Below are 57,671 nucleotides of genomic sequence, written 5' to 3' on the forward strand. Positions count from 1 at the left end.
CCGCCGGTGCCCGAGGTCACGCTGGCGATGCTCAGGGTGTCGCCGTCAACATCGCTGTCATTGCCAAGCAGATCCGCCGCCGCATAGGTGATCGCCGTATCCTCTGCCGTCGCGGTCAGCACGTCACCTGTCACCACCGGCGCATCGTTGAGGCCGTTGAGTGTGATGGTGACTGTGGCGGTGTCCGTGCCGTTGAGCGTATAGGTAAAGCTGTCCGTGCCCTGCGGAGTGGCACCGCCAGGCCCGCTCAACGCCTCGAATGCACCGTTCGGATCATAGGAGAACGTGCCGTCGTCATTGACAAGCAAAAGAGCACCAGACGCGAGGGTCACCTGCGTTCCGACATCTCCTGTCTCGCCGTTGACCGCGGTGATTGCAAGATTGCCGTCTGCACTACTGTCAGCCGTCGTCGTGTTCGCATCGAAAAGGTTGAGACCCACGCCAATTTCCGTTGCCTCGTCGGTCGAGAACGCGTCGTCAATGGCATCGGGCAGTGTGAATTCAACAGCACCGGCTTCCAGCCCGCTCCCGAGCAGCCGCACTCCCCCGTCTGCGGTGATTGGCAGCGTCTCGGCTCGATCCCCGTCGCCATCGGCGTCCGCCGTATCAAGCGGCAGATACGCGACATCGCCAGCGTTGATCAGCACCGAGCCGATCTGTGGCGCAAGGGTTTGAACCGGACCGCCATTGTCGGCCAGTGCCCCAAGACCGAGATCGGCAACATTGGTCAGGTTGCCCGCACCATTGGTAATACTCGGAGCGTCCTTGAAAACGTTGTTATAGGCAGAGGCCAGAGAGCCGAGAACAGTCCCATCAACCGCCGAATTGTAGATATTGACTGTACTGCTGGCGAACACCGCCGCATCACCCTGCAGGGTGCTGTTCGTGATCGTCAACTGACCAGCGATGGCCCCGACACCGTTCATGCCAATTCCGCCGGTTTCGGTGTTGCCGGTCACTGTGACATTAAACAGGGTTCCGACACCAGCGGAGCCCGAAACCTCAAGGGCGGTGACGTATTGCGATGCGTTGCCGGTGAAGGTCGAATTGACGACGTTGGCAGTGCCGTAAATCGTCATGCCACCCGCCGCGAGTAATGATGCCGAGTCGCGGACCGTGGAGTTCACCAAGGTCATGTTTGTGTCTGCGCCGGAAAATATGGCGCCGCCGCGGTCTTCAGCCGTGAAGCCATTGGTGATGTCGAGGCTTCGCAATTCCGCGCTGTTACCCGCCCCGGAGATCGTAAAGACCCGGCTGGCATCGTTACCGCTGATCGTGATATCGGCGGCCAGATCCCCGTCAATGTCCCCGGTGATCGTAACGCCGTCGGCGTCAGTCAACTCGAGGACGCCTTGCGTCAAGACAAGCGTTCCGCCCGCAAGCGACGCGTCGAATGTGACGGTGTTTTCTCCCGCCAGACTGTCGGCAAAGGCGATTGCTTCGCGCAGCGAGATCACACCGTCGAACCCGTCAACGACATCGTCGAGTGTGGTAACAACCAACTCAGACAGATCCGGTGCAAGTTCAAACGCACCAAGATCGCGCGCGCTGCCATTGGTGTTCACAAAATTCGCATCGTCGAAAGCTTCAATACCGCGTGCGTCCGTTGTCGGCGCACCCGCAGTCGCCTGGTCAATTGCGGGGTTGGTCGGATCATCCAGAAGAGCGACAGTTTCAAGACCGCCGCCATTGTCCGCGAGCAGACCGCCGCCCGTGACAGGGTCAACCGCAGCAAAGATCTCAGCAGGTGAAAAGCCGCTGACGATAGAGTTGACGGTGTTGGTGGTGGCTCCGACCTCGGTGTTAATGTCACCGCCGGTGTTGCCGATCACGATCGAGTCCGTGAGCGTTAGAGTCCCGTCATAATTGTGGATCCCGCCTCCGGTCGTGGCCGAATTTCCAGTAATCGTGACATTCGTCAGCGTTGAGGGGCCATAGCTGTACATCCCTCCGCCCGCAGCATTGCTTGTATTGCCACTGATCGTGACATTGGTAAGCGTTGCCTCGCCGATGCTCGTTAGTCCACCTGCGGAAAAGCTGGTGCTGTTGGAAACGTTATTGGAAATTGTGGCATTTGATAGAATGACGGTTCCAAAGCTGAAAATACCGCCGCCATATTCCGCGAAATTGTCACTGACCGTCCCGTTCCGAAAGTCGAACGTGCCGTTCGACACATAAACGGCTCCCCCGGCGTTGTCTGGACCACTGGTGCCCGGCGGGTTCCCGTTCACCAGGTCAAGGCCGTTGATGATGGCCGTGCTATCATCCTGCCAGAAAATGCGGCTCTGGTCATTCCCATCGAGCGTCACATCCGCTGTGCCATCTCCATCAACATCCCCGTCGATTGTCACATCCGATGTCAGAACCAGATGCGTTCCAGCGAGCGTGATCGTTCCGCCGGTCTCAAACGCGTCCCCCGTTTCGGATGCAAAAACAATAGTATCTGCCCCCGGATTTGCCCCTTCGTCATTGGCAAGAGCCAACGCTTCCCGCAGGGATAGCCCGGTGCCACCGGGTGTACCGACGCTCGCACCGACGTCATTCTCGTCATCAAGAGTCGTGACTGTAAAGGTGGCCATAGGTAATTCTCTTTCTTAATTCCGGGCAACGCACGCGCGAGCGCGTGCCGGGTATTGCGATTGGGATGTGAAGCAAAAAGCAGAACTCGAGAGACTGTCACTAAATTAAAGAGACAAAGTCTCCACTGGATCTGATTTCAGAAAGCTGCCACGCGGTTGCGCAGTCACATTTGCTTGACCGGTATGAAGGGTGGCAAAGCCGAGTGCAAAAGGATGCCCATATCTCGATCCAAACCAGAGTCCCGCTAAATCTACATAATTGAAATGGATGCGCAATACTATCTAAAGTGAGTATCCTGAGTATTCGTATTGGATATAAACCGATCAGAAACTGATGCGCATATATCCATATGCGTGTGCCTTTCTGAGCGGGATCAAGGCGCTCGCCAAAGCCCTACACTCAGGTTGAGCGGAATACCCACCCGCAGGAAATCCTTGAATTTATAGCCGCCGGGGCCGTAGACAAGCGTATTGGTCTGATAGCCGATGGGCGTGGCAAAACTGGCGCTCGCCGCGACCATCACCGCCACCACGAGGGGGCGCGCGTCGATCCCCATGGCATCCGCCAGCCCGATGGCAATTGGCGTGACCACCACCGCCACGGCATTGTTGCTGATGAGTTCCGTCAGAAACGAAGTCATGAGATAGATCGCCCAGACCACAAAGAACCCCGGCAGCACCGACAACGTGGGCGCAATCCCCCCAACTAGCAATTCCACCGCACCCGAGGCTTGCAAGGCTGCGCCAATCGCCAACATGGCAAAGATCAGCACCAATAATTGACCATCGATAAAGGAGAACGCCTTGTCGGCATCAATGCAGTGCGCCAAGAGCACGAGCGCCAGCAGCACCGCCACACCGGCAATCGCCACCACGACTGCAAGTGTCAGAAGCGCCTGACCACTCTGGGACATACCGAGAAACTCAACGACGTGAACGCGCCCTCGCATGGCCCTGCGCCAGTCTCCCCGATCCGGCGGCAGGCAGCAAGTATCCTGCGCCCAGTTTCGCCCGATCAGGGGCCCGCCTGTTCCAACCGCCCGCCTTGACGCACCATTTCGATCCGCGTGGCGTGCCCGGTGGCATCATCGGTTTCGATATAGACGCCCGACACCGTGACGGCCCCCAATGCGGGGGTAAAGCGCTCTTTGGTCATGCCGGTGACAAAGCGGCGCATCGGTTCGGCCTTGTCCATGCCGATCACGCTCAGGTAATCGCCGCACATGCCCGCATCACCCTGAAACGCGGTGCCGCCGGGCAGGATCTGCGCATCCGCCGTGGGAATATGGGTGTGTGTGCCCACCACAAGGCTCGCGCGCCCATCGCAGAAATGGCCCATCGCCATTTTCTCGGATGTCGCCTCGCAATGCATGTCGACAATCGCGGCCTGCACGGCACCGCCCAAAGGGTGCATGCGCAGGATCGGATCAATCGCCGAAAACGGATCGTCATAGGCCCGGCGCATAAAGACATTACCCAACACCTGCGCCACCAGCACCTTGCGCCCGCGCCCGTCGGTGAAAACGCGGTGTCCCCGCCCCGGTGCTGCCTTGGCATAGTTGAGCGGGCGGATGATCCCGCCTTCACGCTCTGCCGCCTGCATCATGTCCTTTTGGTCAAACGCATGATCGCCCAGCGTCACGCAATCCGCGCCCGCCGTGAAAATATCCTTGGCATGCGCCGCCGTCAGCCCCATGCCGCCTGAGGCATTCTCGCCATTGACGACCACGAAATCGAGTTTCCACGCTGCGCGCAGCTTGGGCAGTCGATCCGCCACCGCTGCACGCCCTGCGCGCCCCATTACATCACCGAGAAACAGTATTTTCATGGAAATCGGTGTTAGGCCGCTGCCACGCCAAGGGCAAGAGCCAATGCGCGGCCTCAACTGCCGCGATAGGTCGCATACCCAAAGGGCGAGAGCAACAGCGGCACATGGTAATGCGACGCCTCGGTCATCGTAAATCGGATCGGAACGAGATCGAGAAAGAACGGCCCTTCACCGCCCAACGCCCGCAGGTAATCGCCGACATGAAACAAGAGCTCATAGGTGCCAGGCGCAAATTCCGCTTCGGGCAGAATAGGCGCATCGGTGCGCCCATCCGCATTGGTGCGCATGTCACACAGCGGGTCTGGCGCGTCACCCCTGATCCGGCTGAGGCGGATCAGCAGATCCGGTGCCGGACAGCCCCGCGCGGTATCAAGAACATGAGTGGTCAGATATCCGGGCATGATCGGGCCCTCCCCGCGTGACATGAATGACGTTTTCTGTATCTCCTAGCGGAACAGGCCCAAGATCAACCCCTGAAATACCACAAGGTTTCGACCAAGGAGGCACTGATGCCCGACCGCTACCCCCGCGACATGCGCGGCCACGGCTCCAATCCCCCCAATCCGCATTGGCCGGGTGGCGCGCACCTCGCACTGCAATTCGTGATCAATTACGAAGAGGGCGGCGAGAATTGCCTTCTGCACGGCGATGCCGCCTCGGAGGCGTTTCTGAGCGAGATCGTGGGTGCCGCCCCCTGGCCCGGACAGCGCCACTGGAACATGGAATCGATCTATGACTATGGCGCGCGCGCCGGATTCTGGCGGCTGCATCGTCTGTTTTCCGACTACAGCCTGCCCGCCACCGTTTTTGGCGTGGCCTCTGCCCTTGCCCGCAGTCCCGAACAGGTGGCCGCCATGCAGGATGCGGGATGGGAGATCGCCAGCCACGGGCTGAAATGGATCGACTATCGCGACTATAGCCCCGAGGACGAGCGCGCCCATATGCAGGAGGCCATCCGCCTGCATACCGAGGTCACGGGCCATGCGCCCGAGGGCTGGTATACCGGGCGCTGCTCGATCAACACCGTCGATCTGGCAACCGCCCAAGGCTGCTTTGCCTATATCGCCGATTCCTACGCTGACGATCTGCCCTATTGGCACCATGCCCACGGGCGGGATCAGGTGATCGTGCCCTATACGCTCGATTGCAATGACATGCGCTTTGCCACGCCGCAGGGGTTCAACGCAGGCGATCAGTTCTTTGCCTATCTCCGTGATAGCTTTGACGCACTCTTGGCCGAAGGGCGCGCCGGTGCCCCCAAGATGCTCTCCATCGGACTGCATTGCCGCCTTGTCGGACGTCCGGGGCGGATCATGGCGTTGCGGCGGTTCTTTGACCACATTGTCAAACAACCTGACGTCTGGATCACCCGGCGTGTCGATATCGCCCGGCACTGGGCCGCCGTGCATCCGCCCGCGTCTCAGGAACGCCCCTCGCAAATGGATCGTGCGGATTTTGTCGCCCGCTTTGGCGGCGTGTTTGAACATTCCCCATGGGTGGCCGAGCGCGCGCATGCGCTGGAGCTTGGCTCCGCCCATGACAGCGCCGTGGGCCTCCACAACGCCCTCTGCCGCGCGTTTCGCCGTGCGACCGAGGCGGAGAGGCTCAGCGTGCTGCGCGCCCATCCCGACCTTGCGGGCAAGTTGGCACAGGCGCGACGGCTGACCGCCGCCTCGACCAATGAGCAGGCAAGCGCGGGGCTCGATGCGCTGACCGATACCGAGCGCGCCACCTTTGAGCGCCTCAATACCACCTATACCGCGCGGCACGGATTTCCCTTCATCATCGCAGTGCGCGACCATGACAAAGCCGGGATCATGGCGGCATTTACCCGCCGCCTCGAGCAGGACAGCGCCATAGAACAGGCCGAGGCCTGCCGACAGGTCGAACGCATCGCGCTCTGGCGGCTGCGGGACATGCTGCCATGACGCGGATCACGGCGGAGCCACTGACAGAGGCGGGTTTCGCACCCTTTGGCGACGTTCTGGAGGTGCGCGGCCCCCCGGACCGGCTTATCAACCAAGGGCTCTGCGGGCGCTTTCACGACCGCGCACGGCTCGATTTCGGCGATGGGCGCGCAGGCCTCAGCCTCTTTGACGCGGCCCCCCGCCACCTGCCCTACACGCTCGAGATGATGGAGCGTCACCCGCAGGGCAGTCAGGCATTCATCCCGATGACCCTGACAGCCTTTCTGGTGATCGTCGCACCGGATGCGGGCGGTGTGCCCGGCACGCCACGCGCCTTTCTCACCACACCCGGACAGGCGATTAACCTTCATCGCGGCACTTGGCACGGGGTTCTGACGCCGCTCTCTGCCCCCGGTCTCTTTGCCGTTCTGGACCAGATCGGACCGGGCGCAAATCTCGAAGAACACTGGTTCGACACGCCCTATACCGTGACTGCGTGATCAGCCGCCGCAGATCTCCTGCAGACGCAACCAATCGGAATCGCTGAGCAGAGGCGGCGGTGGAGCGGTGCCGGCAAAAGGATCCGCCTCGATCAATTCGACTGTGGACTCCCCTGTGATATCAACCGCATAGGCATAGGGCCGTGCGCGCACCTGCCAGTGGGCGAACCCCGCCAGCATCGCCTCTGCGGCGACCGGCTCGGGCGGCTCGGTCATCAACCTCTCGGCATGCGCGCGCAACAGATCATCGGGCAACACACCCGTCGCCAAAAGCCGCAGCGACGCCGACAGCCCGCCCTCCTCTAGGATCTCTGAAAGTGGATCATGCGCCTCGGCGCGCAAATGAGCGGCGATGATGTGGCCCGCGACCACATCCGGCTCGGTATGGTCCTCTACCAGATTGGCATTGATCAAGACCACGCCTCCCGGCACCCGCAACGCCCCCTCGATGCCGCCGCGCACCATCAAGAACCGCGCCTCACCGCGTCGGGGCGGCAACCGCCGCGCCAGTTGCGCCAAGGCGGCCTCCCCGCCCGGACCATCGCAGACCGGGCCCGTCACCCGTTGCAGATGCCCCAGCAGCGCCTGACCGATTTCAACCCGCTTGACCATCGGCACCACGCCCAACGCATGGTCCCGCGCCGCACCGGGCAACCAGAACAGCACGAGCGCCGCCACCGCCGCAAGGCTCGTCAGCACGCCGACAAACCGCAACCGTCCCGGCCGTGGCCGCTGACGCTCCACGACGCCGCGCAGCTTTTCGATGGCCGCGATCATCTCGTCTTCATTCTCGGCCAGTTCCAGCGTCTCACCGGGATCGCCATCGGGATGATAAATCGCAGGCCGATGCCCCGGATTGGCGCGCGCCACCGCCGCAATCGACCAATGCGCCTGCACCCGGTCGCGCATATCGGTGATGGTCAGCGTCGCCTCTCCGACCGACACGACCACATCGACCCGCTGCGCTGCCGGCTCTGCCCGCCACAGGCCCGCCGCCTCAAGCCGCTGATATTTGGTCAGTGCCGTCTTTTTCATGGTCCGGGGGCTGCCTGCCTCTATTTTCGGCACGCTAGCACGTCGGGGCCAAGGCGGGCAATCGCAAGAGTGCGGCGTCAATACTCCTGATTGAGCGCGTCAGCCGCCGGAATTTCCCGTTCTCTCCGGGCGATATACTCCAACAGCGCCTCATTCACACCGGGATCAAGCCGGGGCTCCACATAGCCATCCAACATCCGCCGCGCATGGATCAGGGCCCGCTCTGTCGTGTCCTTGGACCCATCCGCCACCCATTGCTCGATCGAGTTGTTGTCAAAGAGATCCGGCATGAAGAACGCCGTCTGGAAATTCTCCTGCGTATGCGGATGGCCCAGATAGTGCCCCCCCGGCCCGACATCGGGGATTGCTGCCAGCGCCTCGTCGAAGTCGCCCCATTGCGGCCCCTCGGCCATGCGATACGCCATGGCGCATTGTTCGGCATCAACCACAAACTTCGCCACCGAACAATGCATCCCCGCCTCGTTCCAGCCGGCCGAATGCCAGATGTAATTGGCTCCGGCATGGATCACCGCCGAGAGGGTCGTGGCCGATTCATAGCCCGCCTGCGCGTCCAGCGTCTTGGCCCCGCCCAAGGTGTTCGACGTGCGCCACGGCACGCCGTAGAACCGCGCCATCTGACCGATCATGAAATTCATCAGGCTGATCTCTGGCGTCCCCGCCATCGGCGCGCCGGATTTCATCGACACCGTGGACAGGTAATGCCCATAGATCGCCGGACAGCCCCGGCGGATGATCTGCGTATAGGCCAGCGCACTCAGAGCCTCGGCATTGAGCTGTGCCACGGTGGCGGGCACACTCGCAGGGGTATTGGCCCCGCCAAGGACAAAGGGCGAGCAGAGCACCGGCTGATTGCGGCGGCAAAACGCCCGCATGGCCCCCAGCATGGTCTCATCCCACACGAGCGGCGAATTGCCATTGCAATTGCCGGTCGTCACCGGGTTCCGCTCCATGAACTCCGCCCCAAAGAGGATGGCGCACATCTCCATCACATCTTCGGCGTTCTTGGGGCTGGTGGTCATGCCCATAAAGGTCTTGTCCGAGTATTTCATCGACGAATAGGTGATGCGCAAATGCCGCTGGCTGATCGGGTGATCATAGGGCTCCACGATATGATGCGCGCTCGAATGCAGCGCGGGCATCATGTGGCTCAGCTTGTGAAACATCGCCAGATCCGCCAGCATCGGGTTGCGCCGCACATCGTCAAGATCACGCAAGTAGGGCGCCCCCGTCATCGGCACAAAGATCGAATGCGGCCCCCCAAGGCGCACGTTCTTGCCCGGATCCCGCGCATGATAGGTGAAATCCGACGGGATCGTGGCGATCAGGTCACGGATCAGACCACGGTCGGGATAGACCATCTCGCCCACCACCTTGGCCCCAACCCTGCGCCAATCCTCCAGCGCGATAGGGTCGCGGAACTGCACGCCGACGTTCTCGAGAATATTCATCGAGGCGGCGTCGATCCGCTCGACCTGCGACCCGCTCATCACCTCGCAGAGCGGGATCTGCCGGGTCAGGCCGGGCAGCATCTCGACCTTGGGGGCGCTGCGAATGGCGCGCCGGGCACTGCGTCCACCAATGCGCATGCGGGGGGCTGTCTCTAGGGTCATCTGCGATCTCCTTTGAGAGAGATCGTCGGTCATTCACAGCCGCGCGGCCTGTAGGTTTGCGAAACCCTTTTGCAGAAAGCGACATAAACCTTATATCGCAGTAGAGAGCTTGACCCCCGGCGCGTGATAGAGATGCAAAAAGCCTATCGGCTGCGCCTGAGTCCAACTTTGGCGAGTCACCAACAGGGTCGCCGCCCCAACCGGCATCTGCAACGCGTCCGCAACGGCTACGGGTGCGCCAACGGCCTCGATCTCGATCGTGGCCCGCGTCAGGGGCGCATTTTGCAACAGCCATTCATCGACCGGGGTCCGTTCCAGAATCTCCGCCTCCAGCCCCGGCACCGCCGCAGGCACAAGCCAGCGATGCTCCAACTGATGCGGCACGCCATCGGCACGGTAGAGCGCTGCTATGAAAACGAGCGCAGCCTGTGCGCCCACTCCCAAACGCGCACGGATCAGGCGCGGCGGTCGTTCGCTCCGACACGCCAACAACTGATAGCCAGACACCTTGCCAGATTTGTTTATCGCATCGGCGATGATCGGCACGTCCAGCGGGGCCTTGCGCACCGGATTGGCCGATACCGTCGTTCCCCCCTTGCGGCGCCGCTCCAGAAATCCCGCCGTCGCCAGATCGCGCAGCGCCCGCCCCACGGTGGAACGGGTGCAGCCATACTGCGTCGCAAGTTCCACTTCGCGCGGAATGCTGTCGCCGGGTTTCCAGACGCCCGTCTGAATCCGCGCCAAGAGATCGCGCCGAATATCCGTCCATTCCAGCCTGTGGATAGGCCCAGTCACAACAGCGCCTGCAATTGCTGTTGGACAGCGCGGAACCGTGCGACAATCGCGTCGCGTTTGACATGCGCCCCCTCTCGCACAACGTGCCGCCCCGCCGCCCAAACCTCGCGGATGGCGCGGTGATCCCCGGCAAAAATCAGCGTATCAAGGGACATATCGCCCATGCGTCCCGCCAGGTCGGGATGCTGTCCATCGAGCGCCACCAGATCCGCCCAAAGCCCCGGCGCAATCGCACCGCTTGCGCGCCCTGCCGCCTGCGCGCCCCCGGCCACGGCCCCCTCCCAGAGGACACGACCCGTCGAACGTGCGGGCGTGGCCAGAACCGCGCGCCCACGGTCGCGCAGACGCTGCGAATACTCAAACCCGCGCAATTCCTCGACCAGCGAAATGCGGATATTGGAATCGCTTCCCACACCAAATCGTCCGCCCTGCGCCAGATACCGCGCCCCATCGAAAATCCCATCGCCCAGACTCGCCTCGGTGATCGGGCAGAGGCCCGCGATGGCCCCGGTTTGCGCCAAACGCGTCGTTTCCTCGGGTGTCATCTGCGTGCAATGGATCAGGCACCACCGCTCGGAGACCGGCGCGTTGTCCAAAAGCCACGTCACCGGGCGTGCGCCCAGCGCCGCCTCGACCTCGACCACCTCTTCATCCTGCTCGGCCAGATGCATGTGGATCACCCGGTCGCCCGCCAATTCCGCGCAAAACGCCAGATCCTCGGGCTGCACCGCGCGCAAGGAATGGGGTGCAACGCCAATACCGCAGTCGGCGCTCAGGCCCGCCACCGCCTTGGCCGAGGCGTCAAAGAGCGCGGCGAACCGGTCCGGATCATTGCCGAACCGCCGCTGCCCGGGTGCCAATGCGCGCCGGTCAAGCCCGCCATAGCGATAGAGCACCGGCAAGAGCGTAAGACCGATTCCGGTCTCTTCCGCCGCCGCACAATGCCCCTGCGCCATTTCCGCCAGATCGTCATAGGGCGTGCCATCCGGCTGGTGATGCAGGTAATGAAACTCTGCAATGGCGGCATACCCGGCCTCGAGCATTTCCATCTGCACCATGGCGGCAATCGCGCGCGCATGCTCGGGTGTCAGATGCTCCAGAAACCGGAACATCAGCCGCCGCCACGTCCAGAACGTGTCACGCGGATCAGGCCCGCGCGCCTCTGTCATCCCCGCCATGGCGCGTTGAAACGCATGCGAATGCAAGTTGACCGGCGCAGGCAAGAGCGTATCCACCTGCTGCCCCTGCGGCGCGGCATCGGGTGTCACAGAGGCAATCCGTCCCTCCGCATCCAGCCTGAGACATGCGTCCTTTGCCCATCCGTCGGGCAAGAGCGCCTGCCGCGCCCAAATGATCCGCTCCATCGCTATCTTCGCCTTGACTCTGTTAATATGCTTAATCATATTTTTGGCACGGGCCGCTCAAAAAGGAAAGAACCAAGTGCAGGAAATCGCCACAGGCACAGCAGAGACCACCGTTGTCTCGGTCCATTCGGGCGACAGCCCGCTCGTGCTGGCGATTCCGCATGCGGGCACCTACCTGCCCCCAGAGATTTCAGCGCGGCTCAACGACATCGGGCGCGGCCTCAGCGATACGGATTGGCATATCGACCGGCTCTACGCCGACCTCGTGCCGGGGGCGAGCGTGGTCTCGGCGCGCTTTCATCGCTATGTCATCGACGCCAATCGCGACCCCTCGGGTGCCAGCCTCTATCCCGGTCAGAACACTACAACGCTGGTGCCGCTCACAGATTTCGACGGCACGCCCCTCTGGGCCACGCCCCCGACCGAGGCCGACACCGCCCAACGCCTCGCGCAGTTTCACGCGCCCTATCACGCCGCCCTCAGCGCCGAGATTGCACGCATCCATGCAAAATATGAATTTGTCTTTATCTATGATTGCCACTCGATAAGATCGGAAATTCCCTTTCTTTTCGACGGGAGATTGCCGGATTTCAACATTGGCACCAATAAAGGGACAACCTGCGCCCCGGCCCTCGCCGCTCTGGCACAGCGCCACTGCACCGCCGCCACCGACTACACGACCATCACCAACGGACGGTTCCGCGGCGGCTGGACCACGCGGCACTATGGCCGCCCCGAGGCTGGATTTCACGCCATCCAGATGGAACTGGCCCAATCCACTTATATGCACGAAGCGCCCCCGTGGGATTACGACCCGGACCGCGCCACGCGGCTGCGCGCCGTGCTGGGACCGATGCTGCGCGACATCGCAGCCCTCGATCCCACCGATACGACCCTTACGATCGATTAACCAACAAGGAGTGATCCGAATGAAACTCACCAAATCCCTCTGCGCCCTCGCGCTGTCGGCTGTGGCCCTCGCGGCCCCGGCCACGGCACAGGACCGCGTCTTTGTCGGCATCGCCACCGGCGGCACTGGCGGCACCTATTATCCGCTGGGCGGCATGCTGGCACAGCTGATCTCGAACACCGCCGAACTCGAAGGTCGTCGCATCTCGGCCACCGCCGAAACCGGCAATGCCTCGGTCGCCAACGCAGGCCTCTTGGCCAAATCCGAGATCGAGACCGCTTTTGTCGCCGCCGACATCCTCGACGCCGCCTACAAGGGCACCAACCAATTCGAGGGCAATGGCGCCGACAATCTGCGCGCCCTCGGCTCGCTCTATCCCGAAACCGTGCAGCTTGTGGCCCGCAAAGAGGCCAACATCGCCAGCTTTGCCGATCTGGCGGGCAAATCCGTGTCCTCCGGCTCGCCCGGCTCTGGCCAGTGGCAGCTTTTGGGCGATCTGCTCGCCGCGCATGACATGACGCGCGAGTCGGTGTCCGAGGATTTCTCGTCCTTTGCCCAGTCGGCGGACAAGATCAAGGACGGCAATCTCGACGCCTCGCTGATCACCGCAGGCACGCCCACCTCGTCGATCACCGAACTGGCCAACGGCCATGACATCACCATCGTGCCGCTGACCGGACCGTCGATTGCCAAACTGCAAGAGGTTCAGCCCTATTACGCCAGCGCGATCCTGCCCGCCGGCTCGTATCGCGGCATTGACGCGGATGTCGAAACCCTCGCGGTGCGCGCAATCTGGGCCACCCATGCCGATCTCGACGAGGATATCGCCTATGCGATGGTCAAGGCGCTCTATGAGAACACCGAGACACTGGCGCAGGTGCATGTGATGGGTGGGCAAATCTCGCTGGAAACGGCGCTTGAATCGGTCTCGATCCCGCTGCATCCGGGTGCAGAGCGTTACTACCGCGAACAAGGCCTGATCAAGTGACACCGACCGGCTGGCGCGGACTGACCGCGCTGGCCGCGGTACTCTTATGTGCGGGGGGCTCGCAAGCCCCCCGCACCTGTTCCAACGGTATGCTCGCGGTGGTCGGGTTGCGCGATGGCCAAACCCGGATCGACCTTCCCGCGCAGGCCTTTACCCTCAAATGGCGGCATTCCGTCAGCCTGACCCCGGTCGAGGCGGATTACATCATAACTCCGGATGGCCAGATCCTGCAGACCGAGGAACGCTTTGTCGCGCATGGCCCCGGCATGGCCTATGACGGCGAAGGCTGGGTTCAGCGGGACGGGGCCATGGTCCTCCCACTGCACCGCCCCGTGCCCCGGCTGATCCTGCGCACCGCGCCCGAACACGAAAACCGCCTGATCGTGGGCGACCAAACGATTGACCTGACCCGGTGGCCCGCCACCCCGCTCGAAATCCTTTCGCCCGACTGCAAGGAAGACTGACCATGACACACCCCGCACCCGACACCGGCCTCTCCAAAGCAGAGATGGAGGCGCTGGTTCGCAAATACGACAACGAGACCAATTTTCGCAATCTCGGCGGGATCACCGGACAGGTGGCGGCGCTCGCCTGCATCGTGCTCAGCCTGTTCCATATCTACACCTCGGGCTTTGGCCTTCTGAACGAGGTGATGCACCGCTCGGTGCACATGAGCTTTATCATGCCGCTGGTGTTCCTGCTCTTCCCGCGCATGCGCCCCGAGCGACCGCTGCGCGCCTGGGGCTTCGGGCTGGCCTTCGCGGCGTTCTACGTCTTTCTCGGGCTGCAACTCGCCAATGCGCTGTCAGACCAGATTCCGGGCGCCGCCCGCTGGGGCCTGATCGGTCTCAGCCTCTTGCTTGGCCTCACAGCCCTGCCCATCGACGGGCTGGGCGGACATGGCGACCGGCCTTCCATCGTGGACTGGCCGCTCGCCATCATCGGCTGCGCCTCCTCGCTTTATCTCATCGTCTTCTTCGACACGATCTTCATTCAGAATGTCGGATTTCCACAGCCGCTCGATTACATCCTCGGGCTGTTCGCCATTATCATCGTGCTCGAGGCGGCGCGCCGCACCATGGGTGAGGTGCTGCCAGTCATCGGCACGCTGGCGCTCCTCTACGCGGTGTTTGGCCCCTATCTGCCGGGCGATCTCGCGCATCGTGGCTACAACATCATCCGACTGGTCAACCACCTCTATCTCGGCACCGAAGGCATCTACGGCATCGCCATCGGCGTGGTCGCGACCTTTGTCTTTCACTTCGTGCTCTTCGGCGTTCTGGCGCAGAAATCGGGGCTGGGGCAGCTCTTCATCGACCTCGCTTCGATCGTCGCCGGGCGCTATTCCGGCGGACCGGCCAAGGTGGCGGTGGTGTCCTCCGGCTTTTTCGGCATGATCTCCGGCTCGCCCATCGCCAACACCGTGACCACCGGGGCCTTCACCATCCCGATGATGAAATCCAAGGGCTTTTCACCACAATTCGCCGCCGCGACCGAGGCCTCGGCCAGTTGCGGCGGACAGGTGACTCCGCCGATCATGGGGGCTGCGGCCTTCGTGATGACGGAAATGCTGGGCGTGCCCTATAACGAACTGATCTTGATCGCGATTATTCCGGCCTGTTTCCACTACCTCTCGACCCTCTTCATGGTGCATCTCGAGGCCAAGCGCCTCAATCTCGAAGGGATTGAGCCGGACAAACTGCCGCAATTTCTCGATGTGCTGGTGCGATCCTGGCACCTTTTCATCCCGCTGGTGACGATGGTCACGCTCCTGTTGATGAAATTCACCCCCTTCCTCGCGGCCTTCTGGGGCATCATCCTGACCATCGGCTGCTCCTTCATCCCACTGATCCTGCAAACCGTGGGCTTGGGCAAACGCATGGATGCCAGCAGCGCACTGACCCCGCGCAAGCTCAAGGACTCGCTCGAAAGCGGTGCCCAGCAGTCCATCGCCATCACGGCAGCCTGCGCCTGCGTCGGCTTCATTCTGGGCGTGACGACCCTCACCGGCATGGGTTTCAAATTCTCGGGCGCTGTGCTCGATGCGGCGGCATGGATGGGCACGGCCGTGGCGCTGCTCGATCCGATAGGCTTCCTGTCCGAGAGCGGTACAACCCTGTTTTTCGCCCTGATCTTTGTGGCGATTGCCTGTATCATCATGGGCGCGGGGATCCCCACCACACCCACCTATATCATCCTCGCGGCGATCGCAGCGCCAGCGCTTCAGGAATTGGGCGTTCCGCTTCTGGCCACGCATTTCTTTGTCTTTTACTACGGCGTTCTGGCCGACATCACGCCACCTGTGGCGCTCGCGGCCTATGCGGGGGCGGGTATCGCCGGGTCGGACCCGATGCGAACCGGCATGACCGCCTTTCGCCTCTCGATGGGCAAGGCGCTGGTGCCAATGATGTTCATCTATGCGCCCTCGCTGCTGTTCATCGACTTCACATGGTGGGATTTCTCCCTGGCGCTGTCGTCTGGCGTGCTCTCCATCATCGCACTCTCCGTGGCCTATATCGGGTTCTTCAAAACCAGCATCGCCCGCTGGCAGAAATGGGTGCTGAGCATTGCCGGGCTGATGCTGGTGGCGCATGACGTGACCGTGATCGCCATTGGCTCGACGATCGTTCTGGGCATCCTCTGGAGCAATGCACAAAAGGCGCGACTGCTGGCCACCGCCTGACGCGCCCCCCTAAGACCGATCCGCAGCCCGGCCTTGCCTTGGCGGATCGGTTTGCATAGCCTCATCGCAGGCATCCCACGCGAATGCCGGATCAAAAGCAGGGCACTCGCAGAATTGCGCCCTGCCAACACAGGGAGATAGTCATGCAACACCTTGCCAGAGGGGCGCGCAGCCTCTTCGTCGGGGCTGCTCTCGTGGTCGGATTGGCCACGGGCAGCGTCGCGCAGGATCTCAAGTTCTTTACCATCGGCACCGGCGGCACCGCCTATACCTACTACCCGGTGGGCGGTGTCATCGCCAATGCCATCTCCAAACCACCCGGATCTCGCCCCTGCGAAGAAGGCGGAAGCTGCGGCGTCGAGGGCCTCATTGCCTCCGCCGTATCATCGCGCGGATCGGTGGACAACGTTAACGCGATCATGTCGGGCCTGCGCAATTCCGGCTTTGCCCAGTCGGACGTGGCCTATTGGGCCTATACCGGCACCGGCACGATGCAGGGCCAGCCCCCCGCCGAGAAACTGCGCACCATCGCGGCTCTCTTTGACGAGCATATCCACCTCGTCGCCCTCGCCGACAGCGGCATCGAAAGTGTCAAGGATCTTGCGGGCAAACGTGTCTCGCTCGATGAACCGGGATCAGGCACCTATGTCGATGCCGGTCTTATTCTCGAGGCCAATGGCCTCTCGGTCGATGACGTGACCGCCGAGGCGCTCAAGGGCGATGCCGCCTCCGAGGCCCTGCGCAACGGCAAGGTCGACGCCTTCTTTGTCGTCGCGGGCTATCCGGCAGGCTCTCTGGTGGAACTGGCCTCGGCCGCCGACATCAAGCTCGTGCCCATCGCAGGCGACGGCGCGGCGGAGTTGACCGAAAAATACAACTTCTTCTCGCAAAGTTCGATCCCCGAAGGCACCTATGAAGGGGTTGCCGCCACCGAGACAGTTTCGGTGGGTGCGCAATGGTTCACCTCTGCCGATGAGGACGCCGATCTGGTCTATGAAATCACCAAGGCGCTCTGGAACGACAACTCGCGAAATCTGCTCGACGTGGGCCATGCCAAGGGCGCCGCGATCACCCTCGACTCTGCCTTGAGCGGTGTGGCCGTGCCGTTGCACGAAGGGGCCGAGCGGTTTTACAAGGAAGCCGGGCAGATCAAGTGATGCCCCGATGACGGACACGCGACCCGGCCACCCATCGCGGTGGCCGGATCACTTCTGACGTTCGAGAACCCGGAGCCACACGCATGGTCCCCCCTGCCCAGACCCCGCCCGATCCCGAACTCTCTGCCGAAGAGCTGCACGAGATCGAGCGCAAATACGATCCCGAACTGGCCTTTCGCCCGACCGGGCGGGGCATCGCCATTGTGGTCTCGGTCTGCCTTGTCGCGATGTCGGCCTATCATTTCTACGCCTCGGGTTTTGGCCTCGTGCGCGAATTGCTGCACCGGGGGATACACATCTCCTTCGTGCTGGGCCTTGTGTTCCTGCTCTTTTCCTGGCGCCGCAGCACCAGCACCGCCCTGCCCCCGCCAGCGTGGCATAGGATTTCCGGCGTGCCAATCCTCGACCTTGTCCTTGCCATTCTGGCAGTGGTGGCGGCGATGTATCTGCCGCTCCTGCCGCCCGCAGCGGTCTCGGTGCGGGTCGGCAACCCCTCTGACCTCGACGTGCTGATGGGCTCTGCGCTCTTTCTGCTGACGCTCGAGGCGACGCGCCGCTCTGTGGGGACGACCCTGCCGATCATCGCCTTGGTATTCGTGGGTTTTGCCCTTTTCGGCCCCTACGCTCCCGGCGCGCTGAAACATGGCGGAGCCAGTTGGGACGGGCTGATCAACCACCTCTACATGACCAATCAGGGCATCTATGGCATCGCCATCGGCGTCATGGCGCAATATGTGTTCCTCTTCATCCTCTTTGGCGTGCTGGCCACCCGCATCGGTTTGGGCCAGCTTTTCATCGACCTCGCCATGGTCATCGCGGGCCGCTACGCGGGCGGCCCGGCCAAGGTGGCAATCTTTTCCTCGGCCTTCATGGGCACCATCTCAGGCTCCTCCATCGCCAATACCGTCACCACCGGCGCGCTCACGATTCCCGCGATGAAGCGCGTGGGCTACCCTGCGCATTTCGCCGGCGCGGTCGAGGCCACCTCTTCGACGGGTGGCCAGATCACCCCGCCGATCCTTGGCGCTGCGGCCTTCATCATGGTGGAATATCTGGAAATCCCGCTGCGCGACATTCTCGCGGCGGCGCTCTTTCCTGCCCTCCTGCATTACTTCGGCATCTTCATCATGGTGCATCTTGAGGCGCGCAAGCTGGGCCTGCGCGGATTGCGCGCCGATGAACTGCCCAAGGCGGGGCTGGTGCTGCGTCAGAACTGGCTGTCCCTCATTCCGCTCTTCATCCTCGTCTACCTCATCCTCAGCGGCAAGACGCCCGATTTCGCAGCCGTGTACGGCATCATCGCCTGCGTCGTCGTGGGCTTTCTCAACCCGGTCAACCGCCTGACGCTGCGCGACCTCTGGAACGCTTTGGCAGATGGCGCGCGCAATACGCTGGCGGTGGGGGCCGCCGCCGCCACCGTGGGCGTCGTGGTCGGCGTCGTCACCCTGACCGGCGTCGGCTTTCGCCTTGGCTATGTCGTTGTGCAGACCGCCACAGACATGGGCGGCATGCTCAGTGAAATCTGGCTGCTCAACACGTTCACCGTGCAGCAATGGGCGCTTTTTGTCTCGCTGATCCTGATTGCCATTTCCTGCATCATCATGGGCGCGGGCATCCCCACAACCGCGACCTATATCATCCTCGTCGCCGTCGCAGCGCCCGCCCTTGCCCAATTGCAGGTCGAACCGATCGTCGCGCATTTCTTTGTCTTCTACTACGGCGTTCTGGCCGACATCACGCCACCTGTGGCACTCGCAGCCTATGCGGCGGCGGGCATCGCCGGGGCCAACCCGTTCCGCACCGGCAACACCGCCTTTCGCCTCGGCATCGCCAAGGCGCTGGTGCCCTTCGTCTTTGTCTATTCCCCGGCCCTCCTGCTGGTGACGGACGGTTTCACATGGTCCGCCTTTAGCATCACCCTTCTGGGCGCGATGCTGGGGATTGGCGGGCTGGGCGCGGCCTTTTCCGGCTATCTGCTGGCCCCGATGCGCGGATGGGAGCGGTGGGCGGTGGGGCTGACCTCGCTCCTCTTCATCGCGCCGGGCCTGATCACCATGGCGATCGGCCTCTTGCTCTGGTCGCCCATCCTCGTCTTGCAATGGCGCAAGGCACGCCTTGGCGCGGCCCTGCCTCGATGAAGACCCCACAGAACCCCTATGATGTCGTCGGCTTTCACGCCGAGGCGATTGCCACCGGGCGGCACCGCGACGTGGTGGGCGGACGATGGGATGAAACCGGGCGGGTACAGATGACCCTGCTGCGCGACGCGGGGCTCTTGCCGCATCATCACTTGCTGGACATCGGCGCGGGATCATTGCGCCTTGGGTGCAAGGCCGTGCCCTATCTCGATCCGGGGCATTACTGGGCCACCGATGCGTCGCGCGCCCTGATGATCGCGGGCCATGCCGCAGAACTGACCGACCCCGCGCGCCTCAACCCCGACCACCTGATCGAGGACGCCCGCTTTGACTATCCCGGCGTGCCGGGGTGCATCACCCACGCCATCGCCTTCGCGGTCTTTCCGCATCTGCCCATGGCGCATCTGCGCCGCGCGCTCACCAACCTGCGCCGCTTTGAGCGGCTCGAGGGGTTGTTCTTCACCGTCTTCCTCGCCCCCGACGCCGCACAGGCCGCCACCGCCTATCGCCAGCCCGACGGTGTGGTTACCCACGACATCCGCCCGCCCTATCATCTCTTGGCCGAGGATGTGGACCATATGGCCCATATGACCGGCTGGCAGGCCACGCGCAGCCCGCTGCGCCTGCCGCGCGGTCAGGTGCTCTACACCGCCCAGCCGATCCGCTGACCCGCCACACGCGCATTTTCTTGCGGCATAATAATTCTGCATCTGCTAAGGTGCCACAAACCCGCAAGAGGCCAGAATGAGTAGCAAGCCCGAGATGAACGACACGTTGCGCGAACACATCATCGCGCAACCCGATCTTATCCTTGAGGATCAAGATCTTATGCGCGCTTTGATCGCCGCCAACGAGCGGGCGATGGGCGGCAATATTGTCGACCTGCGCGGCATCGCGATGGACCGGCTCGAGGCGCGTCTGGACCGGCTCGAGGACACGCATCGCTCGGTGATCGCGGCCGCCTATGAGAACCTCGCCGGCACCAATCAGGTGCATCGCGCCATCTTGCGGATGCTCGATCCCATCGAGTTTGAAACCTTCCTGCGGGATCTCGGCGGCGAAGTGGCACATATCCTGCGCGTTGACGCGGTGCGCCTCGTGCTCGAATCGGTGCAAAACGACAATGATCCTGCCGTGCGCCGCCTAGGCGATGTGCTCTCGGTCGCGGAACCCGGTTTCATCAAAACCTACCTCACCGGCACCCGCGCCGTGCCCGCGCGCCAAGTCACCCTGCGCCAGATCGACGAGGGCGACATGCGCGTTTATGGTCGCGAAGCGCCCTATCTGCGCTCCGAGGCGTGCCTTTTGCTCGATTTCGGCGCAGACCGCCTGCCCGGCATGCTCGCCATGGGGGCCGAGGACCCGCATCAGTTCAGCCCGCAACAGGGCACTGATCTCTTGGCCTTTTTCGCAGGAGTTTTCGAGCGCACCATGCGCCGCTGGCTGTCATGATCTCGCCCGCCGGCCGCGACGCCCTCTCGGCGTGGCTGGCCGCGCAAAAGGCGCTCAAGGGTGCCGCCGCCAATACAATTGACGCCTACGCCCGCGATGTCGGCGACTTCCTGCGTTTCATGACGCAGCATCACGGCGAGACACAAGGCTTGGGCGCTCTGTCCCGCATCACCACCTCCGACATGCGCGCATGGATGGCCCATACCCGTGGCGGCGATATCGGACCCCGCTCGCTCGCGCGCAAACTCTCGGCGGTCAAGAGTTTCTACCGCTGGCTGTCCGAGCGCGAAGGGTTTGAGCCCACGGCGGTCCTCTCGACCCGCTCGCCGAAGTTTCAGCGCAAACTGCCCCGCCCCCTCTCGCCCGAGGCCGCCTCCGAGATGATCGACACGCTCGATGCGCAGAGCCTCACGCCATGGATCGCCGCGCGGGATCAGGCGGTTGTGACCCTGCTCTATGGCTGCGGTCTGCGCATCTCCGAGGCGCTCAGCCTGACCGGGGCCGACCTGCCGCTTGGCCCGGTGCTGCGCATCCTCGGCAAAGGCGGCAAGGAACGGCTGGTGCCGGTGATCGAGCCTGCCCGCGCGGCGGTGGCGCAGTATGCCCGCCTCTGCCCCTATGACATCCCGCGCAATGGCCCGCTTTTCTTGGGCGCGCGCGGCGGCGCACTCAGCCCGCGCCTGATCCAAAAGGTGATGGAACAGGCCCGCGCACAGCTTGGCTTGCCCGCCACCGCCACCCCCCATGCCATGCGCCACAGCTTTGCCACGCATCTCTTGAACGCAGGCGGCGACCTGCGCGCCATTCAGGAACTTCTGGGCCATGCCTCGCTCTCGACCACCCAGGCCTACACGGGCGTCGACACCGCCCGCCTGATGGAGGTCTACGCCCGCACCCATCCACAGGGACGCGGCTAGGGGCAAGCCGTTCCAATCCCTTCAACGGCTCACGCAATAGTTAAGTTCAATTACAGCGGAATCATGCGAGGCTCCGCGCGGATGACCAGCGTGTCTCGTGAATGAAATGGAGAATTCTAACTATGAAACGCCAGCTTTTCGCCGCAGCGACCATTATGGCCAGCCTGACATTTGGTCAAACCGCCCATGCCGCCGACTGCCCGGTCGATGTCGAGGATCCTTTTGCCCTCGAGGCCGCCGCCATCGAAGAGATTTACGCCTGCATCAAGGATGATTTGGCCGCAGGCTATGCCAAAGAAGGCGACGCGGTGGCGGGTGCCTATCGCGATTGGACCGTATCCTCGACCCGTCCTGCCGTTGCGGGGGCGCATGGCAACCGCCTGCTCTATACCTTCGCCAATGACATCGCGGCCGAGCAATATCTGAAATACGCAGACGAGGGTGTCACCATGCCCGTAGGCTCCGTCCTGGCCAAGGAAAGCATCACCATCAGCGCCAAGAAAAAGGCCGCCGTTCCCGGCCCGCTCTTCATCATGACCAAGGGCGAAGCCGGCAGCGTGCCCGAGACCAATGATTGGGTCTATGGCGGCCTTCAGCCGGACGGCAAGCCGATGAAATTCAAGCAGAGCTTTTGCCACGATTGCCACGTCGCATGGGAGGCGCAGGACATGTTGGCCTATCCGCTCGAAGAGGTACGGCTCGCAAACTGAGCAGGGCTTGGAAAAATGCGCCCGGTCCCCGCGTGGGGCCGGGCTTTTTCTTTGCAAATCCGCAATCTCTGCGTCATTAAAACCGCATGACACCCCAGATGCGCGCACTTCTTGTCCACCTTTTCACAGCCACCGGCGCGGTGTTCGCCATGCTCGCTATGTTGGCGGCCATCGAGTTGAAATGGGAACTGATGTTCCTCTGGCTGGTGGTGGCCTTCGCCGTCGACGGCATCGACGGGCCGCTCGCGCGCAAATATGACGTACAGAAAAATGCACCTGAATTTGACGGCGTGCTGCTTGACCTCATCATCGACTATCTGACCTATGTCTTCATCCCGGCCTTCGCGCTTTTCAAATCCGATCTCTTGCCGGGCTGGACCGGATGGGTGGCGATCATCGTGATCACCTTTGCCAGCGCCATGTATTTTGCGGATACGCGGATGAAAACAAAGGATAATTCCTTTTCCGGCTTCCCCGGATGCTGGAACATGCTCGTGCTCGTGCTCTTTGCGCTAGAGCCGAATTTCTGGATCATTCTTGCCCTCGTCGTGGTGCTGGCGGTCGCAATGTTCCTGCCGCTCAAATTCGTGCATCCGGTGCGCACCGAACGCTGGCGCTGGCTGACCCTGCCGATGGCGCTGGCCTGGACCTTCTTTGCCGGTTGGGCCGCTTGGGTGCATTTCGATCCGCAAAGCTGGGCGCATTGGGGTCTTGTCGTCACCAGCATCTACCTGCTCTTTGCCGGCATCGCGCAGCAAGTCTTTCCCCGCAAAGGTGACCTTGACCGGGTATGAGCGGTTGATGTTGGGCCTGAAGGGGACGTTGGTCCCAATCTCCAAAGCGCGGACTCAAGGCGCGGCACGCGCCGCCGCGCAGCGGTCATGCCGAAGGCATGCCTCCGGCATGACCCGCCCCGTCGCACCGTAGGTGCGCCACTTTAACTCGGCACGCCTCTGGCGTGACGGGCGGGCACCGCGCGTCTCACCAGTTGGGACCAACGTCCCCGTCAGGCCAAAACCATCCCCTACATCGTATCCAGACAATGCCGCCGAAACGCCCGCTTGAGCAGGTCCAACTCCTCACGCAACAGCGCCATTTCGGCGCGGATATCATAGCTCAGCACATCCCCCGCCAAGAGCGCAAAACTCTCGAGGACTTCACCGCTCCTGCGGTCGCGGATCACGAATGTCTGAACCCCGTCGGCGATCTTTTCCAGTGGAACCGGCACCCGCACCACCCAGAGCCGCTCGTCCGGCTTGGACGTCACCTCGACGCCCGCCACCGGCTCTTGCTGATGCGTGACCTCGATGTCAGGCGTAAAATCACCCTCGCCCGCCCGCGTCAGCACCCCTTCCCAGACCCCTTCAAAGAGCCGTGTCTTGGTCAGTGTCAACTCGTTCATCGCTGCTTCCCTGTTACAGATCCGCGCGCGGGCGGCGGCTGAAAGTGACATCGCGCAGCACAAGCTGGCTCATCTGCGGATTTTCGAAAATAAGGTCGACCCAGGCCCGCTCCACCCGCTTTTCATTGAGATTAGAATAGGCCAGATCGAACTCGACCATGATTTCCTCGGAATTCAGCGGCAGTTCCCGCACGATCTGTTCGGTATTCGGCCCGTGTTTGATATTCAACCGGGCAAAGATTTCCAGCGGCTTTTCCAGCTCCACAATCGTATCCATCCGCAAGAGATGTCGCTTGGTCAGCCCGTTCACCGCCTGCTGCGGAAAATCCAACACCACCGACAGAAACGATCCGTCAAAGGCAAACACATCCATCCGCAGACCGTAGGGGGCCAGATCCGCCTCGCGGCTGTTGCGCAACTGGCGCAAACACAGCTCCGAGCGCGCGCAATCGTGAAACAACGTCACCTCGCGCCCCAGCATCGACTTGGACCGGACCGAGGCCATGCCCGGCACCGGCAACGGTTCGCGCCATAACTCGGGACGCCACGCCCAGTCTGTGCCATGTGGGCGGGAAAAGGAATTCGAGCCAATCATCGGCAGCGCCAGCCGGTTGTCGGCAATCGAAATCACCTCATTGAGCGAATAGATCAGCTTGCGCGCACGGGCCCGCGCCCGTCGCAATTCGGCCAACCCCATCATCGGGGCATTCCGCGCCGCCTGCCGCCATTTGCGCAGGCTGTGCCGATGCGTCAACACATCCAGTAATTTCATGCAGAGCGCACCCTTGCCAATCTTCGCACGCGCGGCCGTGCCGGAATGCTACGTCCCAAATCCTTGCATAGCATTAATTCAAAACAGGAAACAATCCATCCCAAAGATCAGGATGCCGGGCTTGCCGCCCGGATCGCCCGCGCCAAGGCTTGCAAGAGCGCCTGCCCCTCGGGCCCCGACACGCCCTTCCCTGCAGGTCCATAAACCGCCAGTCCGACCAGATGCCCATTGATGACCAGTCCGGCGCGCCAATGCACCGGATCGCCCCCCGGCAACGCGGCATCGCCACCCTGCATCACCTGCACCACGGCCAGACCGTCTTTTTCCTGCGCCACCCGCACCTTTGCGGGCGCCAGCGCCCGCGCCATGGCCTGCGCATCCGGCACTTGCGCCGAGGCCGCGCGCGGCAGAACCAAGACGGTCATCACCGCCGGATCGGCATAGACGCCTCCCGTCTGACCAAGACTCGCACAACTGGCAAGCAGGGCAAAACTGCCCGACGCCCCGCGCCGCACACTGGCCGCGTCCACGCAATAGCCACGCGGTCCCGTGACCACCACCGCACCTTCGTGAAACGCCACCGCCGCCATCGCCTGCGGCTTGCCCGCAGGCACGGCGAGACAGCCCGCAAGGGCCATCATCCCCAGCCCAAGCAGGGTCCGGCGCGCCATCGCCCGGACCCTACCCCGCTCAGAGGTCCATATAGACATGCCGCTCGAACGCCGCGCCGGGATGGGTCACAGCCCCCTTGTAGGTCTCGCCCACCAATTGCGCATATTTCCACAATGCACCGCTGGCATAGATCGTCTCGCGCGGTCCGGCCCACGAGGCCTTGCGCTTGGCCAGTTCCTCGTCACTCAGATCGACCGACAATTCGCCCTTGATCGCGTCAATCGTGATCATGTCGCCGGTGGCGATCAGGGCAATCGGCCCACCATGCGCCGCCTCGGGGCCAACATGGCCCACACAGAACCCGCGTGTCGCCCCCGAGAAACGGCCATCGGTGATCAGCGCCACCTTCTTGCCCATGCCCTGACCGCTGAGCGCCGCCGTGGTCGACAGCATCTCGCGCATGCCGGGGCCGCCTGCCGGACCCTCGTTGCGGATGACGATCACCTCGCCCTCTTTATAATTGCGCGCCTTGACCGCCTCGAACGCATCCTCTTCGCACTCAAACACCCGCGCCGGGCCGGTAAAGACCTGATGCTCGGGCGCGATACCCGCGACCTTCACAATAGCGCCAGTCGGGGCCAGATTGCCCTTGAGGCCGACAACGCCGCCCGTCTTGGTGATCGGCGTTTCAATCGGATAGATTACCTTGCCATCGGCCACGCGCTCGATCAGGTCCAGCTCTTCGCCGATGGCTCTGCCGCTCGCGGTCATGCAATCCTCATGGATCAGCCCCGCCTTGCGCAGTTCCTTCATCACCACCGGAATGCCGCCCGCGTCATAAAGGTCTTTGGCCACATAGGCTCCGCCCGGCTTCAGATCGACAAAATAGGGCGTGTCGCGGAAAATGTCGCAGACATCCTCAAGAAAGAAATCAATCCCCGCCTCATGCGCAATCGCGGGCAGGTGCAGACCCGCATTGGTGCTGCCCCCGGTGCAGGCCACAACCCGCGCCGCATTCTGCAAGCTCTTGAGCGTCACCACATCGCGCGCCCGGATGTTGCGCTCCAAGAGCTGCATCACCGCACGCCCCGACGCCTCGGCATATTGATCGCGGCTCTCATAGGGCGCGGGCATCCCCGAGGAATTCATCAGCGCCAGACCGATCGCTTCGGACACACAGGCCATGGTGTTGGCGGTAAACTGCCCACCGCAGGCCCCGGCACTCGGGCAGGCCACTCGCTCGAGCATATCCAGCGCCTTGTCGGACATCTCGTGGTTCTGATGCCGCCCCACCGCCTCGAACATATCCTGCACGGTCAGATCACGGCTGCGGAAATCCGCCGGAATTTCCTCGACCTGCGGCGCCTTGCCCGGCAGGATCGACCCGCCATAGATAAAGACCGACGGCACATTGAGCCGCACCATCGCCATCATCATCCCCGGCAGGGATTTGTCACAGCCCGCCAGACCCACAAGCGCGTCATAGCAATGCCCGCGCATGGTCAATTCCACCGTATCGGCAATCGCCTCGCGGCTCGCCAGAGAACTGCGCATGCCCTCATGCCCCATCGCAATCCCGTCCGTCACCGTGATCGTGGTGAACTCGCGCGGGCTGCCATGCGCCTCTTTCACGCCGCCCTTGACGGCCTGCGCCTGACGGTTGAGCGAAATGTTGCAGGGGGCCGCCTCGTTCCAGCAGGTCGCCACACCGACGAGCGGCTGATGGATCTCCGCCTCGGTCATGCCCATGGCATAGTAATAGGACCGATGCGGCGCGCGCTCCGGTCCTTCGGTCACATGGCGGCTGGGCAGTTTGGCTTTGTCGAACTTGGTCATGAGGGGCCTCCCGAAATTTGCTGAAATCGGTCTAGGCCAGCGGCGCGGCGGGGGCAAGCCGATTGCAACGCCTGAGCCCTGCCTATAGCTTGCGCGCATGAGATATGACGCCCATGAAATCCTCGTCGGCCCCGCCCGCGCCACCGCCCATCCCGCCCGCCTTCTGGCGGGCATCGCCCTTGGCGTGCCGGTGTTTGTGGCGCTCAGCTTTGGCTATGCGGCGCTGCTGCCCCTGCTCTTCGGACCCGAGGCTTGGGCGGAGATTGCACCGGGAATTGAAACCGCCTCCAACCCCCAAGGCGTGCTGATCAACCTCTTTGTCTTTGGTCTCCTGATCGTGGCGCTTGGCCTGACCCTGCGCCTCGTCCACCGGCGCGGCATCTGGAGCATCATCGGCCCCCGCACCCTCGCACTGCATCAATTCATCCGCGCCATGGGGGTCATGCTGCTCCTTTACGGCGCGCTGCTCTTTCTGCCCATGCCCGAGGGGATGGACCCGGTTGCCAACCTCACGCCGGGTCACTGGCTGACGCTCTTGCCGCTCGCGCTCTTGGGCCTCTTTCTTCAGGTCTTTGCCGAGGAATTGGTGTTTCGCGGCTATCTCCAGAGCCAGCTTGCAGCACGCTTCTCCTCGCCCCTGATCTGGATGGTATTGCCTTCGGTCAGCTTCGCCATGCTGCATTTCGATCCCGTCAGCTTTGGTGCCAACGCCTGGATCGTGGTGGCCTGGGCCGCCACCTTTGGCCTCGCCGCCGCGGACCTGACCGCCCGCGCGGGCACGCTCGGTCCCGCCACCGCGCTGCATTTCATCAACAATTTCAGCGCCATCATGATCGCGGCCCCGCGCGGCCAATTCGATGGTCTGGCGCTTTATGCCTATCCCTTTGGCGTCGACAATATCGACGCCCTCTGGGCGATGATGCCGCTCGATCTCTTGATCCTCGTCTGCGGCTGGCTCGCCATCCGCGTCACCCTGCGCCGCTGATTGCATTTCACCCGCGCCCCGCATATGTCAGGGCGCAACCGCCACCAGAGGGACCGGACCGAATGAACTGGATCACAAACTACGTGCGCCCCCGGATCAACTCGATCTTCTCGCGCCGCGAAATTCCCGAGAACCTCTGGACCAAATGCGACGAGTGCGGCACCATGCTGTTCCACCGCGAACTGTCGGAAAATCTCAACGTCTGCACCAATTGCAGCCACCATATGGGCATCACGCCGCGCGCCCGCTTTTCGGCCCTCTTTGACGGCGGCATCTTCTCCGAGGTGGACGTCCCCGCCCCCACCCCCGATCCGCTGCACTTCCGCGACCAAAAGAAATACCCCGACCGCCTGCGCGCCGCCCAGAAACTGACGGGCGAGAAAGAGGCGATGCTGGTCGCCACCGGCGAAATGGGCCGCACGCCCATCGTGGCCGCAGCACAGGATTTCAGCTTCATGGCCGGGTCCATGGGCATGTATGTCGGCAATGCCATCATCGCGGCGGCAGAGGCGGCGGTAAAGCTCAAACGCCCGCTCATCCTCTTCTCCGCAGCCGGTGGCGCGCGCATGCAGGAGGGCATCCTGAGCCTCATGCAAATGCCCCGCACAACCGTCGCGGTGCAGATGCTCAAAGAGGCGGGACTGCCCTATATCGTCGTGCTCACCCATCCCACCACCGGCGGCGTCACCGCGTCCTATGCGATGCTGGGCGATGTCCAGATTGCCGAACCGGGCGCGCTCATCTGCTTTGCTGGTCCGCGCGTCATCGAACAGACCATCCGTGAAAAACTGCCCGAAGGGTTCCAGCGCGCCGAATACCTTCTGGATCACGGCATGCTCGACCGCGTGACGCCCCGCACCCGGATGCGCGACGAGTTGATCACCATCACCCGCATGCTGATGGGCCTGCCCCCGGCGATCAAGGGCGACCTGCCCGCCCCCTCTGCGGCAGAGCCGGTCAAGGTCGAGGCACAGCCCAAGGACGCTCCCAAGAAATGACCACCCCCACATCGGACGCCATCCTTGCCCGGATGATGGCGCTGCACCCCAAGATCATCGACCTCACGCTCGATCGCGTCTGGCGTTTGCTGGACGCTTTGGGCAATCCCCAGAACGACTTGCCACCCGTTATCCATATCGCGGGCACCAATGGCAAAGGCAGCACACAGGCGATGATCCGCGCCGGGCTCGAGGCGGCGGGCAAGACCGTGCACGCCTATACCTCGCCCCACCTTGCGCGCTTTCACGAACGCATCCGCCTTGACGGGGCGCTCATCACCGAAGAGCACCTGACCGCCATCCTCGATGAGTGTTACGCCGCCAACGGCAGCGATCCGATCACCTATTTCGAGATCACCACCTGCGCCGCCCTCTTGGCCATGGCCCGCACGCCCGCCGACTACACCCTGCTCGAGGTGGGTCTTGGCGGGCGGCTTGACGCCACCAATGTGATCGACCAACCCGCGCTTACCATCATCACCCCCATTTCCATCGACCACGAACAATATCTTGGCGACACGCTGGCCAAGATCGCGGGCGAAAAGGCAGGGATCATCAAGCGCCGCGTGCCCTGCGTCGTCGGCCCGCAACCGGACGAGGCTTTGGCCGTGATCGAGGCCATCGCCGCCCGCCACGGCGCGCCCCTCTTGGCGCAGGGTCAGCACTGGCACGCCTATTCAGAACGTGGTCGCCTGATCTTTCAGGACGAAACCGGCCTCTTGGACCTGCCCCTGCCCAATCTGCCGGGCGCGCATCAGATCGAGAATGCAGGCGCCGCCCTCGCCGCTCTGCGCCATCTGCGCATGGGTGATGCCGCCTATGAGGCCGCCGTCACCCACGCCTTCTGGCCCGCGCGCATGCAACGCCTGCACACCGGCCCGCTGATCGAGGCCGCTCCTCATGCCGAGATTTGGCTCGACGGCGGTCACAACCCCGCCGCGGGCCAAGCGCTCGCGCGGCATCTGGCCACCCTGACCGAGCGTCCCACGCATCTGATCTGCGGCATGCTCAACACCAAGGACATCGCAGGCTATCTCACGCCCCTCGCCGCCCATGCCGCGTCGCTCACCGCCCTCTCGATCCCCGGCGAGGCCAACACCCTGCCCGCCGAGGTCACAGCCGAGGCCGCCCGCGCAGCAGGCCTGACCGCACGAACCGCAGAGACTGCGCTTGATGCCGTCACCGCCATCGCCGCCCATACCCCCGAGGCGCGGATTTTGATCTGCGGTTCGCTCTATCTCGCGGGCGGCATTCTGCGCGAAAACGGCTGAGCCGCGCACAGGGCAGGCACCACTCGGTCTTTGCGTACAAAACCCGTGTACAATGCGTACAGGGTGTACGCCGTCGACCTCATCGTCGAATCCCACGAAAAATCTGCGGCTTTAAGGACTTTTCAAGGTTTTCGCGAATCACCCCATATTGACGGAATTGCGATAATCAGACTATATATTGATCCATAAACTCCGGCACCCGTGCCCGCCGGACCCAAAAATTCAAAGGGGGAAGCGCCGTGTTCAACCACGTCACAGGCCATCAATCGGCCGAATTTGCCCCGATCGCCCTTTCAAACTCCACGACCATGTCATTGATTTATTTGGGGTATTAGAATGTTGCGTGCCACCCTGATCGCGGCAGGATTTTTCGCCATCACCCTTGCACTGATCCTTGTTCAACCCGGCAGACCACGCCCATCGGCGGATGCCCTTCCCCTGACCGATACCTATGTCACCCGCGCCGCAACGGACCTCTCAACAGTAAACGCCCCGGCCCGTCAGCCAGAGGTTACCAGCGCACCCCTTGCCGAGCAGCAAGTCCAACCCACCAAAGAAACACCGACTGCCATCGCCTCCGCACCGGCCGTGGCAACGCTTGACTCGATGGTGCTTGGCGCGCTGCAACAGGGCCAATCCGAGACCTATATCGACGCCCTCGTGAATGACGCCGCCCAAAAGGGCCGGATCGAGGTGCCACAAGGGCTTGTCACAGCCGAAGGGCGCGTCGATACAGCGCTTCTTCTCAGCGCCCTGTCCCAACCGGCCCGCCCCCGCGTGCCCAGCACCTATACCGTCGCCACCGGCGACAGCCTTGCCTCGATCGCCTATCGCTTTTACGGCGACCTCGCGAAACAATCCGATATTTTTGCCGCCAATAGCGACAGCATGCAGCCCTCCGAACGGTTGCGCGTCGGTCAGGTGCTTAACCTTCCAACACCCTGATTTTTCAGGGCAAACCCGTTACGATGGCAGGGGTGATTGAGGGGCCGAACCAACGGCCCCCTTTCATTTTCAACGGCACAGATTATCCGCGCCCATCCTTGGGTGAGCCCATCACCACATAGGATGTGATCGCATTGACCTGCGGCAGCGTGCCGAGAACATCAGTGTGAAACCGCTTGTAGGCCACCAGATCAGGCACTTCGACCCGCAAGAGATACTCCACCGCGCCGGTGATATTGTGGCATTCCACCACCTCCGGCGCGCGGCTCATCGCCTGCTCAAAGGCCACCTGACTGGCCTTGGTGTGGCTGCTCAGCCCGACCGTGATATAGGCCAGAAACCCAATGCCGAGCGCGCCACGATTCAGCACCGCGCGATAGCCCGCAATCACGCCCCGTCGCTCCAGATCCTGGACCCGTCGCAGGCAGGCGGACGGTGACAGTCCCACCCGTTCGGCCAGCTCCAGATTGCTGATCCGCCCATCGCGGCTTAACTCTTGCAATATACGTTCACTTATCTTGTCCATGAACGAATTATATTGCAGATAATGTGAATAATCACAATAAAACACAATTCCACACCGCGAAAAATCGCATAGCATTGTGCCATGACACTCGAATTGCTCACCGCCCTCGCCACCTTCTGCTTTGTCACGGTCATGACTCCGGGACCGAACAACCTCATGCTCATGGCCTCGGGGACGAACTTCGGTTTTGCCCGCTCGATCCCCCATATGTTGGGGATCGGCCTTGGGTTCCCCCTAATGGTAGCCTGTGTGGGCCTCGGCGTGATGCAGGTCTTCGACCTATGGCCGCTCAGCTACACCCTGCTCAAGATCGGCTCCGTCGCCTATCTCCTCTATCTTGCGTGGAAAATCGCCCACGCCGCCCCACCCCGCGACGCCGAAACCTCCGGTAAGCCATTGACTTTCCTACAGTCTGCGGCATTCCAATGGGTCAATCCAAAGGCATGGAGCATGGCGCTCTCAGCCATCACCCTCTATGCTACCGGCCGCGATCTCGCCTCGGTCCTCTGGGTCTCGGGCGTATATGTTGTGGTCTCATCAATCAGCACCACAAGTTGGACCCTGCTTGGGCAACAACTCCGCCGTCTGCTCAAGAACCAGACCCGCCTGCGGGTGTTCAACTGGCTCATGGCCGCCCTGCTCGTCGCCACATTGATCCCCGTTCTATGGCCCGCTTGACGCTCACCTTTCTGCACACCGCAGAGGTCCACCGCACCACTTTTGACGCGCTGCGCGATCGCATCGCACCGGATGTGACACTTCATCATATCCTGCGCCCGGATTTCCTGAGCCGTGCCCAAGAGGCCATGACAGAGGATTTGATCGCTGAAATCAAACAAGAAATTCATAAATGCCCCGCCCCTGTTCTTTGCACCTGCACCACGATCGGTCCCATAGCCGAGTCCGCAGGCGCGCTGCGGATTGACTCACCAATGATGCAGGCGGCGGCAGACTCCGGTGGCCCTGTGCTCATGGTCTATTGCCTCGACAGCACCCGAGCGCCCAGCCTTGCCCTCCTCACCCGCGCCCTGCAATGCACCGCCAATCCGCACCCCATACACGCCCTCCCTCTCTTGTCTCTCTGGCCGCTTTTCGCCGCAGGCAACCACGATGATTTCGCCCGCGCCATCGCCAGAGAAACCCGGAACTATCTCGCGCAACATCCTGATATCACGGCAATCGTTCTGGCTCAGGTTTCGATGGCTGGGGCGGCCCGGTACCTGACCGACCTCGCACAGCCAGTGCTGACCTCACCAGAGCCGGCCCTACGCGCCGCCCTCGCCCGGTTGTGATTGCAAATCGCCCCTCTTCCAGCCATATAACCCCACGGCAACCGTGGAGACATGACAGCAATGACCAACTACCTCGACTTTGAAAAGCCGCTGGCCGAGATTGAAGGCAAGGCCGAGGAACTGCGCGCGCTTGCCCGCGGCAATGCCGAAATGAACGTCGATGCCGAGGCCGCAGCCCTTGATGCCAAAGCCGCCGAGATGCTGCATGACCTCTATAGAACGCTGACCCCGTGGCGGAAATGTCAGGTGGCGCGTCACCCCGACCGCCCGCATTGCCGCGACTATATCGACGCGTTGTTTTCCGATTATACCCCGCTCGCCGGGGACCGCGTCTTTGGCGAAGATCATGCCGTCATGGGCGGGCTAGCGCGACTAAAGGACCGCCCCGTGATGGTTATCGGCCATGAAAAAGGCAACGATACCAAGAGCCGGATCGCCCGAAACTTTGGCATGGCCCGCCCCGAGGGGTATCGCAAGGCCGTGCGCCTGATGCAGATGGCCGACCGTTTTGGCCTGCCGGTGATCACGCTGGTGGACACGCCCGGTGCCTATCCCGGCAAAGGCGCCGAAGAGCGGGGGCAAAGCGAGGCGATTGCCCGCTCCACCGAGACCTGTCTTGCGATCGGCGTGCCGCTGGTATCAGTCATCATCGGCGAAGGCGGATCAGGCGGGGCTGTGGCCTTTGCCTCGGCCAACCGCGTGGCCATGCTGGAGCATTCGGTATATTCCGTGATCTCACCCGAAGGCTGCGCCTCGATCCTGTGGAAGGATGCCGAAAAGATGCGCGAAGCCGCCGAAGCGCTGCGCCTCACGGCACAGGATCTGACCCGGCTTGGCGTCGCGGACCGCGTTATTGACGAACCTTTGGGTGGGGCGCACCGCGATTCCGCCCGCACCATCGCTGCCGTGGGCAAGACGATTGAGGCAATGCTGTCAGAACTTGCCAAAAAAGATCGCGCCGCCCTTATCAAGGATCGGCGCGAGAAATTCCTGCGGATGGGAACCAAGGGGCTCGCGGCCTGAGCCGCGAGCGCTGATATTTCGCCTCAGGCCGCGTCGCGCCGATTGGCCTTGAGCCGCGCGTTGACAGTCTCGACGATTCCCGAGAACTCTGCCGACTCGATGCCTTGCTGCTCGGCGATGAGCTTCACCAGCATATCGACCCGCTCGATCCGGTCCGCTCCGCCTTCAATCGCGCGTGCAGCCGAGGACGGTTTGAGCAAGCCATTGGCCGCGTTTGCGTATTTGGCAAAAGGCACGGCGTCGTCAGAGTCCGCCCCAAGACGGCGCACCACATCATCGACGGTGCTATAGATCTTCTCGGACAACGCCACATCGCCATGCACCGCCTCTTTGATCGGGCGCGCACCTTCCGGCAGGACACAGCGGTAATTGCCCGTGAGCAGCATGCTCCACTTGGCAAAGGGCACATAGATCGAGTCAAAGACACGCAGTTTGACCGGCACGTCCTTGCCCTCGACCGTCACCGCGTCAATGGCGGCCTCAAGGTCACGCAGAATGCGGTTGTGCGCCTCATCCTCGAAAATCGCGGCCTTGAAATTGGTTGGCAGCCCGACATGCAGCGTATTCGCGCCATCCTCGGCCACGCGGTAGGCCTGCGGGTCGGGGCTGCACAGGGTCACGGTGCCGGGCTTGAACGCCGCCCAGGCTCGCGGACAGGTATAGGCCGCCTCTAGCTTCGAGGTATCCAGCCCCGGCACCCGGCGCAGATAGGGCAGCGGCGGCATGTTCATGATCGACAGGCACGGCGTGCCCGCCGCCGCGATACGGCCCAACAGGTCCACGATATTGTCGGCGCAGTATTGCGGCTCTGACATGGCAAGCGCCACCATGTCATATTCGGCAGGGTTCACATCCTCGGGCGTCAACGCGTTGAGCGTGCCGGGCAGGTCATGCGACCGGAACGAGCGATGCTCTGCCTCGTCACGCAGCTTGATGCGCACGTCGGTTCCCTCGGCATTGATCAGATCGGCGGTGGACTGACGGCAGACCAATGTCACATCCTGCCCGGCCATCAGCAACTTGGTGCCAAGGAGAGAGCCATAAGAGGCCCCGAGGATTACGATACGATAAGCCATGTCCGTCCTTTCGATAGAATCTTGCTACTTCGATTGATCCTTCGACTATATAGAACCCCGCCGATTTCACTACGAAATTAATGTCAATGTGTGTATGGTAAATATTACAAATCCAATTTCTGTAATGTTGTAAGGATATCCATGGCAAAGACGCTCATTGGCCCCCGGCTCCGTCAGTTGAGACGCGACCGGGGCCAGACTCAGGCCGATATGGCCCGGATGCTGAATGTCAGCCCCTCCTACATCAACCTGCTCGAAAACAATCAGCGCAGCTTGTCGGTGCAGATGCTGATGTCACTGGCTGATGCCTATGCCGTCGATTGGCGCGACCTGACCCGCGACGAAACCGCGCGCCGGGTGGCGGATCTGCGCCTTGCGGTGCGCGACCCGGTCTTTGCCTCAGACCGCCCCGATCTTCAGGAATTGCGCGGCGCTGTGGATCACGCGCCGCGTGTCGTCGATCTCTTCCTCGAATTGCACGGCGCATACCGCACGGCACTGGAAAAGATCCTGAGCCTTGCCGGCGATAACGCCGCCGATGAATTGCTGCGCAGCTCGCCCGAGACCGTCATCCACAATTTCTTTCGCGACCACGGCAACCATTTCCCGGAGCTTGAGCACGCCTCAGAAAGCGCGCGCGAGGGAGAGTTCACCTCGCCCGAAGACCGCTATTTCGATCTGCGCGAGCGGCTTCGAACGCGGCATGGCATCACCGTGCGTGTCCGGCGGATCGGGGATCTGGGCGACGCGCTGCGGTATTATGACGAGGCAACAGGCGTGGTGCATCTGTCTCAGGCGCTCGACACCTCCAACCGCGCCTTTCAACTCGCCCATGTTCTCTGCCTCGTTGCCTATCCTGACGTGCTGTCGGGGATCGTCAACCGCAGCGGGCTCGATTCACAGCACGCTCTGGCCCGGCTGCGAGTGGAACTTGCCAATTACTTTGCCGCGGCCTTTCTCATGCCCTATGACGCCTTCCTGCGCGAAGCAGAGGCGGCCGCCTATGACATCGACCGCATCGCCGCCGTGTTCAGCACCTCGTTCGAACAGGTCTGCCAGCGCCTGACCACCCTGCAACGCGAGGGGGCGCGCGGCGTGCCGTTCTTCTTCCTGCGCATCGACAAGGCGGGGAATGTCACCAAACGCTTCAATTCCACCTCGTTTCACCTTGCGGAATATGGCGGCTCCTGCCCGGTCTGGAACATTCACACGGCGTTTTACCAACCCGGCGTGATGATGCCGCAATTCGTCGAAATGCCCGATGGCGCGCGCTATTTCACGGTCAGCCGCACGGTGCATCGCCCGGTGTTCAGTGAGGAAACGCAGGACCGCCGCCTGACTCTTGCGTTGGGTTGCGAGGCGAAATACGCACACCGCTTGCGCTATGCGTCGAGCTACAATTTCGACGACCCCAAACTTTATGCGCCCATCGGCCTCAACTGCAACCTCTGCCCGCGCCAGGCCTGTTCGCAGCGCGCGCATCAGCCATTGTTGATGGAACTGCCGATTGACGAGAACCGGCGCGGCAGCACCCGCTATGAAAGCTGAAAGGGGGGCCGATTGGCCCCCCTTCCCGATTTTCTCTCGCGAAGTTCTTATTCCGCCGGTTTGGACCGCCGCGGACGCAGATACTTGAACGCGGGCATCAGGATCAGGATGATCGCCACGATCATGATCGGCGCCGAGATCGGCCGGTTGAAAAAGATCGACGGATCGCCCGAGGACAGAAGCAACGATTGGCGCAGCGTCGGTTCGGCAATCGGACCCAGCACGATGGCCAGAACCGCAGGTGCCACCGGATAGTCGAACTTGCGCAGGAAGAACGCGCCAAAGCCAAAGATCAGCAGCAGCCAGATGTCGAACATATCCTGCATCGCCGCATAGCCACCGACAACCGAGAGCACAAAGATCAGCGGTGCCAGAACCGTGAAGGGCATACGCAGCATCCAGATAAAGAGCGGGATGAAGGCAAGGTTCACGATCACGGCAAAGAAGTTGGAGACATAGAACGATCCAATCAGACCCCAGACGAAATCCGACTGTTCCACAAAGAGGCGCGGACCGGGCGTCAGACCCCAGATCACCATACCACCCAACAGAATGGCAGTTGTGGGAGAGCCGGGGATGCCCAAGGTTAGCATCGGCAGCATGGATCCGGTGGAGGCAGAGTTGTTCGCCGCTTCCGGGGCGGCCACACCGCCGACATGTCCCTTGCCGAAATCATCGGGACGCTTCGAGACCATCTTGGTCACGCCATAGGACATGAGCGAGGCCGGTGTCGCCCCCGCAGCCGGAAGCACGCCAACGAAGAAGCCGAGGAAAGAGCCGATGGACATGCCTTTCCAACCCTTTTTGAAGGACGTGCCAGTGTCTTCGATGATGCCCCTTACCGAAATCTTTGCCTCGGTATTGGTCACTTCGCCCCGTGTCGATTCAATCGTCCAGATCATCTCGCCGATGCCATAGACACCGATGGCGAGAACAAGAAAGCTGATGCCCCCAAGAAATCCGTTCATCTCGAACAGAACCAGTCGCGGTGCACCGGAAATCTGGTCAAACCCGACCGTGGCCAAAACGAGACCAAAACAGATGGAAAACACCGTCTTGGCTATATCGTCACCGCCAAGGCCCACAAAGGTTGCAAAGGCCAGAAGCATCAGAGCAAAGATCTCAGGCGGACCAAAGCTGAGGGCCACCGTCGCCAAAAGCGGAGCAAAGCCGGTAAAGAGAACGACCGACACCGTTCCCCCGACGAACGAGGCAATCGCTGCCGCCACAAGGGCAAGCCGCGCTTTGCCCTGCAGCGCCAGTGGTCGCCCGTCAAAGGTGGTGGCGACCGCCGTCGACGCCCCGGGAATACCCAAGGTAATCGACGAAATAGCGCCCCCATACATTGCACCATAGTAGATCGCGGCCAAAAAGATGATCGCTGATCCCGGCGGGACAAGGAAGGTGATTGGCAAGAGGATTGCCACACCGTTCACCGATCCCAGACCCGGCATTGCGCCAATAAAGAGCCCGAGAGTCACGCCGACAAAGATGAGCAATAGGTTAAGAGGTTGCACTGCGACAAGTATGCCGTCGCCAAGTAGAGATAGAATTTCCATGGATTGGGTCGCCCTTTTGTCAGCTAGGCCGTGACCGGCTCAGTAGATGATTTCGTAGAGGACATTGAAGACCGGCTCGGTGAATCCCATGCCGGTCGGCATCGAGATTTGCATCAGCCCCTCAAAGAAGAAGAACAGCCCAAGCGGGAACAGCAGCACCATCATACTGGTCAGGAACCAGCCGTGGCGTCCGAGAACTTTGAGATAGTACAGCATGAAGATGGCCACCGCGCCATACATCGACACGATGTCGATCAGCGCCACAAAGCCAATGATACCACCCCCTACGAGCAACAGCGTCTTGAGCCCATAAGAGTCGAGCACCGGTTCATCCGACTGGGACTGCGGAGACGTGCCCCGCACCCAGTTCAGGGCGATAAAGCCGGTTGAAATCAGCATGCCCAGCGATAGCCAGAATGGCCAGAAGCCGCCCTGTGGTCCGGTCCTGGCAACAAAGCCAATCCCGTTCGCCGATGCCTTGTACATCAGGTAGATGGATAGGAGGGCCAGCACGCCCGCCGTCACTATTTCGCCAACCCGCATGGCTAGCCCTCCTTGTTGTGAGTTAAGTTTTCAGATCAGTTCATGCCAGCAAGAAGCTTGGTGTGGTTCTCCACCTGCAACTCCCAGTAGGCACGCTGCTCTTCCGGGTTCATCCACAGCGGAGAAAGCGACTCTGCCTCCAGATAGCCCTGCCATTCTTCAGAGTTGAAGATGTCCTCAAAGAGCTTCTGGTAATAGGCTGCTGCCTCATCCGACATGCCCGGCGCGCCAACAACGGCCCGCTGGTTGTAATAGCTGAAATCGTGGCCCTTTTCCTTGAGCGTCGGAATGTCCGGATAGGCACTCATCTGCTCGTCAGAGAAGACCAGAAGCGGCCGCACGTCGCCCGACTGGAAGAAGCCACGTGCTTCTGCCGGGTTGTTCACTGTCGCCATGATCTGCTTGCCGGCCAGAGCCGCTGCAACCGCGCCGCCGCCGTCAAATGGGATGTATTTCGACTTCAGGTCGAAGGCGTTGTTCAGATAGGCAAAAACGATGCTGTCTTCCTGACCGGTGCCGGTGCCGCCGGTGGTATACTCACCATCCGCCGCTTTGACCGTCTCGACCCACTGCTCAAAAGTCTCGATTCCGCTGTCTTTCTGAACCCAGAGCGCGAAGGGGTCGACACCCATCATCGCAATCGGGGTAAAGTTCTGGATGTCGATGCCCAGATCGGGCTGACGGATCGGTGTCGAGAAGAACGAGTTGAGCGTCACCAGAATGGTGTGATCCGGATCGCTTGCCGTATTCAGCCAGATCAGCGCTTCTGCACCAGAGCCACCACCCTTGTTGTTGGGGATGAGCGGACGGCTGGTCATGTCTTTTTTCTCAGCCACCGACTGAATGAAGCGTGCGATCTGGTCTGCGCCGCCACCCGGACCCGCCATGATGACAAAGTCGATCGGCTTGCGCGGCTGCCACTCTGCCATTGCCGCCGGAGCAGTAAGCCCCAGCGCGGCGATGCCAAATGCTAAAGTTTTCAGAATATTCATGTCTTCCTCCCATTAATGGCCGCTATCCGGCCCGATGCAGTACGGTTCTGATGCGCCCTCGGCCCTCCTCGGCCTTTTCTCGGTGCTCACCCAAACCAGTCTCGAGTTTGCTGTCGTCCTCCCGTCCCTGTCCACAAATTTCCGATACTTTTGCTCAACGCCTCAATGCACCATGACCACCGGAATCTTGGCTTCGGCCACAATGGTCGCGGAATTGCCGCCAAGCAGCGACTCCCGCTCGTAACTTTCGTGATAAGCCCCCATGATCAGCATGTTTGCCCCCACTTCGGCACATTTTTCCAAGAGCGTGCGCCCTACATTGCCGCTCCGCTCGAACGCATGAATTTGCGACGTGATGCCCCGCTGCGCCAGATAATGCCGAAATTCCTCAGGTGTCGCGGTGTGTTCGATTCGCCCCGCCGTCAAGATCGTCACCTGATCCGCACCCTCGATCAGCGGCATCGCCAGGGCCACCGCACGCGATGCCTCGAGCGAGCCATTCCAGCCGATCGCCACATGGCTGCCGATATCGGCCGCAACCTGATCGGTGTCCGGACAGACCAGAACCGGACGTCCCGAGGAAAACAGCGCCGATTTCAACGTGTTGTATCCTAGGTTTTCATCTTTATTGGGCTTGGCCACGCAGATCAGATCGGCAAGGCGCCCATAGTGACGCACCACCTCCACCTGCTTGCCCTCATATTCCCGGAATGCCGCCGTAGGTTTGCCAACCGCACGCGGTTCAACACTGATCCCGTGACGCGCGGCATCGGCAACAAACTTGTCGCGCAGATAGTTCTGTTCGTAATCGGCGCGCTTGAGACTTGCCTCTTCCAGCTGCTTGCGCAAGAACGACGGGATCACCACGCCATAAGGCATCATATCCTCGGCCTTGGGGTGGCAATGCACCACCCGCACATGCGCATTGAAGCGTTTTGCGAGGGCTGCAGCATGCGCAAACAGGACCGGTCCCCGACCGTCTCCGCGAACCGGCATCATGATGGTGTGAAGTGTGCTCTGGCGCATGATCAATTGAACTCGTTGTGAACGCCTGCGGCGTTGATGGAAAGGAACCGCTCCTGAGGCCCGTCGCCCAAAAGCGGCGCGGTCACGAGGGCGCAGCGGATCAGCATGCCGGACCTGCGCCCGATGGGCCGCCCGCATTCTGGCTCTGCCCTGCTGTATTGGCGTGGTCGTTCTCCAAGCCTGTCATGTTGCGCTCCCTTTGCTATGGTTTCGAGATCAGCTTCCCAGTGTCGCCCCCGGCGATCAGCTTCCCAGTGTCGCCCCCGGCGCAAGATCAACAGAGGCGGCCCATTCGCTCGCGGGCACTTTTGCCCCCCCCTTGGGACGCACCCGCTTGATCAGGATACGTCCGCCCACACATTGCACCGCAACGCCGGCATCGGATACCTCGCGCACGCGGCCCGAAATACCATCCCCCGGCACAAGCGCACAGTCATAGACATCGACCTCGTCCCCGTTCAGCGTGGTCCAGGCCCCCGGCGCCGGATTGGTGCCACGGATGAGGTCATAGACCTGCTTCACCGGGCGATGCCATTCGATGCGCGAATGGGTGCGCGTGCAGCGCCGCTCATAGGTGGCCTCGTCCTCGTCCGGAACGATGCGCGGCGGATTGCCCTTGCGATAGAGATCACAGACCGTCAGCACGCTCTCCACGGCGCTCGGATAGATCTTCTTGAAATAGAGGTCGATCACCGTGTCATCCGGGCCGATCTCACATTCCCACTGCAACAGGCTGTCGCCCTCGTCCAAGCCATCCGACGGGTAGAACCACGAATAGCCAGACTTGGTGGACCCCATGATGATCGGCCAGTTGACCGCCGAGGGTCCGCGATGCAGCGGCAGCAAGGACGGGTGAAAGCAGATGGAGCCATGGGTCGGCGTATCGCGCGCGGCCTCGGGCACGAACACATTGACAAAGGCCATGACCATCAGGTCGGCTTTATGCCCCGCCAGAACCTCGAGCGAGGCGGGATCATCGAAATTGGCAGGCTGGTGGACCGGCAGGCCCTTTTCCAGCGCAAGTTCCTTGACCGGGTCGACGGGTTTTCCGTCACGATCAGGTTCGCAATAAACCGCAACAACTTCGTCTGTCCCGGTGTCGAGCAGGTTGGCCAGCACATCTTTGCCAAAGGCCTGTTGCCCCATTACTATAAGTCGCATTCGATCCTCCCGTTGTGCGGGTGGCCGGTCTGCGCCGGCCTTGCCGTCACCCATTCATTATTCGGCAGCTTGTTTCGCACTCCCGACGGCCCCAGAGTCCATGATCCGGGCCAAGTCTTCGCCATCATATCCCAGCACTTCGCGCAGGATCTCTTGGGTGTGTTCCCCCAACAGCGGCGAGCGCGTCACCTCAACCGAACTGTCCGATAGCTTGATCGGACAACCAACTGTCGTGTAGCGACCCCGCGTTGGGTGATCGACGTCGACGATCGTCCCGGTCTTGCGCAGGCCTTCGTCTTCCATGATCTCCTTGGTCGACAGGATCGGACCTACGGGAATGTCATGCGGGTTGCAGATGTCCATCACCTCGAACTTGGTCTTGGTCATGGTCCATTCTTCGATCCGCGCAAAAATCGCGTCGAGCTTGTCCAACCGGTCGGCCGGGGTGCCATAGCCGGGCGCAGTCTTCCAATCCGGCTCGCCAATGACGTCGCAAACCTTCTCCCAGACAGCCGCCTGCGTGATGAAATACGTGTAGGCGTTGGGATCGGTCTCCCAGCCCTTGCATTTCAGGATGCGGCCGGGCTGACCGCCACCGGAATCGTTGCCCGCGCGCGGCGTGGCATCGCCAAACGGAATGCCTGCGCCATACTGTGAATATTCGGTCAGCGGCCCGACCTGCAAACGCTGCTGATCGCGCAGCTTGACGCGGCAGAGGTTGATCACCCCATCCTGCATCGGTGCCAAAACCTTTTGACCCCGGCCCGAACGCTCGCGCTGATAGAGCGCGGTCACGATGCCCAATGCCAGATGCAGACCCGTGCCGCTGTCGCCAATCTGCGCGCCCGTCACGAGCGGCGGACCGTCAAGAAAGCCAGTGGTCGAGGCCGCGCCACCCGCGCATTGCGCGACGTTCTCATAGACCTTGCAATCCTCGTATTTGCCGGGGCCAAACCCCTTGACCGAGGCCATGATGATGCGCGGATTGATCTCTTGAATCCGCTCCCAGCTAAAACCCATCCGGTCCAGAGCACCGGGCGCGAAATTCTCGACCAGCACGTCGCAGGTCTCGATCAGGCGCGTCAGCACCTCCTTGCCCGCTTCGTTCTTGGGGTTGAGCTCAATCGAGCGCTTGTTGTGGTTGAGCATGGTGAAATAGAGGCTGTCCGCGCCGGGCACGTCCACCAGTTGCTTGCGCGTTGCATCACCGACACCGGGACGCTCCACCTTGATCACATCCGCACCGAACCACGCCAAGAGTTGCGTGCAGGTCGGGCCAGATTGCACATGGGTGAAGTCGAGGATCTTGACGCCTTCAAGAGCTTTCATAGGGTTCTCCATCTTCTGAGCTGCGTGGGCTGGTTGCCCACGCCCCAGTTTCGTTCTGTGTTCAGTCTTTGCGCGCTTGCGGATAGAGGCGTTGCGCCACCACCGATTGCGGGTTGAGGTTGCCGATGTTGCCGCTTTCCTTGCCCGCTGCCGGGTCAATGATCGCGTTGATCAACGTCGGTTTGCCGCTCTCGAGCGCCTCATAAACCGCCTTGCGCAGTTCATCCGGCGAGCGGGCGATGACACCCACGCCACCAAAGGCCTCGATCATCATGTCATAGCGCGACCCTTTGACAAAAACCGTGGTCGCGGGATCGTCACCGCCGCCCCAGTTCTCACCATCGCCGCGATAGATGCCGTCATTGTTGAACACGACCGTGCAAATCGGCAGGTTGTAGCGGCAGACCGTCTCGATCTCCATCCCGCAGAAGCCAAAGGCGCTGTCGCCCTCGACCGCCAGCACACGCTTGCCGGTCTCGATGGCCGCTGCGATGGCCGAACCCATGCCGATCCCCATAACACCCCAGGTGCCCACGTCGATCCGGTGACGCGGCTTGTGGATGTTGACGATCGAGCGGCACATATCGAGCGTGTTGGCCCCCTCGTTGACGAGGATCGTGTCGGGATTGTCGTTGATCGCATCTTTGATCACCCCGAGCGCGCCGTGATAATCCATCGGATCGTTGTTGTTGCGCAGCCGCGCATCCATCTTTTCCATATTGGCCGTGGCCTTGGAATTCACCGCATCCAGCCACTCTTTCGGCGGGGCGATCCCGGCCCCGTCCATGGCTTTGAGCAGCGCCTCACAGCAAGACCCGACGTCGCCCACAATGGGGGCCGCGATCTCGACGTTGGAATCCATCTCCTCGGCCTCGATATCCATCTGGACAAAGCGTTTTGCCCCCGGCTCGCCCCACTGCTTGCCCTTGCCGTGGCTGAGCAACCAGTTGATCCGCGCGCCCATCATGATGACCACATCAGAATCCTTGAGCACCATCGACCGCGCGGCGGCGGCACATTGCGGATGGGTGTCGGGCAACAGACCCTTGGCCATCGACATCGGCAGGAACGGATAGCCGGATTTTTCCACCAATTCGCGGATCAGGTCGTCACATTGGTCATAGGCTGCACCCTTGCCCAGCACGATCAGCGGGCGTTTCGCCGTCTTCATGACCTCGATGGCGCGATCAATCGCTGATTTCGCCGGGATCTGCCGCTGCGCCGGCTCGATCACCTTGACCAGCGACCGTGCGCCCTCGGCCGCATCCATCACCTGCCCCAACATCGCGCCGGGAATATCAAGATAGACGCCACCGGGCCGCCCCGAAATCGCCGAGCGGATGGCCCGCGCCACCGCAATGCCGATATCCTGCGCATAGGTCAGACGGTAGGACGCCTTGCAAAACGGCCGCGCCATAGCCAATTGGTCCATTTCCTCGTAATCGCCTTGGGCAAGATCCACGATCTCCCGCTCGGACGAGCCGGAAATCAGGATCATCGGCCAGCAGTTCGTGGTCGCATTCGCAAGCGCCGTGAGACCATTCATGAAACCGGGGGCCGAAACGGTCATGCACACACCCGGCATCTTGGTCAGAAATCCCGCAACCGAGGCCGCATATCCCGCATGCTGCTCGTGCCGGAACGAAATCACCCGCATGCCTTGACCCTGCGCATAGCGCCCCAGATCGGTAATCGGAATGCCGGGCACGTTGTAAATCGTCTCGATCCCGTTGAGTTTGAGCGCATCAATCAGAAGGTGAAAACCGTCTGTGAGGCTATTGATATCCACCTCTGACCCTGTGTTGGCCGATGCGTGTGCGCTGGCGAGTGCCATGTAGTTCCTCCCGTTTCAATTCTGCCTCGCCCCGCGATCCTCAGCGGTTACAGGCGTGATAGCTAGGCCGTGTTCAAAGCTGCGTTGCGGGTCAGTTCCAGCCTGCCCCATGTTTTGCGAATGTGCTGATGCAGTTGCATCGTGTGCTCTCGCACCCGTTCGGCTGCCTCATCGGCATCGCGACGCTCCAACGCCTCGATAATTTCCGCATGATCGACGACCGACCGCTTGACGCGATCCCCCTCCCACATCGACCGCAGGCGCACCGCCTGAATATGCAGAAACAATCCCTCCGCCATGCTCTTGAGCAATGCACAATGGGATATCTCCAGAATGTGCAGGTGGAACTTCAGGTTATCGTCAGAATATTCCGCAATCCGCGTCGCTGACAGCTCATCATTGTATTTCGAGGCGATCTTGCGCAGCATCGCGATCTCTATGTCGGTTGCCGCAGTCGCCGCCAGACGCGCCGCCATGCTCTCCAAAGCCGCCCAGGCGATGATCATCTCCAGGATCTCTTCTAGGCTCTTGCGTTGGACATAGACCCCCTTGCGCGGAACCACCGTCACCAATCCATCCGCCTCGAGCCGGGCAATCGCATCGCGAAGCGGCGTACGCGAGATGTTCAACTGCTCGGCCAGCGAGCGCTCATCGAGCCGCAGATCGGCATTCTGATCATAGATGTCCATTTCCAAGATCGCTTCTCGCAGACGGTCGTAGACATGGTCCTTGAGCGTGAATTTTGACGCGATCGGGCGTAGCTTCATGTTATCCCTCCAATGCGCCCGTGCCCTTCGGCGGCCATGCTCGCTTCTGTGGTATACCATAGACCAGCATATCAGGTCGGGCAAATCGTTTTTTGAAAATTCGTCGCCGCAGGTGCATCATACGCGCGCCGAACCCCTGCCGATAGCGTTGTTTCTCCAGCACAATTCGCACAGCCAGCGGGCGTTAGGCGCAGATCGCAGGGATGGAACCATGAGTGACCATAAACCATTGTTATATTTTAATTTATTCAAAAAATCTACAAGCAGCCAGAGAAAATGATCTCCCGCGAATCACATCCAGCTTGTTGCGGTGCAGCATTCTCATTCCCCTCCGGAACCTGAGTCGCGCCACTTAATACGCGACCCTGACTCTACTCGCGAAAATGCCGGGTTGCTGGGTAAAATCAACTGTGGTATTTGGAATACCACAAGAATGAACACCACATTTAGTGGACCAAAACAGAGGGGCCGACCATGCTTATCCGTGCCGCCGACAGCGCGCTCGTGATCATCGACATGCAAGAGCGGCTCGTCCCCGCGATGCAGGCCCCCGCCCGTACGATTCGCAACGCCCGCACCCTGATGGCCTGCGCTCAGGAATTGGGTGTGCCGGTGATGATGACAGAACAGTATCCCACTGGCTTGGGCAAAACCGTGCCAGACCTGAAACCGGGACCGGACACCACCGTGCTCAGCAAAATGCATTTCTCTTGCATGGAAGACGCCGATTTCGCGGCGCATTTCCGGGGCTTGGGGCGCAAGCAGGCCGTGCTCGCCGGGATGGAGGCACATGTCTGCGTTCTGCAAACCGCCGCCAGCCTGATCGAAGAGGGGTATGAGGTCTTTGTCGTCTCCGACGCCACCGCATCCCGCACCCTCGAGAGCGAAAAGGCCTGCATCGCCCGGCTCAGCGCTGCGGGCGCAGGGATCGCCACCACGGAAATGGTGGTGTTCGAATGGCTTGGCCGGGCCGGAACCCCGGCTTTCAAGAAACTGTTGCCACTGATCAAATGACGGCCCCGGTCGTTTTACCCAAGGGAGGAAGAGCGTGAACATCCACGAATATCAGGCAAAGGCCCTGTTGCGCAGTTACGGCGCACCGGTCAGCGAAGGCCGCGTCGTTTTGCGCGGTGAAGAGGCCAAGACCGCCGCAGGCGCGCTCGATGGCCCCGTATGGGTGGTCAAGGCCCAGATCCACGCCGGTGGTCGCGGCAAGGGCAAGTTCAAGGAGGCGGGCGCCGGGGAAAAAGGCGGGGTTCGCATCGCCAAATCGGTCAACGAAGCTGCCGAAGAGGCCAAGCGCATGCTCGGCCGCACCCTGGTCACGCATCAAACCGGCCCAGCGGGCAAGCAGGTCAACCGTATCTATATCGAAGACGGCTCCAGCATCGAGCGCGAGCTTTACCTTGCCCTGCTGATCGACCGCCAGACCAGCCGCATCAGCTTTGTCTGCTCGACCGAAGGCGGCATGGATATCGAAGAGGTGGCCGCCGAAACGCCCGAGAAGATCCTCAGTTTCGCCGTTGACCCCGCCACCGGCTACATGCCGTTCCACGGTCGGCGCATCGCCTTTGCATTGGGATTGACCGGCGGTCAGATCAAACAATGCGTGTCGCTGATGGGCATCCTCTACCGCGCCTTTGTCGAAAAGGACATGGAGATGCTGGAAATCAACCCGCTCATTGTCACCACCAGCGGCGACCTGATGGTCCTCGATGCCAAGCTCGGCTTTGACGGCAATGCCGTCTACCGCCACCCTGACATCGCAGAGCTGCGCGACACCTCGGAAGAAGACCCCAAGGAACTGGAAGCGTCGAAATACGACCTCAACTATATCGCGCTCGATGGCGAGATTGGCTGTATGGTCAACGGCGCTGGCCTCGCGATGGCGACGATGGACATCATCAAGCTCTATGGTGCCGAGCCTGCCAATTTCCTCGACGTGGGCGGCGGCGCGACCAAGGAAAAGGTCACCGAGGCGTTCAAGATCATCACCTCTGATCCGCAAGTCAAAGGCATCCTCGTCAACATCTTCGGCGGCATCATGCGCTGCGATGTGATCGCCGAGGGCGTGGTGGCTGCGGTCAAGGAGGTCGGCCTCAAGGTGCCGCTCGTGGTCCGTCTCGAAGGCACGAATGTCGAAAAGGGCAAGGAGATCATCAACACCTCCGGCCTCGACGTCATCGCCGCCGACGACCTCAAGGACGGCGCGCAAAAGATCGTCAAGGCCGTGAAGGGCTAATGCCGTAGGGTGCGCCGCTCGTGCGCACCTCCCCCGCGATTTCATTACAGGAGAACGCCAAAATGGCAGTCCTCGTCGACAAACATACCCGCGTGATCTGTCAGGGCCTTACCGGCTCGCAGGGCACATTCCACTCTGAACAGGCCATCGCTTACGGCACCAAGATGGTCGGCGGCGTCACCCCCGGCAAGGGCGGCACGACGCATCTCGACCTGCCCGTGTTCAACTCGGTGCATGAGGCCAAGCATGTGACAGAGGCCAATGCCTCCGTCATCTACGTGCCGCCGCCCTTCGCCGCCGACAGTATCCTTGAGGCGATTGATGCCGAGATGGAGCTCATTGTCTGCATCACCGAAGGCATCCCGGTGCTCGACATGATGCGCGTCAAGCGGGCGCTGGAGGGCAGCAAATCGCGCCTCATCGGTCCGAACTGCCCCGGCATCATCACGCCCGACGCCTGCAAGATCGGCATCATGCCCGGCCATATCCACCGGCGCGGCAGCGTCGGCGTGGTCAGCCGCTCGGGGACCCTCACCTATGAGGCGGTCAAGCAGACCTCGGACGTGGGCCTTGGCCAATCGACTTGCGTCGGCATCGGCGGCGACCCGATCAAGGGCACCGAACATATCGACGTGCTCGAATGGTTCCTCGCCGATGACGAGACGCAGTCGATCATCATGATCGGCGAGATCGGCGGAAGCGCGGAAGAAGAAGCGGCGCAGTTCCTCAAAGACGAGGCCAAACGCGGGCGCAAGAAACCCGTCGCAGGCTTTATCGCCGGCCGCACCGCCCCGCCGGGCCGCCGCATGGGCCACGCCGGCGCCATCGTCGCAGGCGGCAAAGGCGACGCCGAGAGCAAGATCGAAGCCATGAAATCCGCCGGCATCACCGTCGCCGAAAGCCCCGCTGGTTTGGGCGAGGCCGTGCTCAAGGCGATTGGCCGGTAAATCCGACCTTTGCCAAGACATGCGGAGGCGTTGACTCGATTTGGGCTGTGGTATACCAAGAACCATAGCCATAGAGGAGACGCCTCCCATGTTTCTCGCCGAATATCAGTCCAAGGAATTGCTCGCGCAATACGGGGTCCACGTCCCCGAAGGACGCCCAGCGCGCACACCGGACGAGGCGCAACGCCTCTGCAAGGAAATCGACGCGCGCAAATACGTGGTCAAGGCGCAGATCGGCGCGGGCGGGCGTGGTCTCGCCGGGGGCATCCGATTTGCGGCCACCCCCTCTGCCGTGGCCGACGAGGCCCGTCGCCTGCTTGGCGCCACCCTCGTGACCGATCAGACCGGACCCGCGGGCGAGACCGTGACCCTCGTGCAGATCGAGGCCGCCATCGACATCGCCCAAAGCTGCTTTGTCGCCATCGCCCTTGACCCCGAGACGGGCCAACCCATGCTCTTGGCCTCCGGTGCAGGCGGCGTGGAATTCGAGCAACGCGCCCGCATGGACGAGGATACCGCCCAAAGCTGTCCACTTCCCCCGGAGAGTCCCGAGAGCCGCACGGCGCTTGCGACCTTCCTGTCCGGCGTTGGCATCACCGAGGCACAAGAGGCCGCGATCACCGCGATCTTTGCCGCGCGCCTCGCCTTTACCGAAAACGACATGACACTGATCGAGATCAACCCCTTTGCCCGCACCGGCGATGGCCGCTGGATGGCGGTTGACGCCAAGGTGGCGATTGATCCCAACGCCGGCTTTCGCCGCCCAGAATTTGCATCGATGGTGGCGGATCGCCCGGCCCCTGCCGATGAACTTGCCGCGCAAAAACACAACATCAACCTCGTTCGGCTCGAGGGCAACATCGGCGTTGTGGCCAATGGCGCAGGGCTGGGCCTTGCCACCAATGACCTGATCATGGACGCAGGCGGCAAGGCGGCGAATTTCATGGACATCCGCACAACGGCCAGCAGCATGGATGTGGCGCGCGGGGTTGAGATACTGCTCGCCGATGATCGCGTGACCGCGATCCTGCTCACGATCCACGGCGGCGGCATGACCTCTGCCGACACGGTGGCCGAAGGTGTCAACTTCGCCTATGCTAAGGCCACGCGCAAGCTGCCGGTGATTGCCTATATCTCGGGCAAACATGCCGATTGGGGCCACCGCATCCTGCGCGAACGCAAAGTCCCGGTCGAGAGTTGCGACACACTGTCGGCGGCGGTCGGGCGGGTGGTAGAGCTGGCAGGCCAGAGGAGGGCACGCTGATGGCGATCTTTGTCAATTCCGAAACACGGCTCATTGTGCAGGGCATGACCGGGCGCTCCGGCACCTTCTACACCGATGAGTCGATGCGCTATGGCACGACATGTGTCGGCGGCGTCCGTCCCGGCAAGGGCGGTGCGCGGCATCTTGGCCTGCCTCTCTTCAACACCGTGCGAGAGGCAGTTGACGCGACCGAGGCCAACGCCAGCCTCGTGATCGTGCCAGCCCCTCAGGCCGGGGCCGCGATGATCGAGGCGATCGAGGCCGGGATTGGCACCGTCGTCTGCGTGACCGAGCGCGTGCCACAGCATGACATGAGCCGGGTCAAACAGGCGCTTGCAGGCACCGACACCGTGCTCATCGGCCCCAATTCCCAAGGCATCCTGACACCCGAGCAATGCAAGATCGGCGTCATGCCCACCGGCAACGCCAAACCCGGTCATATCGGCATCGCGTCGCGTTCGGCCTCACTCACCTCGGAAATCCTTGCGCAATGCAGCAAGGCGGGGCTAGGCCAATCGACCACCGTCGGCATTGGTGGCGACACGCTGCATGGCGTGGGCTTCGTCGAGTGCCTCAAGGCATTCCGCGACGATCCCGAGACCGAGGCGGTCGTGCTGATCGGCGAGATCGGCGGACGCGCCGAGGAAGAGGCCGCCGCCTATCTCGAATCGGTCGATTATGGCAAGCCGGTGGTGGCCCTCGTGGTCGGACGGCACGCGCCGCGCGGTCGCCGGATGGGCCATGCCGGCACGCTCTCGGTTCTGGGAGGTGGCACGGCAGCGGATAAGATCGCCCGCCTGCGCGCCGCCGGGGTCGAGATTGCAGCCCATGCCGATGACGTTGTTGCCGCCGTGGCGCGCGCGACCGCCAAAGCTCCGCAAAAGGCTGCCGCCCGATGAGCGGTTTGCCTGAGACAATGTCTGTCGTCGAAATGACCGCCCCCGGCGGCCCTGAGGTGCTGATCCCCGGCACCCGCCCCCTGCCCGCCTGTGGCGCAGGTGAGGTGCTGATTCGCGTCACCGCCACCGGCGTGAACGGCCCGGACATGGTGCAGCGGCGCGGGCATTATCCCCCACCCAAGGGGGCCTCGGACCTGCTCGGGCTCGAGGTCTCGGGCGAGGTGGTGGCCTGTGGCGACAATGTATCCCAATGGACCCCCGGAGACCGCATCTGTGCGCTGACCAATGGCGGCGGGTATGCCGAATTCGTGGCCGTGGATGCCAGCCACTGCCTGCCCATCCCGCATGGTGTGGACGAGGTCGAGGCGGCTGGCCTGCCCGAAACCTTCTTTACCGTCTGGAGCAACGTGTTCCTGGATCACGCCTTGCCCAAGGACGGCATCTTCCTCGTGCATGGCGGCGCGGGCGGCATCGGATCAACGGCGATCCAATTGGGCAAGGTTATGGGACTGACCGTGCTGACCACGGTGGGCGATGCCAACGCCGCCGAATTTGTTACCTCTCTGGGGGCCGACCGCGCCATCAATTTCCGCAGCGAGGATTTCGTGGCCCTCACCCGAGAGGCGGGCGGGGCCGACATAATTCTCGACATCATTGGCGGCGACTATGTGGCGCGCAACATCAAGGCCGCACGCCATGATGCGCGGATCATCCAACTGGCCTTCAACATGGGCTCGAAGGTCGAGATTGATCTCATGCCGGTGATGCTCAAACGCCTCAGCTATACCGGTTCCACCCTGCGCTCACGCCCCGAGAGCTTTAAGACGCAGGTGGCCGAGGCGCTGCGCGAAACGGTCTGGCCCTTCTTTGCCAGCGGCAAATTGCGCCCGGTAACGCACCGGGTTCTACCCATGGCCAAAGCGGCAGAGGCGCATCGCCTGATGGAAGCGGGCGAACATCACGGCAAAATTCTGCTGCGCCCCTGACGGGGTATCGCTGTGAGGTAATGGGCCTGTTGCTGACATTGACCTCTAGTGGTGAGCCGCGCGGGGCCCGTCCGCCGGGTGGGCGCTGGGACCTTATCGGCTGGCACTTTATGCCTGTAAAATACTTTCGCGTTATCAGTGTGTTGAGACCTCGCAAAAGCGCCCGCCCGAGCGAGCGGACGGGCGCTGCGCGGCGGCGCTACGCGCCTTGACTCCGCGCTTAGGTGCTCTGGGCCAAGGTCAGCAACAGGCCAAAACCTGCCGCCGTGCCGCCTTCGCCTCAGCCCAGCGCCACCGCCCGCAACTCCTCGTCCACATGCGGCAGATACTGCGCGAAATTCTCGGCGAACATCGCCACCAGTTTCGCCGCCTGCGCATCATAGGCCGCCGGATCATTCCATGTGCGGCGCGGCTCAAGCAGAACATCCGCCACGCCCGGCACCGACACCGGCACGTCAAAGCCAAAGTTCGCATCCTTGCGGAACTCAACCCCGTTCAGCGATCCATCAAGCGCAGCGGTCAAGAGCGCGCGCGTCGCCTTGATCGGCATCCGCGATCCGGTGCCATAGGCCCCGCCGGTCCAGCCCGAATTCACCAACCAGCAGGACGCGCCCTGGCTCTCGATCTTGGCGCGCAGGAGGTTGCCGTAAACTTCCGGGCGGCGCGGCATGAAGGGGGCACCGAAACAGGTGGAAAACACCGGCTGCGGCTCGGTCAGGCCCCGCTCGGTCCCGGCCATCTTGGCGGTAAAGCCCGACAGGAAATGATACATCGCCTGCGCCGGGGTCAACCGCGCGATCGGCGGCAACACGCCAAACGCATCACAGGTCAGCATCACCACATTGCGCGGATGTCCCGCAAGCCCGGTGGCCGAAGCATTGGGAATATAATCCAGCGGATAGGCGCAGCGCATATTCTCGGTGAGGCTCGAATCCTCATAGTCCAATTCGCGCGTCTCCGCGTCATAGACCATATTCTCGATCACGGTGCCGAACATCGAACAGGTGGCATAGATCTCCGGCTCCGCCTCCGGGCTCAGATGGATCGTCTTGGCATAGCATCCACCCTCGAAATTGAACGTGCCCTTATCGGACCAGCCATGCTCGTCATCGCCCAGCAAAGTCCGGTTGGGATCGGCCGAAAGCGTGGTCTTGCCCGTGCCCGACAGACCAAAGAACACCGCCGCATCCTCGGGGTCGTCCTTGGCATGGTTGGCCGAGCAATGCATCGGCATCACGCCCTTTTCGGGCAGCAGGTAATTCATCAGGCCAAAGATGGATTTCTTGTTCTCACCCGCGTATTCCGTATTGCCGATCAAGATCAGCTTCGCGTCGATATTGACCGCGATCACCGTCTCTGACCGGCACCCATGCCGCTCCGGGTCCGCCTTGAACCCGGTGCAGTTGATGACGGTGTAATCCGCCACGAAATGATCCAGCGCCTCGCGCTCCGGGCGGCGCAGCATGTGGCGGATAAAGAGGTTGTGCCACGCCAACTCATTGACCAGCCGCACATTGATGCTGTGCGCGGGGTCCGCACCCGCGATCAGATCCTGCACAAACACTTCGCGCCCCGCCAGATAGGCGAGCATGTCTTTGTGCAACTGCTCAAAATGCTCCGGCGACATGGCTAGGTTGTTGTCCCACCAGATCGTGTTTTCCGTGGTGGGCGTGCGGACCGTGAACTTGTCCTTGGGCGAGCGGCCCGTGAATTCGCCAGTGCTGACCAACAAAGTGCCGCCCTGCCCCAATTCCCCCTCGCCGCGCTGCACCGAGGCCGCGACCAACGCAGGTTCCATCAGGTTGTAATGGACCTTGCCCAGCCCCGAAATCCCCTGATCTTCCAACCGAAAGCTCGGATTGACCCGTCCTGCTGTCATGTCTCTCTCCCTTTTGGGCGTGGGCGCCCTACTCTGTTCGAACCCGCCATCGCGGCGCATTGGTGTCTGGTATTCCAGCCTGACACGGATTCGCAACCCGCAAACAAGCCCGTTTTTCCAAGTTAGCGCAATCACTTGGCAGGAATCCACAATGCTGCAAGTGCAAACACCCGCCGCCTCCCGTCAATTCGAGTTTTCCGCACATATACAGCAAAACAATTCGTTTTCAAAAACTCTGCATTCATGTCAGCCTGATGAGGCCGCACTCACAGGCAAAGGACATGACCATGCACCCCAATAGCCCCTCCCCCGTCGACAGAGCTGGCTTTGTCAGCGCCATGCGTCAGGTCGCAGCCTCGGTGACGGTGGTCACGACCGATGGGCCGATGGGCCGTTTCGGGGCCACGGTCAGCGCCTTTGCCTCGGTCTCCGCCGATCCGCCCTCGGTCCTCGTTTGCCTGCATGGCGAGAGCCGCATCGCCCGCGCCGTGGCCGCCAATGGCCGCTTTTGCGTCAATATCCTGCCCGAAGGCAGCACCGACATCGCCGACCGCTTTGCCGGGCGGCATGACGGCTGGATCACCGACCGTTTTTCCGGCATCGACTGCTACGGCACACCGGGCACCGCCCCCCTGCTCGAAGGGGCCACGGGTTTTGCCTGCGACATGGCGCAAAGCGTGCCCTCTGGCAGCCATCTCATCGTCATCGGCACTGTCACCAGCGTGTTTGACGCAGGGGCCGCGCCGCTCGCGTGGCGCGACGGCGGCTATCACCGGGTTGTCCCCAACGACACCGCCCGCTGTGCTGCGGAATAAGGGGCCTGTGATGACCACGCACTATCAAATGCTGATCGACGGCGCTTGGGTCGATGCCTCGGACGGTGGCCGGTTTGACACCTTCAACCCCGCCACCGGCGAGGTTTGGGCCACCGCCCCCGAGGCGACCGAGGCCGACGTGACCCGCGCCGTTGAGGCCGCGCATCGCGCCTGCTACGACGGCCCGTGGTCGCGCATGACCCCCACCGCGCGCGGCCAATGTCTGCGCCGCTTGGGCGATCTTCTGGCCGAGCACAGCGAACACTTGGGCGAAATCGAGACCCGCGATTCCGGCAAGATGTTCAAGGAAACCCGCTGGCAGGCCAAATATATCGCCGAATTCCTCCAGTTCTACGCCGGGGCCGCCGACAAGATCACCGGCGAAACCCTCCCCATCGACAAGCCGGATATGTTTGTCTTTACCCACCGCGAACCCTTGGGCGTGGTGGCTGCCATCGTGCCGTGGAACAGCCAGCTTTTCCTGACGGCGGTCAAACTCGGCCCGGCCTTGGCCGCAGGCAATACCCTCGTGCTCAAGACCTCGGAACACGCCCCCGCCGTGATCCTCGAATTCGGGCGGTTGATCGCCGAGGCAGGCATCCCCGACGGCGTCGTCAATATCGTCACCGGCCATGGCGACCCTTGCGGTCGCGTGCTCACCTCGCATCCGCTTGTGGCGAGGATCAGCTTCACCGGTGGGCCGAAGGCGGCGCGCCATGTCCTCACGAACTCCACCCAGAATTTCGCGCAGGTGAGCCTTGAGTTGGGCGGCAAATCCCCCTTTGTCGTCTTTGCCGATGCCGACATCGAAAGTGCCGTGAACGGCGCGGTCGCGGGCATCTTCGGCGCCTCCGGCCAAAGCTGCGTCGCAGGCTCGCGTCTGATTGTGCATGAGGATATTGCCGACGATTTCCTCACCCGCCTCAGCGCCATCGCCCGCAGCATCCGCATCGGCGATCCGATGGACGAGGCCACGCAGATGGGCCCCCTCTGCACCCGCGCGCAACTGGATCATATCGAGCGCGAGGTGGCCCATGCCCAGACCCAAGGCGCGCGGCTCATCTGCGGTGGCAAACGGTCTGCGGCGGGCGAGATGTTCTTCGAGCCGACCATCCTCGATTGCCCCTCCCCCGACCTGCGCATCGTCGATACCGAGCTTTTCGGCCCGGTCCTCTCGGTGCTGCGGTTCAAAACCGAGGCCGAGGCGCTGACCCTCGCCAATGGCTCCGAACACGGCCTTGCCGCAGGCGTCTTTACCCGCGACAACGCCCGCGCCCTGCGCCTGTCGCGCGCCCTGCGCGCCGGTATCGTCTGGGTCAACACCTACCGCGCCATCAGCCCGATTGCCGAATTCGGCGGCACGAAATCCAGCGGCTATGGCCGCGAGAGCGGCTTTCAGGCGCTCTATGATTACACACGGCCCAAGACCGTCTGGATGAACATGTCCGACGATCCCATGGCCAACCCCTTTCAAATGCGCTGATCACAGGAGACCGGCATGAAATTCCACCTCGCAATCAATCTCGAACGGCTCGATCCTTCGGCGGATATGAAGGCGCTGCGCGACCATACCCTCGAAATGGTCCAAATGGCCGAGGCGGGCGGCTTTGAAATCGCTTGGGCGGCCGAACATCACGCGCTGGAAATGACCATCGCCCCCAACCCCTTTCAGATCCTGACATGGTGGGGCGAGCATACCAGCCGCATCCGCTTGGGCGTGGGCGTGGTCAACGCCGCCTATTGGCATCCCATCCGCCTCGCCGGTGAGGCCGCGATGCTCGATCTCCTGAGCGATGGGCGGCTCGAATTCGGCATCGGCTCGGGCGCCTATCAGCGCGAGTTTGACCGTATGATGCCCGGTCTCGCTCAGCCCGATAGCTGGCGCTACATGCAGGAATCGCTGCCCGTGGTGCAACGCCTCTGGGCGGGCGACTATGCCCATGACGGCGAATACTGGCAGTTCCCAACCGCCACCTCCTGCCCCAAACCGGTGCAACAGGAGGTGCCAATCTGGGTCGCCGCCCGCGCGCCCATCACCTTTGATTACGCGGTCGAGCATGGCTGCGACATCATGAGCTGGCCGCTCACCATGCCCTTCTCCGAGGCCGAGAATTACCGCGCCCGGCTCGACGCCGCGATTGCCAAAAACGGCGGCCGCTATGACGGACGCTGGGCGCTCATGCGCCACACGGCGGTCTATGAGACCGAGGACGACCGGCAGGCGTCCTTGGCCGCGCTGCGCCGCGTGCTGGGTCAATTCGGCAACCTGATGATGAAACGCGGCGAGGTGGTCAATGGCTTCCCCGATCCCGTCCCACTGGCGGAACTCGAAGGCAACGCCCGCACCGACCCCGCCATGCTCGAGGAAAATCTCGCCTTCGGCAGCCCCGACACCGTGGCCGATAAAGTCCGGCAATACGAGGCGCTTGGCGTCGATGCCTTCATCTACTACGCCTCGATGGGGCTGGATATGGAGCGCCAGAAACGCTCGCTGCAACTCTTCATCGACAAGGTGATGCCGCAGTTCGCAAACCAGAGCATCGCCGCC

The 57,671-nt window shown here is 62.2% G+C and carries 52 protein-coding genes and 1 pseudogene (1 of these 53 running past the window's edge); 30 read left to right on the plus strand and 23 right to left on the minus strand.

Annotated elements, in window-relative coordinates:
- The 4 genes and pseudogenes from ACSSVY_RS17620 to uraH all read right to left on the minus strand — a co-directional run.
- Positions 1-2,579 (minus strand): beta strand repeat-containing protein (locus ACSSVY_RS17620; RefSeq protein ID WP_454270944.1); only part of this gene is annotated, 2,579 nt, incomplete at its 3' end.
- Between the two features lie 324 nt (positions 2,580-2,903).
- A pseudogene (locus tag ACSSVY_RS17625) lies at positions 2,904-3,457 on the minus strand (SLC13 family permease); the annotation flags it as partial.
- Positions 3,458-3,594: 137 nt separating this feature from the next.
- Entirely contained in the window at positions 3,595-4,407 is an 813-nt protein-coding gene (locus ACSSVY_RS17630; protein WP_454270945.1) for a TIGR00282 family metallophosphoesterase, read from the minus strand.
- 53 nt (positions 4,408-4,460) lie between these two features.
- Positions 4,461-4,808, minus strand: a complete 348-nt coding sequence (gene uraH / locus ACSSVY_RS17635; RefSeq protein ID WP_454270947.1) for a hydroxyisourate hydrolase — start codon at positions 4,806-4,808, stop codon at positions 4,461-4,463.
- A 108-nt stretch (positions 4,809-4,916) separates the two neighbouring features.
- On the opposite strand from uraH, the gene puuE reads away from it, so the two are divergent.
- Positions 4,917-6,335 (plus strand): allantoinase PuuE, encoded by a 1,419-nt coding sequence (puuE, locus tag ACSSVY_RS17640; RefSeq protein ID WP_454270948.1) that lies wholly within the window; start codon positions 4,917-4,919, stop codon positions 6,333-6,335.
- A complete protein-coding gene (locus ACSSVY_RS17645; RefSeq protein WP_454270949.1) occupies positions 6,332-6,814 on the plus strand; it encodes an ureidoglycolate lyase in 483 nt (160 codons plus the stop codon). Before puuE ends, ACSSVY_RS17645 begins: the two co-directional genes overlap by 4 nt.
- On the opposite strand, the gene ACSSVY_RS17650 is transcribed toward ACSSVY_RS17645, so the two are convergent.
- From ACSSVY_RS17650 to ACSSVY_RS17665, 4 genes are all read right to left on the minus strand, one after another.
- Positions 6,815-7,849 carry a hypothetical protein gene (locus ACSSVY_RS17650; protein ID WP_454270950.1) on the minus strand — a complete coding sequence of 345 codons (1,035 nt, stop codon included), beginning with the start codon at positions 7,847-7,849 and terminating at the stop codon, positions 6,815-6,817.
- 77 nt (positions 7,850-7,926) lie between these two features.
- Positions 7,927-9,480 (minus strand): trimethylamine methyltransferase family protein, encoded by a 1,554-nt coding sequence (locus ACSSVY_RS17655; RefSeq protein ID WP_454270951.1) that lies wholly within the window; start codon positions 9,478-9,480, stop codon positions 7,927-7,929.
- Between the two features lie 90 nt (positions 9,481-9,570).
- Positions 9,571-10,275 carry a GntR family transcriptional regulator gene (locus tag ACSSVY_RS17660; RefSeq protein WP_454270953.1) on the minus strand — a complete coding sequence of 235 codons (705 nt, stop codon included), beginning with the start codon at positions 10,273-10,275 and terminating at the stop codon, positions 9,571-9,573.
- Positions 10,272-11,639 (minus strand): formimidoylglutamate deiminase, encoded by a 1,368-nt coding sequence (locus tag ACSSVY_RS17665; protein WP_454270954.1) that lies wholly within the window; start codon positions 11,637-11,639, stop codon positions 10,272-10,274. The genes ACSSVY_RS17660 and ACSSVY_RS17665 overlap by 4 nt, the downstream gene beginning before the upstream one ends.
- A 76-nt stretch (positions 11,640-11,715) precedes the next feature.
- On the opposite strand from ACSSVY_RS17665, the gene hutG reads away from it, so the two are divergent.
- From hutG to ACSSVY_RS17720, 11 genes are all read left to right on the plus strand, one after another.
- Positions 11,716-12,549 carry an N-formylglutamate deformylase gene (gene hutG / locus ACSSVY_RS17670; protein WP_454270955.1) on the plus strand — a complete coding sequence of 278 codons (834 nt, stop codon included), beginning with the start codon at positions 11,716-11,718 and terminating at the stop codon, positions 12,547-12,549.
- A 19-nt stretch (positions 12,550-12,568) separates the two neighbouring features.
- Complete coding sequence (locus tag ACSSVY_RS17675; protein ID WP_454270957.1) at positions 12,569-13,537, plus strand: TAXI family TRAP transporter solute-binding subunit; 969 nt, start codon at positions 12,569-12,571, stop codon at positions 13,535-13,537.
- Positions 13,534-14,001, plus strand: a complete 468-nt coding sequence (locus ACSSVY_RS17680; RefSeq protein WP_454270958.1) for a DUF1850 domain-containing protein — start codon at positions 13,534-13,536, stop codon at positions 13,999-14,001. The genes ACSSVY_RS17675 and ACSSVY_RS17680 overlap by 4 nt, the downstream gene beginning before the upstream one ends.
- A 2-nt stretch (positions 14,002-14,003) precedes the next feature.
- Positions 14,004-16,220 carry a TRAP transporter permease gene (locus ACSSVY_RS17685; RefSeq protein WP_454270960.1) on the plus strand — a complete coding sequence of 739 codons (2,217 nt, stop codon included), beginning with the start codon at positions 14,004-14,006 and terminating at the stop codon, positions 16,218-16,220.
- A 143-nt stretch (positions 16,221-16,363) separates the two neighbouring features.
- Positions 16,364-17,377, plus strand: coding sequence for a TAXI family TRAP transporter solute-binding subunit (locus tag ACSSVY_RS17690; RefSeq protein ID WP_454270962.1), 1,014 nt, complete (start codon positions 16,364-16,366; stop codon positions 17,375-17,377).
- A gap of 83 nt (positions 17,378-17,460) precedes the next feature.
- The gene (locus ACSSVY_RS17695) at positions 17,461-19,515 is read left to right on the plus strand and encodes a TRAP transporter permease (protein ID WP_454270963.1); all 2,055 of its coding nucleotides are present in this window, start codon (positions 17,461-17,463) and stop codon (positions 19,513-19,515) included.
- Positions 19,512-20,183, plus strand: coding sequence for a class I SAM-dependent methyltransferase (locus ACSSVY_RS17700; RefSeq protein WP_454270964.1), 672 nt, complete (start codon positions 19,512-19,514; stop codon positions 20,181-20,183). The genes ACSSVY_RS17695 and ACSSVY_RS17700 overlap by 4 nt, the downstream gene beginning before the upstream one ends.
- Positions 20,184-20,259: 76 nt before the next feature.
- Positions 20,260-20,967, plus strand: coding sequence for a DUF484 family protein (locus ACSSVY_RS17705; protein WP_454270966.1), 708 nt, complete (start codon positions 20,260-20,262; stop codon positions 20,965-20,967).
- On the plus strand, positions 20,964-21,884 hold the full coding sequence (locus tag ACSSVY_RS17710) for a tyrosine recombinase XerC (RefSeq protein WP_454270967.1): 921 nt from the start codon (positions 20,964-20,966) through the stop codon (positions 21,882-21,884). The genes ACSSVY_RS17705 and ACSSVY_RS17710 overlap by 4 nt, the downstream gene beginning before the upstream one ends.
- A gap of 122 nt (positions 21,885-22,006) precedes the next feature.
- A complete protein-coding gene (locus ACSSVY_RS17715) occupies positions 22,007-22,594 on the plus strand; it encodes a cytochrome P460 family protein (RefSeq protein WP_454270968.1) in 588 nt (195 codons plus the stop codon).
- A gap of 86 nt (positions 22,595-22,680) precedes the next feature.
- Complete coding sequence (locus ACSSVY_RS17720) at positions 22,681-23,388, plus strand: CDP-alcohol phosphatidyltransferase family protein (protein WP_454270970.1); 708 nt, start codon at positions 22,681-22,683, stop codon at positions 23,386-23,388.
- Between the two features lie 230 nt (positions 23,389-23,618).
- Here the strand turns inward: ACSSVY_RS17720 and ACSSVY_RS17725 are convergent, their stop codons facing one another.
- The 4 genes from ACSSVY_RS17725 to ilvD all read right to left on the minus strand — a co-directional run bounded on the left by ACSSVY_RS17725 (position 23,619) and on the right by ilvD (position 27,216).
- Positions 23,619-23,996, minus strand: coding sequence for a hypothetical protein (locus ACSSVY_RS17725; RefSeq protein WP_454270972.1), 378 nt, complete (start codon positions 23,994-23,996; stop codon positions 23,619-23,621).
- Positions 23,997-24,009: 13 nt separating this feature from the next.
- On the minus strand, positions 24,010-24,768 hold the full coding sequence (locus tag ACSSVY_RS17730; protein ID WP_297778074.1) for a DUF6478 family protein: 759 nt from the start codon (positions 24,766-24,768) through the stop codon (positions 24,010-24,012).
- A 107-nt stretch (positions 24,769-24,875) separates the two neighbouring features.
- Positions 24,876-25,439 (minus strand): hypothetical protein, encoded by a 564-nt coding sequence (locus ACSSVY_RS17735; RefSeq protein WP_454270974.1) that lies wholly within the window; start codon positions 25,437-25,439, stop codon positions 24,876-24,878.
- A 19-nt stretch (positions 25,440-25,458) separates the two neighbouring features.
- Positions 25,459-27,216 carry a dihydroxy-acid dehydratase gene (gene ilvD / locus ACSSVY_RS17740; protein WP_454270975.1) on the minus strand — a complete coding sequence of 586 codons (1,758 nt, stop codon included), beginning with the start codon at positions 27,214-27,216 and terminating at the stop codon, positions 25,459-25,461.
- A gap of 97 nt (positions 27,217-27,313) precedes the next feature.
- Between ilvD and ACSSVY_RS17745 the strand changes: the two genes are divergently transcribed.
- The 4 genes from ACSSVY_RS17745 (at position 27,314) to ACSSVY_RS17760 (ending at position 31,415) form a co-directional block, all read left to right on the plus strand.
- A complete protein-coding gene (locus ACSSVY_RS17745; protein WP_454270976.1) occupies positions 27,314-28,201 on the plus strand; it encodes a CPBP family intramembrane glutamic endopeptidase in 888 nt (295 codons plus the stop codon).
- Positions 28,202-28,263: 62 nt separating this feature from the next.
- Positions 28,264-29,199 carry an acetyl-CoA carboxylase, carboxyltransferase subunit beta gene (accD, locus tag ACSSVY_RS17750; RefSeq protein WP_454270978.1) on the plus strand — a complete coding sequence of 312 codons (936 nt, stop codon included), beginning with the start codon at positions 28,264-28,266 and terminating at the stop codon, positions 29,197-29,199.
- Positions 29,196-30,470, plus strand: a complete 1,275-nt coding sequence (locus ACSSVY_RS17755) for a bifunctional folylpolyglutamate synthase/dihydrofolate synthase (RefSeq protein ID WP_454270980.1) — start codon at positions 29,196-29,198, stop codon at positions 30,468-30,470. Before accD ends, ACSSVY_RS17755 begins: the two co-directional genes overlap by 4 nt.
- 336 nt (positions 30,471-30,806) lie before the next feature.
- Positions 30,807-31,415, plus strand: a complete 609-nt coding sequence (locus tag ACSSVY_RS17760; RefSeq protein ID WP_454270982.1) for a LysM peptidoglycan-binding domain-containing protein — start codon at positions 30,807-30,809, stop codon at positions 31,413-31,415.
- Between the two features lie 82 nt (positions 31,416-31,497).
- Here ACSSVY_RS17760 and ACSSVY_RS17765 read toward each other — a convergent pair whose 3' ends face one another.
- Positions 31,498-31,941, minus strand: a complete 444-nt coding sequence (locus tag ACSSVY_RS17765) for an Lrp/AsnC family transcriptional regulator (RefSeq protein WP_454270983.1) — start codon at positions 31,939-31,941, stop codon at positions 31,498-31,500.
- Between the two features lie 81 nt (positions 31,942-32,022).
- Here ACSSVY_RS17765 and ACSSVY_RS17770 point away from each other — a divergent pair, with 81 nt between their 5' ends.
- From ACSSVY_RS17770 to ACSSVY_RS17780, 3 genes are read left to right on the plus strand one after another with little or no spacing between them, the layout of a single operon-like run.
- On the plus strand, positions 32,023-32,619 hold the full coding sequence (locus ACSSVY_RS17770) for a LysE family translocator (RefSeq protein WP_454270985.1): 597 nt from the start codon (positions 32,023-32,025) through the stop codon (positions 32,617-32,619).
- Positions 32,607-33,233 (plus strand): hypothetical protein, encoded by a 627-nt coding sequence (locus ACSSVY_RS17775; RefSeq protein WP_454270987.1) that lies wholly within the window; start codon positions 32,607-32,609, stop codon positions 33,231-33,233. The genes ACSSVY_RS17770 and ACSSVY_RS17775 overlap by 13 nt, the downstream gene beginning before the upstream one ends.
- Before the next feature lie 60 nt (positions 33,234-33,293).
- Positions 33,294-34,256: an acetyl-CoA carboxylase carboxyltransferase subunit alpha gene (locus ACSSVY_RS17780; protein ID WP_454271090.1), complete on the plus strand. Its 963-nt coding sequence runs from the start codon at positions 33,294-33,296 to the stop codon at positions 34,254-34,256.
- A 23-nt stretch (positions 34,257-34,279) separates the two neighbouring features.
- Here the strand turns inward: ACSSVY_RS17780 and ACSSVY_RS17785 are convergent, their stop codons facing one another.
- Positions 34,280-35,332 carry a ketopantoate reductase family protein gene (locus ACSSVY_RS17785; RefSeq protein WP_454270989.1) on the minus strand — a complete coding sequence of 351 codons (1,053 nt, stop codon included), beginning with the start codon at positions 35,330-35,332 and terminating at the stop codon, positions 34,280-34,282.
- 141 nt (positions 35,333-35,473) lie between these two features.
- On the opposite strand from ACSSVY_RS17785, the gene ACSSVY_RS17790 reads away from it, so the two are divergent.
- Entirely contained in the window at positions 35,474-36,880 is a 1,407-nt protein-coding gene (locus ACSSVY_RS17790; protein ID WP_297778092.1) for a helix-turn-helix domain-containing protein, read from the plus strand.
- Positions 36,881-36,927: 47 nt separating this feature from the next.
- On the opposite strand, the gene ACSSVY_RS17795 is transcribed toward ACSSVY_RS17790, so the two are convergent.
- The 8 genes from ACSSVY_RS17795 to ACSSVY_RS17830 all read right to left on the minus strand — a co-directional run bounded on the left by ACSSVY_RS17795 (position 36,928) and on the right by ACSSVY_RS17830 (position 46,091).
- Positions 36,928-38,439, minus strand: coding sequence for a tripartite tricarboxylate transporter permease (locus ACSSVY_RS17795; RefSeq protein ID WP_454270991.1), 1,512 nt, complete (start codon positions 38,437-38,439; stop codon positions 36,928-36,930).
- Between the two features lie 39 nt (positions 38,440-38,478).
- Positions 38,479-38,982, minus strand: coding sequence for a tripartite tricarboxylate transporter TctB family protein (locus tag ACSSVY_RS17800; protein WP_454270992.1), 504 nt, complete (start codon positions 38,980-38,982; stop codon positions 38,479-38,481).
- Between the two features lie 35 nt (positions 38,983-39,017).
- The gene (locus ACSSVY_RS17805) at positions 39,018-39,974 is read right to left on the minus strand and encodes a Bug family tripartite tricarboxylate transporter substrate binding protein (protein ID WP_454270993.1); all 957 of its coding nucleotides are present in this window, start codon (positions 39,972-39,974) and stop codon (positions 39,018-39,020) included.
- Between the two features lie 162 nt (positions 39,975-40,136).
- Complete coding sequence (locus tag ACSSVY_RS17810) at positions 40,137-40,973, minus strand: universal stress protein (protein ID WP_454270994.1); 837 nt, start codon at positions 40,971-40,973, stop codon at positions 40,137-40,139.
- A gap of 270 nt (positions 40,974-41,243) precedes the next feature.
- Positions 41,244-42,161, minus strand: coding sequence for a methionyl-tRNA formyltransferase (locus ACSSVY_RS17815; protein WP_454270995.1), 918 nt, complete (start codon positions 42,159-42,161; stop codon positions 41,244-41,246).
- A 57-nt stretch (positions 42,162-42,218) separates the two neighbouring features.
- On the minus strand, positions 42,219-43,490 hold the full coding sequence (gene frc, locus ACSSVY_RS17820; RefSeq protein ID WP_454270996.1) for a formyl-CoA transferase: 1,272 nt from the start codon (positions 43,488-43,490) through the stop codon (positions 42,219-42,221).
- 61 nt (positions 43,491-43,551) lie between these two features.
- On the minus strand, positions 43,552-45,324 hold the full coding sequence (gene oxc, locus ACSSVY_RS17825; RefSeq protein WP_454270997.1) for an oxalyl-CoA decarboxylase: 1,773 nt from the start codon (positions 45,322-45,324) through the stop codon (positions 43,552-43,554).
- A 62-nt stretch (positions 45,325-45,386) separates the two neighbouring features.
- Positions 45,387-46,091, minus strand: a complete 705-nt coding sequence (locus ACSSVY_RS17830) for a GntR family transcriptional regulator (protein WP_009817980.1) — start codon at positions 46,089-46,091, stop codon at positions 45,387-45,389.
- Positions 46,092-46,565: 474 nt separating this feature from the next.
- Here ACSSVY_RS17830 and ACSSVY_RS17835 point away from each other — a divergent pair, with 474 nt between their 5' ends.
- The 6 genes from ACSSVY_RS17835 to ACSSVY_RS17860 all read left to right on the plus strand — a co-directional run bounded on the left by ACSSVY_RS17835 (position 46,566) and on the right by ACSSVY_RS17860 (position 52,429).
- Entirely contained in the window at positions 46,566-47,105 is a 540-nt protein-coding gene (locus ACSSVY_RS17835; RefSeq protein WP_454270999.1) for a hydrolase, read from the plus strand.
- A gap of 34 nt (positions 47,106-47,139) precedes the next feature.
- Positions 47,140-48,333, plus strand: a complete 1,194-nt coding sequence (gene sucC, locus ACSSVY_RS17840; protein ID WP_454271001.1) for an ADP-forming succinate--CoA ligase subunit beta — start codon at positions 47,140-47,142, stop codon at positions 48,331-48,333.
- A gap of 62 nt (positions 48,334-48,395) precedes the next feature.
- Positions 48,396-49,280 (plus strand): succinate--CoA ligase subunit alpha, encoded by an 885-nt coding sequence (gene sucD / locus ACSSVY_RS17845; RefSeq protein WP_296664043.1) that lies wholly within the window; start codon positions 48,396-48,398, stop codon positions 49,278-49,280.
- An 88-nt stretch (positions 49,281-49,368) separates the two neighbouring features.
- Complete coding sequence (locus ACSSVY_RS17850) at positions 49,369-50,544, plus strand: succinate--CoA ligase subunit beta (RefSeq protein ID WP_454271003.1); 1,176 nt, start codon at positions 49,369-49,371, stop codon at positions 50,542-50,544.
- The gene (sucD, locus tag ACSSVY_RS17855) at positions 50,544-51,443 is read left to right on the plus strand and encodes a succinate--CoA ligase subunit alpha (RefSeq protein WP_454271004.1); all 900 of its coding nucleotides are present in this window, start codon (positions 50,544-50,546) and stop codon (positions 51,441-51,443) included. Before ACSSVY_RS17850 ends, sucD (ACSSVY_RS17855) begins: the two co-directional genes overlap by 1 nt.
- Positions 51,444-51,460: 17 nt before the next feature.
- A complete protein-coding gene (locus ACSSVY_RS17860) occupies positions 51,461-52,429 on the plus strand; it encodes an NAD(P)H-quinone oxidoreductase (protein ID WP_454271006.1) in 969 nt (322 codons plus the stop codon).
- Between the two features lie 280 nt (positions 52,430-52,709).
- Here the strand turns inward: ACSSVY_RS17860 and ACSSVY_RS17865 are convergent, their stop codons facing one another.
- On the minus strand, positions 52,710-54,308 hold the full coding sequence (locus ACSSVY_RS17865) for a phosphoenolpyruvate carboxykinase (RefSeq protein ID WP_454271008.1): 1,599 nt from the start codon (positions 54,306-54,308) through the stop codon (positions 52,710-52,712).
- Between the two features lie 254 nt (positions 54,309-54,562).
- Here ACSSVY_RS17865 and ACSSVY_RS17870 point away from each other — a divergent pair, with 254 nt between their 5' ends.
- The 3 genes in view from ACSSVY_RS17870 to ACSSVY_RS17880 are tightly spaced (at most 15 nt apart) and all read left to right on the plus strand, a layout consistent with a single transcriptional unit that may run on beyond the window.
- Entirely contained in the window at positions 54,563-55,123 is a 561-nt protein-coding gene (locus ACSSVY_RS17870) for a flavin reductase family protein (RefSeq protein ID WP_454271009.1), read from the plus strand.
- A gap of 10 nt (positions 55,124-55,133) precedes the next feature.
- Positions 55,134-56,606 carry an aldehyde dehydrogenase gene (locus tag ACSSVY_RS17875; RefSeq protein WP_454271011.1) on the plus strand — a complete coding sequence of 491 codons (1,473 nt, stop codon included), beginning with the start codon at positions 55,134-55,136 and terminating at the stop codon, positions 56,604-56,606.
- A 15-nt stretch (positions 56,607-56,621) separates the two neighbouring features.
- Positions 56,622-57,671: the 5' portion of an LLM class flavin-dependent oxidoreductase gene (locus tag ACSSVY_RS17880; protein WP_454271012.1), read on the plus strand. The gene runs 9 nt beyond the window's last position; the window shows 1,050 of its 1,059 coding nt (coding positions 1-1,050); it begins with the start codon at positions 56,622-56,624; its stop codon lies beyond the right edge, outside the window.

It is taken from the genome of Roseovarius sp. MBR-51, from assembly GCF_053628575.1.

Coding starts and splice junctions, on each gene's coding strand:
- ACSSVY_RS17630 (WP_454270945.1), bottom strand. CDS start 4,407: ATGAAAATACTGTTTCTCGGTGATGTAATGGGGCGCGCAGGGCGTGCA.
- uraH (WP_454270947.1), bottom strand. CDS start 4,808: ATGCCCGGATATCTGACCACTCATGTTCTTGATACCGCGCGGGGCTGT.
- puuE (WP_454270948.1), top strand. CDS start 4,917: ATGCCCGACCGCTACCCCCGCGACATGCGCGGCCACGGCTCCAATCCC.
- ACSSVY_RS17645 (WP_454270949.1), top strand. CDS start 6,332: ATGACGCGGATCACGGCGGAGCCACTGACAGAGGCGGGTTTCGCACCC.
- ACSSVY_RS17650 (WP_454270950.1), bottom strand. CDS start 7,849: ATGAAAAAGACGGCACTGACCAAATATCAGCGGCTTGAGGCGGCGGGC.
- ACSSVY_RS17655 (WP_454270951.1), bottom strand. CDS start 9,480: ATGACCCTAGAGACAGCCCCCCGCATGCGCATTGGTGGACGCAGTGCC.
- ACSSVY_RS17665 (WP_454270954.1), bottom strand. CDS start 11,639: ATGGAGCGGATCATTTGGGCGCGGCAGGCGCTCTTGCCCGACGGATGG.
- ACSSVY_RS17675 (WP_454270957.1), top strand. CDS start 12,569: ATGAAACTCACCAAATCCCTCTGCGCCCTCGCGCTGTCGGCTGTGGCC.
- ACSSVY_RS17685 (WP_454270960.1), top strand. CDS start 14,004: ATGACACACCCCGCACCCGACACCGGCCTCTCCAAAGCAGAGATGGAG.
- ACSSVY_RS17690 (WP_454270962.1), top strand. CDS start 16,364: ATGCAACACCTTGCCAGAGGGGCGCGCAGCCTCTTCGTCGGGGCTGCT.
- ACSSVY_RS17695 (WP_454270963.1), top strand. CDS start 17,461: ATGGTCCCCCCTGCCCAGACCCCGCCCGATCCCGAACTCTCTGCCGAA.
- ACSSVY_RS17700 (WP_454270964.1), top strand. CDS start 19,512: ATGAAGACCCCACAGAACCCCTATGATGTCGTCGGCTTTCACGCCGAG.
- ACSSVY_RS17705 (WP_454270966.1), top strand. CDS start 20,260: ATGAGTAGCAAGCCCGAGATGAACGACACGTTGCGCGAACACATCATC.
- ACSSVY_RS17710 (WP_454270967.1), top strand. CDS start 20,964: ATGATCTCGCCCGCCGGCCGCGACGCCCTCTCGGCGTGGCTGGCCGCG.
- ACSSVY_RS17715 (WP_454270968.1), top strand. CDS start 22,007: ATGAAACGCCAGCTTTTCGCCGCAGCGACCATTATGGCCAGCCTGACA.
- ACSSVY_RS17720 (WP_454270970.1), top strand. CDS start 22,681: ATGACACCCCAGATGCGCGCACTTCTTGTCCACCTTTTCACAGCCACC.
- ACSSVY_RS17725 (WP_454270972.1), bottom strand. CDS start 23,996: ATGAACGAGTTGACACTGACCAAGACACGGCTCTTTGAAGGGGTCTGG.
- ACSSVY_RS17730 (WP_297778074.1), bottom strand. CDS start 24,768: ATGAAATTACTGGATGTGTTGACGCATCGGCACAGCCTGCGCAAATGG.
- ACSSVY_RS17735 (WP_454270974.1), bottom strand. CDS start 25,439: ATGGCGCGCCGGACCCTGCTTGGGCTGGGGATGATGGCCCTTGCGGGC.
- ilvD (WP_454270975.1), bottom strand. CDS start 27,216: ATGACCAAGTTCGACAAAGCCAAACTGCCCAGCCGCCATGTGACCGAA.
- ACSSVY_RS17745 (WP_454270976.1), top strand. CDS start 27,314: ATGAGATATGACGCCCATGAAATCCTCGTCGGCCCCGCCCGCGCCACC.
- accD (WP_454270978.1), top strand. CDS start 28,264: ATGAACTGGATCACAAACTACGTGCGCCCCCGGATCAACTCGATCTTC.
- ACSSVY_RS17755 (WP_454270980.1), top strand. CDS start 29,196: ATGACCACCCCCACATCGGACGCCATCCTTGCCCGGATGATGGCGCTG.
- ACSSVY_RS17760 (WP_454270982.1), top strand. CDS start 30,807: ATGTTGCGTGCCACCCTGATCGCGGCAGGATTTTTCGCCATCACCCTT.
- ACSSVY_RS17765 (WP_454270983.1), bottom strand. CDS start 31,941: ATGGACAAGATAAGTGAACGTATATTGCAAGAGTTAAGCCGCGATGGG.
- ACSSVY_RS17770 (WP_454270985.1), top strand. CDS start 32,023: ATGACACTCGAATTGCTCACCGCCCTCGCCACCTTCTGCTTTGTCACG.
- ACSSVY_RS17775 (WP_454270987.1), top strand. CDS start 32,607: ATGGCCCGCTTGACGCTCACCTTTCTGCACACCGCAGAGGTCCACCGC.
- ACSSVY_RS17780 (WP_454271090.1), top strand. CDS start 33,294: ATGACCAACTACCTCGACTTTGAAAAGCCGCTGGCCGAGATTGAAGGC.
- ACSSVY_RS17785 (WP_454270989.1), bottom strand. CDS start 35,332: ATGGCTTATCGTATCGTAATCCTCGGGGCCTCTTATGGCTCTCTCCTT.
- ACSSVY_RS17790 (WP_297778092.1), top strand. CDS start 35,474: ATGGCAAAGACGCTCATTGGCCCCCGGCTCCGTCAGTTGAGACGCGAC.
- ACSSVY_RS17795 (WP_454270991.1), bottom strand. CDS start 38,439: ATGGAAATTCTATCTCTACTTGGCGACGGCATACTTGTCGCAGTGCAA.
- ACSSVY_RS17800 (WP_454270992.1), bottom strand. CDS start 38,982: ATGCGGGTTGGCGAAATAGTGACGGCGGGCGTGCTGGCCCTCCTATCC.
- ACSSVY_RS17805 (WP_454270993.1), bottom strand. CDS start 39,974: ATGAATATTCTGAAAACTTTAGCATTTGGCATCGCCGCGCTGGGGCTT.
- ACSSVY_RS17810 (WP_454270994.1), bottom strand. CDS start 40,973: ATGATGCCGGTTCGCGGAGACGGTCGGGGACCGGTCCTGTTTGCGCAT.
- ACSSVY_RS17815 (WP_454270995.1), bottom strand. CDS start 42,161: ATGCGACTTATAGTAATGGGGCAACAGGCCTTTGGCAAAGATGTGCTG.
- frc (WP_454270996.1), bottom strand. CDS start 43,490: ATGAAAGCTCTTGAAGGCGTCAAGATCCTCGACTTCACCCATGTGCAA.
- oxc (WP_454270997.1), bottom strand. CDS start 45,324: ATGGCACTCGCCAGCGCACACGCATCGGCCAACACAGGGTCAGAGGTG.
- ACSSVY_RS17830 (WP_009817980.1), bottom strand. CDS start 46,091: ATGAAGCTACGCCCGATCGCGTCAAAATTCACGCTCAAGGACCATGTC.
- ACSSVY_RS17835 (WP_454270999.1), top strand. CDS start 46,566: ATGCTTATCCGTGCCGCCGACAGCGCGCTCGTGATCATCGACATGCAA.
- sucD (WP_296664043.1), top strand. CDS start 48,396: ATGGCAGTCCTCGTCGACAAACATACCCGCGTGATCTGTCAGGGCCTT.
- ACSSVY_RS17850 (WP_454271003.1), top strand. CDS start 49,369: ATGTTTCTCGCCGAATATCAGTCCAAGGAATTGCTCGCGCAATACGGG.
- sucD (WP_454271004.1), top strand. CDS start 50,544: ATGGCGATCTTTGTCAATTCCGAAACACGGCTCATTGTGCAGGGCATG.
- ACSSVY_RS17860 (WP_454271006.1), top strand. CDS start 51,461: ATGTCTGTCGTCGAAATGACCGCCCCCGGCGGCCCTGAGGTGCTGATC.
- ACSSVY_RS17865 (WP_454271008.1), bottom strand. CDS start 54,308: ATGACAGCAGGACGGGTCAATCCGAGCTTTCGGTTGGAAGATCAGGGG.
- ACSSVY_RS17870 (WP_454271009.1), top strand. CDS start 54,563: ATGAGGCCGCACTCACAGGCAAAGGACATGACCATGCACCCCAATAGC.
- ACSSVY_RS17875 (WP_454271011.1), top strand. CDS start 55,134: ATGACCACGCACTATCAAATGCTGATCGACGGCGCTTGGGTCGATGCC.